Here is a 55,316-nt window from a genome sequence, read left to right on the forward strand (position 1 = left end):
CGACGGACACCTCATACGGCGGTCGGTCCGACCCGTGCGCCGCCGCGATGTGATCGGCCATGGCCAGCAGATCGGGGATCCCGAACACCTCCGAGGCGAAGCAGCCGGGATACGCCAGCACACCCAGGCGCAGCGGTTTCATGGTTTCCTCCGACTCCCCCGCGGGGGAGAGGTGGGGTGGCGATATCGCCGCACTTTATGGCGATGCCGCCGCTTCTCGTGGGGATACCGTCTCACCACACTCCTCGTATGACAACGATACGAACGCGGCGCGACGACCCCTTGAACGATTTCTACCGGAGAGTTGTCAGCGTTGCCGACGTCAGCAAGACCGTGTATGCCGAAAGCCCGGTCATGTTCCCCTACGCCGTGCCCCTCCCCGGACCTTCGCACACTGCACCATGGGTCGACGCCGGAGGCGTATGACCGGGTGGTGGGGCTGGTCCTGGACCAGGTCGCCGTCGACTGCTGCATCACCAAGGCCCCTGGCGGTGGTGAGGTGGCGGGGCGGTCTCCGGTCGACAGGGCAAGCAGGGCCTGAAACGCTCCGCCATCGTGGACGGCTACGGCATCCCCCTCGGCCGTGTCCTGGCCGGGCCAACCGCCACGACTCACCACTCCTGGCGCCAACTCTGGATCTCCTGAGGAGCTTGGGCCGCTGCCTGACGAGATCACCGTCCACCTCGACGCTGGCTACGACTCGGACAAGTCCCGCACCCTGCTCGACGAGCGAGGGCTGCACGGCCGGATCGCCCACGAGGGGGCCAAGGCACCGCTCCAGGCCGCGCAGCGGTGGCATATCGAGCGCACCCACGCCTGGCAGAACGCCTTCCACCGGCTCGCCCGCTGCTACGAACGGCGGATCACCGTCATCGACGCCTTCTTCGACCTCGCCGACACCATCATCACGGTCCGTAGCCTGATCCGACGGGCCTGGACCACCCACCGTTGGGACACACGTCGTCAACGCCGACCATGACTGGTGACCTACCCGCGAAACTCCCTCAGCCGTGGAAGTCCTCGAACTTCACGTCCGGGGTGCAGACGTTGAAGGCTCCGGCGGAGCCGTCGGCCTTGGTGACCTTGACCGTGCGGGCGAAGTTCTTGGGAAGCGTGATCTGCACACGGGAGGCCTGGACGCCGCACACCTCGCGGGCGGACGCGCTGCCCTCGAAGTTGATGTCGGTGTAGAGCACATCGGCGGTGGCCGAGACGCCGGGCGCGAGTGTCACATCGTGGGTGCCGGTTGGGTGGTTGACGCTCTCGACGGGGTCGGACTTGCCCTGGTCGTCCTTGGCGGTCAGGGTGCCTCCATCGGCGATGACACAGGTGCCGCCCGAGGTGTTGGTGATCTTGATGGTGGCGACGGCACGCTCGGACTCGCTGGCGTGGCTTGCCGAGGCGGTGAACCGTACAGTTGTCATCTCGGTGGTACACGCGTCGACGCCACCGATGTCTGCGGGGTCGGTCCAGTCGCCGCACGCGGTAAGGCCGAGGCCCAGAATGAGTGCGGCGGCAATGACGGTGGCAGTGTTAAGGCGCATGAGCGGATGTCCCCGAGTTCGGGCCAAAGGCCGGTGAAATTACGTGAATTGTGCACCCCTGGCGCACGCCCCCGGTTCCCCCGCCGCGTGCCTTACCGAGGTGAGGTGACTCACCGGCGCCCAGGGGCCGGCCGCTCGGGCAGTAATGCCGCGAACTGTTCCCACAGTGGTTCGACCAGCCATGATGGCAGGACGGGCACAGGCCTCCTCGATGATCACACAGTGTCGGAACATCATGATCACCGAGACCGAAGCGACCCGGCCACCAGGGATCCCCAACGCCCCTATCGGCGCGGGTTCCCATTCGTGAAAAGCTGCGCTGGTTCTGCTGAAGATTCGGCCATCATCAAAGCGGCCCACCGTTGCCGGGAAGGGGACCGAGTGTGATCCTGATGCCCGAGATGCCCGGCATCAGCCCCGATGCTGCGCGGTTGGCACGCTGGATACGCGACGCCGGCTTCTGCGTGTACCTGCCCTCGGCTCTTCGTCGTCGACGGCGCCTACCCGACCACCGAGGCGGGCGAGGACGAGAGCGCCCTTGGTGGCGAAGTCGCGCTTGTCGGGCACTTGGGTGGCGGGGCACCGGTCGCGGTCGTCGGTCCAGGACCTGGGCAGGTACAGCTCCCGGTCGGCCAGGGCGCGGCCGGTGGCTGTCTACTCGGTCGGCATGACCATCCCCGACGCCATCCACCACGCCGCTCTATACGTTTCCGCGCCAGTCTGGACAGCGGCAGTCGAACCGGCGGGGAGATCCGCCATGGCGCCTGGGTGACCGAGTTCGGCGGTGACGTCCCTAAGGACTGGCCGAAGGGGATGCCGATGCCGACCGCCTGCGGCTGACCTGCTTCGCGACCAACACCGGCGTCCCCATCGCGCAACTTGAGCTGCAGCACCGCCAGCGGGCGCGGCCCGAGGGTCGCATCCGCGGACAGCTGATGGGGGAGCTTTTGTGCTTCAGCGTGTTGGCACAGCCGGTGTCCCGTGGGGCGGTGGGGAACGCGGGCCGGTCGTGCCTGCTCATAGCGTAGATACCCTAATCGCCACATCAGTCAACGAGGAACAGACGGGCGCCTTCTTGCGTGCTTGAGCGGTGTGGCTGCGTGTCGTTTCCGACCTGATAGCTGCCTCCGGCCTTGTTGGTGACGATTTTACCGTTTGCCAGTTCGGTGGTGAGTGTTCCTTCAAGGACCAGCAGGATGTGGCCCCGGCTGCACCAGTGATCGGCTACGTAGCCGGGGCTGTACTCCACCATCCGAACGCGCACGCCACCGAATTCGCGTGTGCGCCAGGTCGCGTTCCCCGAGTCGCCCGCATGCACCGAAGGGGTAACGTCTGACCAGTCAGTGATTCCGAAGGGTGTGTCAGCCAAATCCATTGTCCCGAGCTCCATTCGCCGGTAGTGGCATGCCACTCATGTCCGATCGCTCGATTCAGCGTCGGATGGACCCCAATAGCGCAAGGGCTTAAGCGGTCAGCGTGGGCCAGGCCAGCGGATGCGGCGTGCCTGGGACGAGCCATTGCAGCCGCTCGTCGAGGCCGGCGTCCGCGAAGGCGGCTGATATCGCCTCGGGCCGCTCGGCGAAGTGCTCCCAGGAGTCGTAGTGGATCGGAACGACGCTGCGCGCATCGAGGGAGCGGGCCAAAGCCACCGCCTCCTCGCTGTTCATCGAGAATCGGGTGTCGCCACCCACTTCAAAGTGGGCGTCGCCGAGATGGAGGAAGGCCGTGCCGATCCTGAACCGCCGACCGATCTCGTCGAGGGCGTCGTGGTAGACGGTATCGCCGGAGATGTAGATCGCGGCCTGCGCATCGGGGACTTCCAGCACGAACCCCACGGTGTCTCCCATGATCGGCTCGATGCCTTCCGGTCCGTGCCGTGAAGGAGTGGCGGTGACCTTGAGACGGGTGGCACCTTGCGTGACTTCGTGGCTCTGCCACGGCGCCAGCCCGACCGCGTTGCCGCCCAGTCGGGACGCACCAGAGACCGTGGTGATCACCGTGGTAGCGGTGGGGAGCAAGGCACGGCCGGCAAGATCGAGGTTGTCCTCGTGCTCGTCGTGGCTGAGCAGGACGAGATCGATCGCGGGCAGCTGGTCGGCTGTGAGTGCCGGACCTGCGGTGCTGCGCAACTTGTACGTACCACCGACCACGGGCACCTCGCCGATGTACTCGCTGCCGGAAGGGTCCAGCACGGGGTCGGTCAGGATCGTCAGCTCCCCGATAGTGAGCAAGACGGTCGCTGTTCCGACATGGGTAGTGGTGATCTTCATGATGTGGTGCTCCCGAGTGTGTTTGCGGTGATGGTTGGCCCGTCGGTTGCGGGCATGGCGAAGCTGACCTACGGGTGGTCGAGTGGTGTTGGGGGTCTGTGTCGCAGTTGTCAGAGGTACGGGCCGCGGCCGCTCGTTCCGGCGTGCTTGGCCGCTTCGCCGGTGATGGAGACTGAGGAGGGTGTGCGTCCGGCAGCGCGTGTGCGGAAACGGCACCGGTACTCGGCCGGAGTGGTCCCCAGCTGGCGGCGGAAGGCTCTGTGCAGTGTCTCCACCGAGCCGAGACCGCAGGCGGCGGCGACGTCGTCGAGGGCTCGGTCCGTCTCCTCAAGCAACCGGCGGGCGACTTCGATTCGGGCGGCCTCCACGTAGGCGGCAGGGGTGCGACCGTACTCGGCCCGGAATACGCGGGAGAAATGCCGGACACTGAGGTTGACCCGGTCGGCAAGGACGTCCACGGACAAGTCCTCGCGAATGTTGTCGGCGATCCAGGTGCACAGCTCCCCGAGCTCGTCGCGTGAGGGTTCCTGCAGCGACAGCGGTACGCTGAACTGACTTTGCCCACCGGGCCGCTTGAGGTACATCACGAGCAACCGCGCGACCTGCAACGCGACCTTGTCACCGTGGTCATCGGCGACCAATGCGAGTGCCAGATCCATCCCGGCGCAGCCTCCGGCGCACGTCCACACCCGGCCTTCCCTGATGAAAATCGGATCGGGGTCGACATCAATACGCGGGTGGTCGGCGGCGAGCCGGGGCGCCGTGTACCAATGGGTGGCCACGGTGAGTCCGTCCAGCAGCCCGGCGGCAGCGAGAATGTGGGCGCCTGCGCATACGGACGCTATTCGCCGCATCCGGGGTGCCGTCTCGGCGACCCAGTCGACCAGGGCAGGGTCGACCACCGGCTCCAGTCCTGCGGTCCCGAACTCGATGGCGCCCGGCACCATCAGTGTGTCCGCTCCCCGCCCCGCCTGGGCGAGGTCAACGTCGGCGACCAGCTGAACACCACTGGCGGTACGCACCGGCCCCGGCCGCTCCGCCGCGAGCTGCACCTCGTAGCCGCGCGCACCGGATCTTTCGACGAGCTGGGAGGCAACGGAGAAGACCTCAACCGGTCCGGTCACGTCGAGCAACTCGACGCCAGGGAAGAGGGTCACCATGATCCTGCGGGGCGCGTGCATGACGCCATCGTCGGCGCTGGAGTGCGTGTCTGCAAGGACGGGGTTCTGGCACTTTCGGCCATCGAAAGGAGAGCGGTGGGACGCAGCGGCCCATCGGACAGCCGTGACAGTGCCCGCCTGAGCACCGGCGTCGATTCGACAGAGCTGTGCGATGTACCCGGCCGTCCCCATGCGCTCATGCCGTTGAATTATGTGCGATTCTGATCGGGTCCGCTTTGACGTTGATGGCATGGGCACCGCTGGCCTTTGGCTTTGGCTACGCCACACCAGGCGCACCGCAGCGCGGTAACGGTGTGCCCGGGACGTGTCCTGGCCTTTAGGGGCCGCAAATACAGCCTGTTCGAACCCCCAAGCGACGTGGGTCGAGAACCCGCCTCGCTGGGCTCGGCGTCGCAGTCGGCCTGATAGCCGTCACTGCGGTCACTACCGCTGCCGCCTGGGGGGAGACGACACACGCTTGCGGGGGCGAATCTGGGCGCCACTCAGGCATCATGTCGTCGCATGATCACCATTCACGTCAAGTACGAGATCGATCCGGACCACATCGAGGACTTCGAGGAATACGGCCGTCGGTGGGTGGCCCTCGTCGACCGGTTCGGGGGCACGCATCACGGCTACTTCCTGCCCAGCGAGGGCGACAGCGACATCGCGTACGCCCTCTTCTCCTTCCCCAGCCTTGCGGCATATGAGCAGTACCGCACTGACAGCGCGCATGATCTCGAGTGTCAGGACACGATCGAGCTGGCTCGGCGGACGGGATGCATCCGCCGGTACGAGCGTCGCTTCCTGCGGCCGCTCTAGGTTCTGCGATGGCCGTGTCGGTCACAACCACTCGTTGATGGCCGCTACGAGGACGGTCGCCTCGTAGTGGGCCGCGGACCGCGAGCCTGATGCCCTATTGGATGTCGCCTCATGGGTCAGAGGGCAGCTCCGGCAGCACTCCTTCTTCGCCGCCTGGAAGCACTCCTCGCTCCCCCACCAGGTGCCGGCGACGCGCACCTGGTCATCCACGCCGGCGTCCGGGGGTGCGTAGCCGAGGTAGTGGCCCGATCTCGTCCGACTTGTGCACGCTGCGTCGCGCTGGCGCCCACCGCTTCCGCACCGGCGTCCAGCCCTGTAGTCGAAGGGCGCGCAGCCCGATCGCCTTGGCGAGAGCGCCCTTGGTGGCGACTCGCGTTCGTCGGGCACTTTGGCGGCGCGGCACCGGTCGCGGTCGTCGGTCCAGGACCTGGATAGGTAGAGCTCCCGGCCGACCGGGGCGCGGCCGATACATCAACCTCAGCGGACAGCTGACGGGGAGCTTTTATGCTTCAGCGTGTTGGCACAGCCGGTGCCCCGTGGGGCGGCGGGGAACGCGGGCCGGTCGTGCCTGCTCATAGCGTAGATACCCTAATCGCCACATCAGTCAACGAGGAACAGACGGGCGCCTTCTTGCGTGCTTGAGCGGTGTGGCTGCGTGTCGTTTCCGACCTGATAGCTGGCGCCGGCCTTGATGGTGACGATTTCACCGTTTGCCAGTTCGGTGGTGAGTGTTCCCTCAAGGACCAGCAGGATGTGGCCCCGACTGCACCAGTGATCGGCCACGTAGCCGGGGCTGTACTCCACCATGCGAACGCGCACGGCACCGAATTCACGTGTGCGCCAGGTCGCGCTCCCCGAGTCACCCGCATGCACCGAAGGGGTGACATCTGACCAGTCAGTGATTCCGAAGGGTGTGTCAGCCAAGTCCATTATCCCGCGCTCCTTTCGTCGGTAGTCGCCTGCCACGTGCGTCCCATTGCTCGAAGCAGCGCCGGATACACCGCCAGGTACCGGAAGGGCTTGATAGCGGCCAGGTATGCGGTGCCGAACAGCCCGTTCGGCTTCACCAGGATGGCCATCTGGCCGCGGTAGCCACCGGCCTCGTCCGGGACCCAGCCGATGTGCATCACGGCGTGCACGGTCCGGTTCGCCGTCTCGGCCGCCCACTCGTCGTGCAGTTGGTAGAGGGAGGTGAACGGATCCGAACGGACATCGGGCCCCCGCGGACCCTCGCGGAGGTCCGCCGGCAACCGGTCGCGCAGCGTCGGCACCCGGGTGCCGATGCCGGAGTCGGCTTTGTCCCAGCCGAGCAGCCTCCCGAGCTTCCAGCGAACCGCGAAGAGCAGGCGGTACACGAGGGAGGGGGAGGATGTGGTGGCCCCGTCTCTCGGCCCGTTCGCGATCTGGCGGACCAGGTGCGGGAAGTCGTGGGGACCGCCCGGTGTCGGCAGCACCCAGACATCCTCGACGCGAAAGTCACCGGCGATCTCGTGGATCCGCCAAGGGCGGGACGTGTGCGCCGTTGTGGGGAGTCTCATCAGTTGGCTTCTATCTATACGTTGCTGCATAGTGTGGCGAATTGTGATTGCGCATCAGAGCGCCAACTTCCTGTAGAAGCACACCCGGTCGTGCCCAGGACCGTCGTAGTCACTGTGCAGGGGCAGACCATCGACCTCTCGGTCCCCACTTTCGAGGGTGAATCCCATAGCGCGGTGAAAGGCGATGGAGCCAGTGTTTCCCGGCGAGGTGATCGCGCGCACCTCTGTGCGGCCGGCTTCGGCGGCTTGCTGGAAGAAGGTCGTGTACAGATGCCGAGCAGTCCCCTGCCCACGAAGCTTGGGATCCACTCCTACGAAGTGGATGTACGCCTCTTCGTCGTTGTCTGCGGCGTGAAAACCAATGAGGAAAGCCCTGATGCCGGCTTCGTCCTCCAGGACCAGGCTGGTGGTGGAGAAAAACTGCAAGAACAGCTTGGGGAGCAGCAGTGATAGCTCGCGGGCCTGCGCGGGGGTACGTGAGTCCCCCCACCACTGCTGCACACATGCGACGATCGTGCCGTGGTCGGAGACGCGGGCCTGTCGCAACATTGGCATGTCGTTCCCTCTCGGAGTCATGGCGTTGGCCGGGCACCCACTTTGAGCGAAACTCACCGTCAGACGCTGACGGCTATTTTCCCGCGTGCGCGGCCGCTCCTCAGGTGGCCGATGGCCTCGGGGACGTCGGCCAGCGGGTAGGTCCGGTCGATGACGGGGGTCATCGCGCCCGCCTCGATGAGCTCCGCGAGGAGCCGCAGGTCGTCGTGGCTCTGCGTGGAGAAGAAGCCGCGGAGGCGCTGGCCGGTGAACGGGGACAGCAGCAGTGCTCGCAGGAGCCGGCCCATGCCGCCGAACCACTTCCCGCCGTCCTCACCGCCGACCAGGACCAGCGTCCCGCCGGGGCTGAGGACGCGGCGGAGCCGGGCCAGGGGGCGGTTGCCGGCGATGTCGAGGACGAGATCGTAGCGGCGGGTGCCGTCGGTGGGGTCCTGACGCGAGTAGTCGATCACCTCGTCGGCGCCGAGGGAGCGGACCAGCTCCGCTGTGGCGTCGCTGCAGACACCGGTGACATGGCCGGCCCCGAGGGCCTTGGCCAGTTGCACCGCGAAGGTGCCCACGCCGCCCCCGGCGCCGATGACGAGGACACTCTGTCCGGACCGCAGTCGCCCGACATCGCGCAGCGCCTGGAGGGCGGTGCAGCCGGAAATCGGGACGACGGCCGCCTGCTCGAAGCCGGCGTTGCCGGGCTTGCGGGCGAGCCTGTCCTGCTTGGCGCAGGCGTACTCGGCGAACGATCCGTCGCAGGTGCCGTACACCTCGTCGCCCGGCTGGAAGCGGGTGATGTCCGGGCCGACGGCCTTGACCCGTCCGGCGACATCCATGCCCCGGACGCGTACCTTGGGCGCCCGCAGCCCGAAACCGAGGGCGCGCAGCAGATACGGCTGGCCCGTGGTGAGGTGCCAGACGCCCGGGTCGACGGATGCCGCCCGGACCTGGATGAGCACCTCGCCGCTACCGGGCTGCGGCTGTGCGATCTCTTCGAGACGCAGGTCCTCGGGCGGTCCGTAGGCGTCTTGGACGATGGCCTTCACTTGTTCTCTCCCTCGATTTCGCCGGTTTCATCGGTTCCGGGGTACTGGAAAGCCTCTTCGAGCGGGACGCCGAACACTCGGGCGATCTGGAAGGCCATCTCCAGGGTGGGCGAGTAGCGGCCCTGTTCGATGGCGATGACGGTCTGGCGGGTCACGCCGATGCGGCGGGCGAGTTCGGCCTGGGTCATCTCGCCGTGGGCGAAGCGCAGCGCTCGGATCGCATTGGTGACCCTGGTCGGCCTCACCACGGGTGGAAGCCCAGCCGGTAGGCGACGATCTTCGCCGCGGAGGACAGGATCGCCGACAGGACGAACGCCAGGTAGATGGCGTTGGCGATCCAGAACTGATCGGCGCGGACCATCGCGAGGACGAGTCCGGCCACGCCGCCGATCACGATGAACGACTGCCCGATGTACATGCCGAAGCGGTGGATCTCCCGGTCGCGCTGGTCCTTGGTGTTCGCGCCCTCGGGAGACGCGATCGCCACCGTGATGTTCAGCGCGATCTGCGTGACGATCGCCGCACCGACGGTCCACAGCAGCGGGGACGCATAGGACGTCTGCGCCAGCGGCGCCGCTCCTTCGTGCCGCCCGAGGACGACGCCCAGGTACGCCGCGTATGACGCGACCGTGACCAGGACCATGATCCAGGCACGTTTCTCTTCGAATGCCACTGCCGCTCCCGATGTAAAGAAAGCTTGACACGGGCAGTGTCAAACAGCCGCGACATGATGTCAAGTTTTCTGTACATCGCAGGGTGGCGGCAGCGGTTGGGCCGTCAAGCGCTGACCAACCCGGCCTCCACCCATCGCCACTGAGGGTGCCTTCGAGCCGGGCTGGAAGCCGGGATCGTCGATGGCCGCTGCCGCACCGCCGACTCCGCGCAACGCCCGTCGCAGCCGGGCGGCGGGAGACCGGTCAGGCAGATGGACGCCGGGCCCTGCTGGTCCGCACGGAGGGGGACGCGCCCTGACCGACCAGATGCACCGCCGCCGCTCGGCGTTCACGGCGGCGTGGCCCGCGCCCGACCGGGCCCTGTTCGCCCGCCCTTTGACATCCTTCGTCGAAGCCCTCGGCACCCTGCCGAACCGAGAGACCTGGAACTCGCCCGCCGGCCCCGGCACACAGCACCGGCCCAACCCGGGGGCTCAGCCGCGGGATCTGAGTCGCCGGAGCATTCGCGCGTCCTGGAAGCCGACCGAGCGGGCCGCCGATTCGACCGTCGCACCCTGGCCGATGAGGTGCTCGGCGCGCTCGACGCGGAGGAGTTGCTGGTAGCGCAACGGGGTCAGGCCCGTCGACTCCGTGAAGTGGCGAGTCAGTGTGCGTTCGCTGACGCCGACGGCAGAGGCGAGATCGGCCAGGCCCAGCTGCTCGGCGAAGTGGGAGTCGATCAGGTCCTGGACGCGGTGGACCACGTCGTTCACGTGCGCGCGGTGCCGCAGCATCGCGCTCACCTGCTGATCGTCGCCGTTGCGCCGGGCGTAGACGACCATCTGGCGGGCCACGCGCGCGGCGGCGGCCGGGCCATGGCGGACAGCGACCAGATGGAGAGCCACGTCGATGCCGCTCGCGATGCCCGCCGAGGTCACCACGCGATCGTCAACCACGTACAGAACGTCCCGTACAACGCTCGCCCGGGGATACCGCCGGGCGAGCTCGTCCTGCACATCGTGGTGAGTGGTGCAGCGCCGACCGTCGAGCAACCCCGCCCGGCCGAGGGCGTCCGCCCCCACGCAGACACTGGCGACGATGCCGCCGGACGCGTGATGATCCGCGAGCCACCGCAGCGCGGCCGGGCCGATCGGCCCACCGCCTCCGAGCCGCACCCCTCGCCAGCCGGGAACGATCAGCAGATCGTCAGGAGCGGGCTCCGGCAGGCTCACCTCCGCCCTCACCGTCACGCCCTGCGCGGTGGGAACGTCCTCCCGCTCGGCCACATAGCCCACCTCGTACCCGTAGCCGAAACCAGCCGCCGTGGAGAAGACCTGGGCGGGCCCGGCGAGATCCAGGAGATGCAGCTGCGGGACGAGAAGGAAGACGACACGGGTCACGATCCGGTCAGCCCCTTCCGCCGCTCGTGGCCGCCTTGCCGGTCAGTTCGTCGACACTAGCGATGGTCGCGAAGCGGCCCGCCAGCGCGTACTCGGTGCGTGCGATGATCTGGTCCGTGGGGAGGGTGAGCGGATCGGAGAGGATCTCCGCGAGGGAGCGCCCGGCGGGGGCGTTCCAATGCTCGATCGGATGGGTCGCCGTCGCGTCCGTGACGAACGTGACCCGGTACCCGAAGTCGGAAGCAACCCGGGCGGTCGTCTCGCAGCACTGCTCGGTGCGGATGCCGCACACGACCACCTCGCGGATGCCGCGCTCGGTCAGCAACTGCTGCAAGTTGGTCGTGGTGAAGACGTTGCGCGAGGTCTTGGTGACCACCGGCTCACCATCGGCCGGGACGAGGCCGTCGATCAGGTGGACGTGGCCGAGGGCCGGGTCGAACGCCGTTCCGCTGCCCGGCTGGGAGTGCAGCACCCATATCACCAGGTCGCCCTTGGACCGGGCGGCTTCGACCAGGCGGCCCACCTGCGCCGCGACACCGGGGTCGGACACGGCCGCCCAGTTCGGCAGCTGCCGGAACGACTCCTGGACATCAATGACGATCAGTGCTCTGTTCATGCCCCGATCCTCGCCGTCGCCATGGCTCACGCAGAAGGCACCATCATGCCCCGATGCGGACCGATCCGGTCACGAGGGGCGCCGGGCCGCGGATTAGGAGATGGTGGCTTCGCCGGTGAGGCGACGGGCCATCAGGTCGGTCATGGCGAGGTGGATCATGGCTTCGGACCGGGCCGGGAGGGTTTCGTAGTCGCGCGCCAGGCGGCGGTGGAACATCAGCCACCCGTAGGTCCGCTTAGACGTCGTTTCAGTTGGTGAGTCGGCGGTAGCTGATGAGGGCTGCGGCGATGCCGACGAAGGCCAGGAAGTGTTCGGCCTTGCGCTCGTAGCGGCGGTGGAGGCGTCGGCAGCCGGCGAGCCAGGACACGGTCCTCTCGACGACCCAGCGGTGGCGGCCCAGCCGCTGCGAGGACTCGATGCCTTTGCGGGCGATGCGGTGGCGGATGCCTCTCTTGCGTAACCATCGACGCAGGTGGTCGTAGTCGTAGCCCTTGTCGGCGTGGAGCTTGGCCGGTCGTCGGCGGCGTGGGCCGCGCCGGGAGCGGATCGGTGGGATGCCGCGTACTAGCGGTTTCAGGCCGAGGCTGTCGTGCATGTTGGCGCCGGAGATGCCCAGCGACAGGGGTAGACCGTTCCGGTCCGTGATCAGGTGGATCTTCGATCCGTTCTTGCCGCGGTCGGTCGGATTCGGTCCGGTCAGTGGCCCCCTTTTGCGGCCCTGAGGCTGACGGAGTCGATGGCGCACCGCGACCAGTCCAACTCCCCTCGGGCGCCGAGCTCGTCCAGGAGAGTTCGGTGCAGCCGGGCCCAGACCCGGTCCTGGCTCCACCGGGCGAAGCGCCGGTAGACCGTCGGCCAGGCCGGGCCGAACACCGGGGGCAACTGCCGCCAGGTGCACCCCGAGGTGGCTACGAAGATGATCGCCGCCAGGCATTCGCGGTCACCCGCCCGCCGTCGGCCGCCGCCTTGCGGACGTATGACCTCCGTCGGCGGAACCACCCGCCGGAACAGCGTCCATAACTCATCCGGCACCAACCGCTCGATCAGATCCGTCATGCACGGCTCAACGAACGATCACACCAAAGGAAACGGCGTCTAGAGGGCGCATTCAACTCTGGCCAGTTCTCGGGCTCGTGAACCTATTGGTGACCTTGTGTGATCTCCGGTGGCATGCCAGCTCCACGTTCCTCCGGCTGGGTGGCCAGCTTCGTGGCGGTGGCAGTGCCCGCGGTGTGGGTGAGGTAACGGCAGGCAGATGATTTCCGTGCTTGGATGCTCCTTGAGCCAGGCCGCGAGCGTCTCTGAAGTGCGGTCGGGCAGTACGTCCACGACCGGCCGGCTTCGACGTCGACCAGCACGGTGCCGTAGGTGCAGCCCTTGCGGAAGGCGAACTCGTCCACTCCGAGCACCCGCCGAGCACGGTCCGGCAGTGCCGGCGCCTTCAGCAACTTGAGCAGGCGGGTCCGGCTTGCGGCCAGCCGCAGACAGTGGCGCAGTCGCGCGGCCGGACGGGCCGCCGAATTCCACCGCGATCGACCGCAGCCAACCATCAGCCCGACGCTCGAGCGGCGGTATCGCTCGGTCAGCCCGCCAACCTGCTCAATGAACGTCTTTCGAGAGCAACTCGTGCGGTCGCAGAAGAACCGCCGAACCCGGAGCCGGACTATCACCCGGCGAAGGCTGTCGAGAAGGGCCTAACGGCCGCTCGTCGAGAGTGCGTTGGTACGTACTGTGTACGCGTCTCGCCTGCTTGCGGCAGTCCGGGCACCGGCCCGGACGAGCAATGGACACCGCTCCCACTACCAGCGTGTCGGAGGAGTCGCTGACGCGCTCCACTCGCACATCGATCCCGGAGAACAGCACCTCCTCGATCGCCTTGCTCGCCACGGCAGCAAACACCCTGCCGAAACGATCCTTCGTTCCCACCCATGACCTGGGCAGGCGCTGGTCGACGCCGGGTACTGCTCGGAGGCGAACCTGGAAGCCGCCAAGAATCGCCAACTGTCCTGCGGCACCGACACGTTCATGGCGACCGGCCGGCTCAAGCACGACGAGCAGGTCCCGCCCGCACCGCGCGGACGCATCCCCAAGGACGCCACCTTGAAGGAGCGGATGCCCGCAAGCTGCGGACCAAGCCCGGCAAGGCCGCCTACAGCCGCCGCAAGGCCATCGTCGAACCCGTCTTCGGCCAGATCATGACCTGTCAGAACGGCCGCCGACTCCTCCTGCGGGGCGGGAACGGGGCACGGGGCGAGTGGCGGCTGCTGGCTGCCTGCCACAACCTCCGCAAGATTTTCCGACACGCCGGAACGGCAGGGCTCACCGCACTGACCAGGTGACCGGCCCGGCAGGTCGGGACCCCGGGCCCGCCGCCCGACCGGGCGACCGCAATCAAGCACCCCGATCACGACCGACCGGCCAATTGTCTGTTATTCCTAGCAGTTCACGCCCCCACGAAGACGAAACCGGCCCAGTGCACGGGATGGGTGAAGACCTTGCGGCCCGGCTCCAGCCGGATGAGTGTGCGTCGCAGGCCGCGCGCCGTCGCGGGCGGCAGACCGTTGGGCGCGTCTGGCGCGAAGTAGTCGGCCTTCTCCTTATTGGTGGTGTCACGGAGCCAGCGCTGGGCCGCGTGGAGCGCCGAGGCGGGTGAGCGGCTGTTGGTCTTCCATTCGGCGTAGAAGCGCAACATGAGGAGAGAGGTCGACAGATCGGGGAGATGCCCATCTCTGCGGCGACGTGGGCGACGGGACGGCCGGAGCGGCCACGTTCGACGAGCAGTCGCCTGCCGTGAACGGTCAGCCGGGCATTACGGTGGGACACGAAGGCCTCCATGCGATGAAGATTCGACACCTCCACCACACACGGGGGCCTTCGCCACGATCAAGACCGGCCAGCGTCAACAACGCTCGTGATCAATACAACTAGGGCCCGTCTCAAGTCCGGTTCATTTGATCTTGTGGCAAGATCGCGGGATGCTACGACTAACCGACTTCATCATCGATTGCCCGGACACGATGAAGCTGGCAGCCTTCTACTCTGAGGTGATGGGGCTCCCGGTCAAGGAGGGCAGTAACGAGAACTGGGCCGGTATCCAGTTCGGCGAGGTCGAACTGGCCTTCATCCAGGTGGAGGACTACCGCGCCCCGCAGTGGCCCGACAGCGAGCACCCCAAACAGTTCCACCTCGACTTCGAGGTCGACGACATCGAGGCCGAACAGCGCCGCATCCTGGCCCTCGGCGCGACCCTGCAGCGGGACTGCATCGGCCCCGACGGCTACGGCTTCCGCGTCTACGCCGACCCCGTCGGCCACCCCTTCTGTCTCTGCCGCAACAAGGGTGTCATCTGGACCGATCAGGGCCTCATCTGGCCCAAGCGCGACTACTGAGGTTTTCGGTTCGGGGTGACGTCATGGCCGGGCTGGGATCAGGCCGGTCTCGGCGATGAAGCCGTCGAGCAAGCCGGGCTGGTACTGCATCCGTTTCAGGCGGGTGCGGGCCAGTGCGGCCAGCTCGTCGAGGCTGCACGGGGCGAGGTTGCCCAGACCGTTCTTCAGATGCCCCCACACGCCCTCGGCCGGGTTCATGTCGGGCGTGTACGAAGGGAAGCGGAAGACGGTCAGCCACCGCCGGGCCTCGATCAGCTCACGCATCGCGGCGTCGACGTGATGGGTGTAGTTGTCCCACACCAGCACGACAGGCCCATCAAGCTGCTGGTGAGCCGCATCCAGCAACGCGGCGAAGTCCTTCTCCCTAAATCCTTTCCGTTCGCCCTTGCGGCCGTGGTGCACCAGCATCCGGAAGATGAGCCGGGTGCGCCGGCCCGGCCTGCGGCACACCAGGCCAGCCAGGGAGATACGTCCCGAGCCCCCGGCCCGGACAGTGACGCGGGGCGTGTGGCCGCGCCGGGACCAGGTCCGTGCCTTCGGCGGCCGCAGCACCTGGCCCGACTCATCCGCGAAGCACAGCCACGCGTCCTGGTCCCTCACCGTCTCGCGCGGCCAGGTCTCCTTGATCCAGGTGGCCACCGCGTCTTCGTCGCGTTCGGCGGCCCGGCGCTGCGGGACCTGCACCGTGAAGCCCATCTGGCGCAGGATGCGCCAGGTCTGCGCGGGGCTGAAGCGGACATGGAAGAACTCCGCGGCCAGCCACTCCCGCCAGTCCGGTGCCATCCGCGACGGCCGCCCCGACGCTCCCTTGGACCCAATCCCTCAACGCCACTCTCCCGCCAGCGGGTATACCAGGCATAAGCGGACTTCCGGGAGACCCGCAATCGCCTCGCGACCTGCGGCGGCGTCACACCTTGCGCAAATAACTCGGCAGCCTCGAACCGCACTTGCTCCCGCTGAGCTCGCTTCTTCGCGGTCAGACCGCCCCCATCGGGATACCGCATCACACCGGGATACACCCACCAGCTAGATCACCATCACCCTAGGCAGAAAACCTCAGTAGCTGAAGTCGCCCGAAAATGAGCCGTGGTCAGAGCAGTTGGGATGACAGTTCGGGGCCGTGGAAAAGATCATGCTCCGGTTGAAGGAGTTGTTGTTCCCGTCGATCGCGGACGCTGTGGCGCTGTCGGTGAACGTGAGCATCGCGATAGTGCAGGTCGAGGCGAAGTGCACTGGGAACGGTGCCGCTTGCCCGGCGTGCGGGGTCTGGACGAACCGGATCCATGGTTCCTACCTGCGGTTTCCCGCTGATGTGCCCAGCGCCGGGACGAAGTGTTGTTCTTCAACTGAAGGTCCGCCGGTTCGCCTGCGGGAACTCGCGGTGCACCCGCCGCACCTTCGTCGAGCAGATACCCGGCCTCACCTGTCGGCACGGTCAGCGGACCGAGCGGCTGCGCGCGATGCTGGCTGCGGTCGGTCTCGCCTTGGCGGGCCGTGCCGGCGTCCGGTTGAGCTCCGTGCTCGGCGTCTCCGTCAGCCGGAGCACCGTCCTGCGCTTGGTCGACGCCCTTCCCGAACCAAAAGTGCCCGCCCCGCGTGTGGTCGGCGTTGACGAGTACGCCACCCGCAAGGGCCGCCACCACGGCACCGTTCTCGTCGACGTCGAAACCCGCCGCCCTGTCGACCTGCTGCCCGACCGGGAGGCATCGAGCCTGGCGGCCTGGCTCGCCGATCGGCCAGGCGTCGAGGTCGTGTGCCGGGACCGGGCGCCGTTCTTCGCTGAGGGCGCCACCGCCGGTGCGCCGCAGGCCGTCCAGGTCGCGGACCGGTGGCATCTCTGGCACAACCTGAGCGAGGCCACCGAGCGGAGCGTCGCCCAGCACCGTCGCTGCCTCCGCGCTCTGATCCCCACGGTCCCGGAGCCCGGACCCGAGGCTGTTCCGGCCGCGGACTCGTCCGGTTCTCCTTGGCCGCGGGGGCACCGATTCACCGATCGAACCCGGGCCCGGCATGCAGCCGTCCACGCACTGCTGACGGCGGGACACAGCCGGCGCTCCGTCCAGCGGCAGCTCGGGATGACCTACCGCACCGTCAAGCAGTTCGCCGACGCCGCAACGCCGGAGGAGCTGTTCACCGGGCAGTGGCAGAACCGGCCCTCCGTCCTCGACGACTACAAGCCCTAACCTGGACGACCGCTGGAGCGAGGGCTGCACCAACGCCTGGAAGCTGTGGGAGGAGATCGTGCCACTTGGCTACAAGGGCAGCTACCAGCGCGTCGCGCCTACCTGCACGACAAGCGCACGTCACCGCAGCCAGTGACCGCCAGGCCGCCTTCGCCTCGGAGCGTCGCCGGATGGATCCTCCGCCGTCCGGACACCCTCACCGAGACCGAGCAACTCCAGCTCAAGGCCGTTCGGACGCACTGCTCCGAACTCGACGCCCTCACGGGGCACGTCCGCTCCTTCGCGACCATGCTCACCGAGTGCCAAGGCGAGCGCCCGCCCGACTGGCTCGACGCCGTCCGGCAGGACGACCTGCCCAGCCTCCACACCCTCGCCGCAGGTATCGATCGTGACCGCGACGCCGTCATCGCCGGCTTGACCCTGCCCTGGAACTCGGGCGTCGTGGAAGGGCACGTCAACCGGATCAAGATGCTCAAGCGCCAGATGTTCGGCCGCGTGGGCTTCAGGCTCTTACGCAAGCGGGTACTACTCGCCTGAGCCGGCTGGCCGTGTTCCGGCTACTTCAGCAGCTGGAAGCTGGGCTGCTGAGCCCAGGCTCTGAGGAACTCCGCCGAACCGTAAGCGGTGGGCCATGGATCGTTCACCATTGCGATGACGCCGGGGAGGCCGACCACGATGGGCACCTGGTCCTCCCTTAGTTCGGCGTTGACAACGCCGCCGATCACGTCCATGACGGCGGCCGTCAGAAGGGCCGTGGCGACGTGGTCGAGCGGACTGTTGCAGAAGGCTATGACGTCGGCGGCGTGGGTCGGGGTGAAGCCGATGAGAGGCTGCTGATCGCCTTCGTCGGCGTGCTCGGCATGAAAGATCGACTCGTCGCCGATGCCGGGCCCCATGAGGGAGACCATTATGGGCCTCCGCGGGTCGACGCCGCCGGTGTCCGAGATGCCGAGGCTCTCCGTGTGCACGTTCAGGTCGTACTTGCCGACCCGCTTCTCCTCAAACCGTGCCGAGGAGCGAACCAGAAGTTCGCGGAGCCGCTCGATCGCCGCGCCGGGCACAGCCTCCGCCAACTCGATCACCAAAACCGGTCCGCTCATGGGTCGGAGCCTAACCAGCCGGGACCGTCCTCCCCACCTCATTACTCAGCGTGCACGCGTCACAAAAGTTGTGCCAGATCCTGAGAACGGACAGCAGATGTTCACGGCTACGGGAGGCGTCAGAGCGCACCGAAGATTCGAACGCGGCTCGAGTTTCGACCCGAGAGGCGGCCACCGGGGCTTGGCAGGCGGTGTGCGGCGGCCCTGCCGACATTCGTCCGAACGTAGTCGCGACGTTCCCGCCAATTAGTGTGCGGCGGCGACTGTGTCAGAGTCGCACAGGCAGCCTGGACGGCTCAGTGGTCGCCCATGGGCGGGGGCACGAGGCGTGGCAGTGGCTGATGCCAGTCTCCCAGCCTCGTGAGGAGAAACTGGCGAGCGAGAGAACGAATGTCGTCCCACGCCGAATCTGTGGCCAGGGCGTTGTCCCAGGGGCCGACGCGGCGGGTGGCATCGATCTCGCCGATGCGACGGCCGATGGCCCGAAGATGACGCTGATCCTCAGGCTCGAAGGCTCCGCGCTCCGCGAGCCCTTCGGACACGCGGCACATGAGCTCCACCTCTTCAACGACGTCCTTCGTCTCCAGCTCACGCTCGCCCAGCCAGGCAAGTTGATCTTGGGTGTCGGCCGCTAGGAGAGCCGTAACGCGCAGCGTCCAGGTGCGCAGGTTCGCGTCGCCGAGATGGTTCATGCATGCATGATCGCACCCAGCTCCCGCAATCGTGTTCGAGGGCACGGAGGGCGGCAACGGCCTGCGTGGCGGTCGCGGAGGGTTGAAGTGGAATTACTACTGATGCAATCGAACAGTGCCAGACGGCGGCGCCTCCCATAGTCGTGAACATCTGCTGTCCGTTCGCTCTCATGAACACAGCCACACTGTCCATCGACGTGCTCTGCAGTCTCTTTCCGGGCCCCGATGGCAAGTACCTCATGGGCATCCCCCATCATCTGCTGGATGCCCTGGACCTGGGGGTACACGTACTGGTCGTCGCGCACCGGCACGGCGTCCTCGGCTGCCGCGACCGTGGCGATGCGGTTCAGCAGTCCCACGGCCTCCGGGTCGGCTGGTCGAGGCATCGGGGGGATGCACGCCGAAGGCCAAGGGCGACGGGCTTCACCGGATGGCGTCGGTCGCGTACTCCCAGAGCCGGTCCGCTGCCTGCGGGTCGAGGGCGTGAGCGGCCACGCCCCCGGGCTGCTCTTCGCCGCCGTCGACGACGCGAGCCTCCTGGTTGTCCTCGAAGTATCGGCCGGTCACACCGTCCAGGAGTGGTGACGCGGCCAGCAGCACGGAGGTCGCGGCTCCCTGGGCGGGAGTCTTGTAGTGCGGTAGCGGGGTCAGGTTTCCCTCGCCGTCCATCACACCGAACGCACGCATGGTGTCGTCGTCGAGGTGGCGCTGGAGGTTGGTGAGGATGTACCCGGGGTTGAGCGCGTTGACCATGATTCCGTCGTCGGCCCAGCGCCGGGCACCGCCCGCCGTGAAGAGGACCTCGGCGGACTTGGACTGCCCGTAAGCCGCCCAAGGCTCGTACGCACGCTGTTCGAAGTGGGGGTCGTCGAAGTCGAAGGGAGCCATGCGATGTGCGCCGGAGCTGACGACCACGATGCGGGCGGCGCCTGCCTGAGACAGAGGGGCGTGCAGCGCGGTGGCAAGGGCGAAGTGCCCGAGGAAGTTGGTGGCGAGTTGCATCTCCCAGCCGCGCGCGGTGACGGTTCGGGTGGGAAGCGCCATGATCCCGGCGTTGGCGACGAGGATGTCGAGCGGCCCTCGCCATGCCCGCGCGAAGGAGTCGACCGATGCCGGATCCGACAGGTCGAGCGCCTCGACCCGCACCGTGCCCGCGCCATGGACGGCGGAGAGTTCGCGGATGAGCGGCTCGGCGGTCGCCGGCCGGCGAGTGGCGATCGTGACCTCCGCGCCGGCGGTGGCCAGTGACCGAACGGTCTCGGTGCCGATGCCGGATGCACCGCCGGTGACCACGGCGCGGCGGCCGGTGAGATTCACGCCGTCGATCACCTCGGCAGCGGTGGCGCGGGAGTCGAAGGGTGTGGTGGCCGGACGGGGGCTGGCGTTCACAGAGAGCCTTTCACGAGGGGGATCGCGGTCACGAATCCCGAATCCCGACCCTACGGGCCCATCCCTGGACGATCTATCATCGAACATCCGCCAGGCTTTAGCCATCGTCCGAGGGAGGCGTCCGTGGATCCTCTGGAGGATGTGCTGGCCCTGTTGGAGACACGCAGTCACCTGTCCACGAGTCTGGTGGCGGGCGGATCATGGGCCGTGCGGTTCGACGCGCCGTCCGGAGTGAAGTTCAACGCCGTACGACGCGGTCGCTGCCTGCTCGAGGTCGACGGTGTCGATGAGGCGATCCCGCTGGCGGCCGGTGACTGTTACCTCCTGACCCGAGCGCGGGGCTTCACTCTCGGTAGCGGCTCAGAAGCGACTCCGGTCAGCGCCGGCCCCGTGTTCTCCCGGGCCGAGCGCGGTGTCGCAAGAGTCGGCCACGGCGACGACGTGCTGCTCATCGGCGGCCGCTTCTCCTTCGGCGCCAGAGCGCACGAGCTTTTGCTCGACTCCCTGCCGCCGGTCATCCATGTGCCTGCCGGAACCAGTCAGGCGGAGGCCGTGGAGTGGGCGCTGGCCGCGATCGACCGGGAGTTGCGGCACCGACCGCCGGCCTCGACGCTGATGGCGGAGCATCTCGCCGTTGTCATGCTGATCCATGTCCTGCGTCTGCACCTCGCGCGCGAGCCGCGGGCGGTGTCCGGGTGGCTTGCCGGTCTGGCCGATCCCGCGGTGGCCGCGGCCTTGCGCGCCATGCACGAGACTCCGGCGCACTCCTGGACGGTGGCCGACTTGGCGCGCATCGGTGCGGTGTCCCGATCGACTCTCGCCGCGCGCTTCAAGGACACGGTCGGTCAGGGGCCGCTTGAGTATCTGACGCGATGGCGCATCGAACTCGCGTCCCGGGATCTGCGGGGTGGTACCGAGACGGTGGCCTCCATCGCCCGATCCGTGGGGTACGGATCCGAAAGCGCGCTGAGCGTTGCTTTCAAGAGGATCACGGGGATGTCGCCCGGCGACTACCGCAGGCAGGTCGCTCGCGGCCGCTGACGCGGCGGAAAGCGCCCCCCGAGACAGACTCGGGGGGGCGCTCAGCGGACGGGGTAGCTCAGCCCCGTCGCTTCGCCTCGTCAGCGGGTTCTCCCGTGGACGAGGCCGCCTCGTCCGGTCGGGCGGGCAGCTCGGTGGCGGCCCAGCCCGCAAGGAAGGTGAGGGCCTGCTCGCTGGGCGAGTGCGGTTCCGCCGTGTAGACGAGCAGGCTCTGCTCCGCGGCGCCTCGTACGTCCAGCACCTGGAAGTCCAGGCTCAGTTCCCCGGCGACCGGGTGGACGAACTCCTTGCGGCCCTGCCGCTGGGACCGCACCTTGTGGTCGGACCACCACCGGCGGAAGTCGGGGTCCTTCATAGACAGTTCCCCGACGAGCCGGGCGAGTTCGGGATCGTTCGGGTAGCGGCCGGCGTCCATGCGGAGGTAGGCGACACACTCCTGGGCGACCTGCTCCCAGTTCGCGTACAGCCCCCGGACCTCGGGGTCGAGGAAGGTGAGCCATATGTGGTTGCGTCGCTTGGCCGGCAGTCTGGAGTAGTCGGTGAACAGCGCGGAACTCAAGCTGTTCCACGCAAGGATGTCCATGCGGCGGCCGAGCACCAGTGCCGGCACGTTCACCATGCTGTCCAGGAGGACCTGAGTCGCCTGTGACAGCCGCGGGTTTCTCGCCGAGGTCGGCTTCGCCCCGCCGGAGAGGCCGGCTTCGGCCGCGCACCGCAGCAGGTACTCCTCCTCGTCGGGGCGCAGCTCCAGGGCTCTCGCCAGGGCGTACAGGATGGCGGGCGAGGCGGACTTCACGCGGCCCTGTTCCAGCCGCACGATGTAGTCCACGCTGACGCCCGCCAGCGAGGCGAGTTCCTCGCGCCGCAGTCCGGGCACCCGGCGGTGCCCTGTCGTGGTCAGCCCCAACTGCTCGGCACTGACGCGGGCGCGGCACGCGCGCAGGAATTCGCCGAGTTCGGTCACGGCAGCCTCCTTCTCGTATGAGGACTCGTCCGACCCATGCGTGTCACGCTGCGGGTCAGACGGCGCCCTTCACATCGTCATGGTCCGTGGACAGGGCCAGCTCGCGCCAGGCGTCGGTCTCCTCCCGGAGGTGAGCGATCTTGCGGTCCATCTCCGCCACGCAGTCGCTGCCGAGCTGCGCGCGCTGCGGCGGGTTCGCGGCGTCGGCGAGGGTGAGGATGGCCGTGGCCCCCTTGACGGGGTCACCGGGCTGGGCGTGGTTGAGGCCCGGGACGGCCTCGCGCACGGCACCCGCGGTCCCGGCGTAGTCGGAGATGACCTGGCCCTCCGTGTGCAGGCTGGTGGCGTCGAGGAAGTCGGTGCGGAAGTATCCCGGCTCGACGATCGTGACCTGGATCCCCAGCGGTGCCAGTTCGTCACGCATGGCCTCCGAGAGGCCCTCCACGGCGAACTTGGTGGAGCAGTAGACGCCGAAGCCCGCCGCGCTGCGGAAGCCTCCGATGGAGCTCAGGTTGAGGATGCGGCCCGACCGCTGCCGGCGCATGACCGGCAGCACCGCGCGGGTGACGTTGGCCAGACCGAAGACGTTGGTGTCGTAGACAGAGCGGAACGCGGCATCGGTGGTCTCCTCCACGGCGCCCAGAACACCGCGTCCCGCGTTGTTGACCAGGACATCGATCCCGCCGAACTTCTGCACGGCTTCCTCGACAACCGCACGGGCCTGTGTCTCGTCGGTGACGTCCAGGGCGACCGCGAGCAGGTTGTCCCCGTACTGGGCGAGCGCGTCCTGAACGCCCTTGGGGCTGCGGGCCGTCGCCACGACCTTGTCACCGCGCTCCAGCGCCTGACGGGCGATCTCCAGCCCGAAACCGCGGGACGCACCAGTGATGAACCAAGTGGCCATGCCACTGCCTTTCGTTCGTTTGATTTTCGGGAGAATCAGGGGGATGCAGTGCGTGCGTCTGTGCACTGATTTGTCCGTAATGTGGCGTAATGGCACTGGCTACTGCAATTAGTCTGCTACGCAATGCTTTGGCCGATCAGCCCGGCTGAGGTCGGCCCGAGTGGACGGCGATCGCTCCTGCCGCCACCGCGAGCGGTGCCACGAGCAGCGCGAACCAGGAAAAGGTTGGCGCGATGCCGAGCCGGGAAGCGACGGCGCCCAGCGCGACCACCGGCATGCTCACCGCCACGTACGCCAGGGCGAAGAACCCCGGCAGGAGCTGGGAGTGGCCCCTGGCGAGCGCCGCCGCCGTCACGGTGCTGGTGGACCCCATGAAGCACAGGCCGAAGCCCGCGCCGCTGATCGCCGCACCGATGAAGAACAGGACGGCGTGAGCGGCGTCGAACCCGATCACGGACACCCCGACCCCGGCGGTGAGCAGCGCGCACCCCGTCACGGACGCCGCCCGGTCGCCGAGCCTGCGCAGCAGCATGGGAGCGATGCCGCCACAGCCCTGCACCACGAGGATGACCACCGAGGACAGTGCCCTGTCGGTGGTGTGCAGCAAGCCGGCGACCAGGTCGACCCCCAGCGCCAGGTACAGGCCGACGACCGCCCAACTGGCCGTCACGATGGGCGCCACCCGAAGCAGGACGCCCCGTGACTCCGCACCGAGCCGCAGCACCCGGGGTCGCCAGGGCCGTGGCCGTGCCGGCACGGTCTGCCAGGCGGGAATGGCCCGCACCAGTCCGAGTCCAGCGATGGACAGGACGGCCAGCACGACGAACGGGGTGATCAGTGGTGCGGGGGCGAACTGAACGGCGAGTCCGGAGAACACCGCGCCCAGCGCGATGCCGGTCGAGGTCGCCGCGCTGTTGGCCGCCGCCGCGACGCGGTGACTGCGGTCCCGGTGCAGATCCATCAGTGCCGAGCCCGCGCTGCTGGTGAGCAGCCCGACCGCGACGCCCTGGACCAGGCGGGCCAGGCACAGCGCCCAGGCTCCCGTGGCCAGGAGGAACACAAGGAAGCTGACGACAATGGTGACCAGCGCCACGCCGATCGTCCGCTGGGTGCCCAGATGCCCGGCCAGGCCCGCTGCCAGCAGCAGGGTCAGGATCGCGCCGAGGGCGTAGCAGGCGTAGACGATCGTCGAGACGGTCGTGCCGAAGTGCCATTGCTGCTGGTAGAGCCCGTACAGCGGTGACGGCGCGCTGCTGGCGGCCATGACCACGAAGACGACGCCGACCACGGTCCGAAAGTGCCAGGGACGGTGCAGCCGGCGGTGGCGTGCGGTGGGGTGCCGGCGCCCCCGGCTCGTGAGGGCGGCCGGCGTGTCGGTGGCGTTCAAGAGTCTTGCCCTCTCCGTGGAATTCCGGCGTCGGCCGTCAGCGGCCGAGGACGACCTTGGTCTCCAGGTACTCCCGCAAGCCGTCGGGGCCCCACTCACGGCCGTTGCCCGACTCCTTGTAGCCGCCCCAGGGGGCGGTCCAGTCGAACTCGGCGTTGTTGATGATCACGTAGCCCGCCTCGATGCGGGACGCGACCTCCTCGGCGTCCGCGAGATCGCTGCCGGTGACATAACCGGCGAGGCCGTACCGGGTGTCGTTGGCGATCTGGACGGCCTCGTCCACCGTGTCGTAGGTGATGATCGACATGACCGGACCGAAGATCTCTTCCTGGGCGATGGTCATGTCGTTGGTGACCCCGGTGAACACAGTGGGCTTGACGAAGTGCCCGTTCTCCAGGCTCTGCGGCTTGCCCAGGCCGCCTGTGACCAGGTGGGCTCCTTCGTCCAGGCCGGACTGGACATAGCGCTGGACGGTCCGCCACTGCTCGCCGGAGATCAGCGGGCCCATGTCGGTGCCCTCCGCGCGCGGGTCGCCGATCCGGAGCGACTCCACCCGCGGGAGCAGCACCGACAGGAACTCCTCCAGCCGCTCGCGCGGCACCAGGGTGCGGCTCGGCGCGCTGCAGATCTGGCCGGTGTTGGCCATCAGCCAGGTGAGCACCGTGTCGACCGCGACGTCGAGGTCGGCATCCGGCATGATCACCTGCGGCGACTTGCCGCCGAGTTCGGTGGCCACACGCTTGGCGCTCTCGGCAGCGGCGGCGTTCACCTGGAGCGCGGCCTCACCCGAGCCGGTGAAGGACACGACGGCGACGTCGGGGTGCGAGGCAAGCGCGTTTCCGATCACCGAGCCGCGGCCGGTCACGAGGTTGAAGACACCGGCGGGGACGCCGGCGGCGTCCAGGATCTCGGCCAGGACGACGGCCGAGTACGAAGCCAGCTGAGCCGGCTTGAGCACGACCGTGCAGCCGGCCGCCAGCGCCGAGGCGGTCTTGCCGGCCGGCTGGAGGGCGGGGAAGTTCCACGGAGTGATCAGAGCCGCTACCCCGATGGCTTCCTTGCGGATGTGGGTGGCGCCACGGTCCTCGGTGAACGCGAACGTCTTGAGCACCTGGGCGGCGGCCCGGAACTGGATCAGTCCGGCGGCCACGTGCATGGCACGGGACAGCGGCAGCGGACAGCCCAGCTCGGCGGTGACCGCCTGGGCCATGTCCTCGGCGCGGCGCTCGTACTCGTCGGCGATCCGCTCCAGCAACTCGATGCGCTCCTCGCGAGTGGTGCGGGAGAAGGAGGGGAATGCCCGGTGGGCCGCAGCAACCGCCAGATCGACGTCGGCCAGATCGCCGACCGCCACCCGGCTGGACACCTCACCGGTGGCCGGATCGGTCAGCTCGGCCACCCCGCCCTCGAGAGGCTCGCGCCAGGCGCCGTCGATGTACAGCTTGGTGTTGTCACGCATGTTCTGTCCCTGGATTCGTGGTTCTTTGGCGTCGCATGGACGACGTCGGTGGCAGAGGCGGCTTTCGTGTTCGAAGGCGCCTTGCGGAATCCATCGTCACGGGGAAGAACCCGGACATACAGGGAGGCCTTTTCCTGGGCACCGGTCCCTGGGAAAACCAGTACCAGCCACGCCGGGAAGACAGCTGAAGCGCGAAGTCAGGCGGGTGCGGCCTCGGTTGGAGGGCCGAGCTGGCGCTGGGGCGGGTCCTGTGCACGCTGCCGCACGGAGCGCGGAACGAAGCGGGTGGCGGCCCGGCTCCCTGCCCGGAGCGGTACACGGCCCAGCGACCGGGACACCTCGGGACTACCCGCCGAGCATTCCTGCCGGTCAAAGGACCGGCGGCGTACAAGCGGCAGGCTAGGCGGCACGGCACAGGCTCCTGGGGTTGCTCGGCTGCTGCGGAAGGAACTGGGCGACAGCGCTGACGCGTGGGAGGCGTTCATGGGGAAGGTGAGGCGCCTCACATCCAAGGCCACCACGAGCCTGTCGGCGCTGATCGACGAGGGGCTCGACGGCGGACCCGGTGCCTGATCAGTCGCGTGACCGCACATTCAGCTCCGCCCCGCCCTGATCGACGGCTGCCTTGCTAGCACCGGACTCACCCTCACCGATTGGCCGACAACAACCCGAAGTAGTCAGTAGGTCGGGTTGCCGGGTGGGGTCGGTGCCGTGCGTGCGGCCGCGTCAGGGGCGCGGACTGGGAGGCGAGGGTGCTAGGTGGCGGTGGTCTACGGCGTCTCCTGATCGTGCCGGTAGGCGGCGAGGAGGAAGAGCCAGATCTCGCTGACGGTGGGGAAGGGGGCGATCGCGTGCCTGAGCCGTTTGAGCGGGATCTCGCCGGCGACCGCGATGGTTGCCGAGTGCAGGAGCTCGCTGACGCCGGGACCGACGAAGGTCACTCCGAGGAGGACTTCCCGGTCGAGGTCGACGACCAGCCGGGCGTGGCCCTGGTAGCCGTCGGCGTAGAGGTTGGCGCCCTGGGCGGCGTTGAAGTCCAGGTCGACGGTCTTGATGCGGTATCCGGCGCGCTCCGCCCGTTCGGCGCTCAGGCCCACTGCGGCCGCCTCGGGGTCGCTGAAGAACACCTGCGGTACGGCGTACTGGTCGGCGGTGGTGGCATGGTCGCCCCAGGGCGTGTCGTCCAGCGGGCGGCCGGCGGCCCGGGCGCCGATGGCGTCGCCTGCCGTCCGGCCCTGGTACTTGCCCTGATGGGTGAGCAAGGCACGATGGTTGACGTCGCCGAGGGCGTACAGCCAGTTGCCGTCGACCCCCTGCACCAGGCAGGTGGTGTCCACATCGAGCCAGGAGCCGGAGGTGAGGCCGATGGTGTCCAGGCCGATATCGTCGGTGGCGGGGGTGCGGCCGGTGGCGCACAAGACCTCGTCGGCCTCCAGCTCGCTGCCGTCGTCGAGGGTGAGGGTGACCGGCCCCTCGGGGTCCGGGCGGCGCAGGGCGGTCACCTGGACGCCGGTCCGCACATCCGCGCCCGACTCTCTCAATCCCTGAGCGACCACTTCGCCGGCGAAGGGTTCCATGCGGGGGATCAAACGGCGCCGGGCGAGCAGGGTGACCTGGGAGCCGAGGCCCTGCCAGAGGGTGGCCATCTCGATGCCGACTCCGCCGCCGCCGATGATGGCGAGGCGAGTGGGCACGGTGCTGGATTCGGTGCCCTGCCGGCTCGTCCAGGGACGGGCCTCGGCGATGCCCGGGATGTCGGGCAACGCTGGTCGGCTTCCGGTGGCGATGGCCACTGCGTGCCTGGCAGTGAGGGTCTGCCGGGCGCCGTCGTCACGGGTGACGCTGACGCGTCGGGGCCCGTCGAGACGGCCGTGGCCACGGAAGAGGTCGGCTCCGATGGACTTGAGGAACAGAGCCTGTCTGGTGTCGTCCCAGTCGGAGACAGAGCGGTTGCGACGGGCGAAGACGCCGTCGGCGTCGACCCGACCGGTGACAGCCTGCCGGGCACCGTCCACGCGCCGCGCGTCGGCGAGCGCGATGACCGGCCGCAGCAGCGCCTTACTGGGCACGCACGCCCAGTACGCGCAGTCACCGCCGACCAGTTCCCGTTCCACGACCGCTACGGAGAGGCCGGTAGCACGGGCGCGGTCGGCGACGTTCGCACCGGCCGGCCCTGCGCCCAGCACGACCACGTCGTAAGGCACTCCTGTCTGGGTTTCGTGCGATTCGCTCATGTTCTTCCTCGCATTCCTGGGAGTGCCTGACGACGGTCGAGGCGGTGGTGCTGCGCGTCGGGCCTGGTGGGTCGGGCCTGGGCGGGGGCTCTCCGACCAGGCCAGGGCGCGTCGGTCAGGCGTCGGTGAGCGGGGTGACGACCGGCCATTCGATGTCGGTATCGGCGAGGACGTTTGAAGTAGTTCGTGAGGATGTTCAACACCAGATTGCCCGCAATCTCGGCGATCTCGGCGTCGGTGACGCCCACGGCCCGGGCAACCCTGAGCTGCGTCTCACCGATGTGGCCGCGGGCAGTGGCGTCGGACAGGGCCAGCACTGCGGCAGCATGCGGGTCGGCGGACTCCGCGTGGCGGGCACGCTCCAGTCCCCCGGCGTCGACCTTGGCGACGTATGCCCCTATGTAGGTGTGGGCGGAAGGACAGCAGGTGCAATTGTTGTGCTCCGCGGTGGCAATCGCCAGCCGTTCCCCGACCGGGGCCGGGATCAGGGTCCCGGTCCGCCGCGGGCAGCATCCTCGCGGCGATCACCCACGAGCAGCCGGACACCATCACCAAGACCGGCCCGGCCCGTCTACCCATGGCCGAGCGGAATATCCGCCTCGGAGAACCACAGGTCACACGGGGCCGGCTCGCCCGGCCGATACGTCCTCCGGGACACCGGGTCCACCGGCAAACACGCCGGTCCGAGCTCACGCACAACACGTTCCTTGAGGATCGTCCTCCCCCGCTGCCAGCCGATCCGCTCCGCAGTCACCGTCGCCGGCATCGTCGGCGTCTCCCGCAAAAGCTTGCGGATCTGCACCCTGACCGCGTCCACCGCCGAGCCCTTCAGCGGACGCTCGCACTTCGGCGGCCGGTCGGCGCAGACCACGGTCTGCGGCCGGCCCTGCGGGGCAGGTGGCCCGATGTCGCATCAAAGGTATGCCACACCGTAGTTGGCGGCCCACTCATGCTTCAGGTCATCCTCGTTCGCGTGCCCGAACGTGTACGCGGGAGAGTCCACCCGCAGCACCCGGTCCACCCTGATCAGTACGGCCTGGTGGCACGGGTAGATGGGATCGCCGTGGGTGTTCAGCACCCACTGGCGGGACCAGTCGTACACCGGGTCACCCTTCCCGCGGATCTCGGCTGTTCCCTTGAAGCGGTACCCCCGCCGGAGCAGGAAGTCGATCACGTTGACCTCAACCCGCGGATTGTGCCGCAGGTTCTCCACCGTATTGGGCGAGGCCATGTTCATGAATACCAGGTGATCGTCGTCGTAGACGCGCACGGACCCCTTCGGGGAGAGGTTCGGAGAGCCGTCCTCGCAGACCGTCGCAACGAACGCCAGCTTGGCGCTGGTGACGATCTGCCGCATGTCCTCAGTGAGCATTCCCATCGCTCGTCAACCTTTCCTAACACGTCTGCGTGCACCGCCCTCCTGGCCGTCACGACGCAGCCTCTTTCGAGTGCCACAACAGGACGATGGCCTGGTCCGGCCGATGCCCCGGCGCTCGCTCTGCGCTGTCGCGCGGGCTTCCCGATCGCGTTGGAAGCCCCCGGGTCGACCGCCTGATGTGCGCCGCGCCTGGTGAGTACGGCCGCGCACGGGGCCGTACCGTGTCCGGCGGGTGCCATGACGCGGTGTCAGGGCCGGGAGACACCCCGTCGTGGATGTGCTCAGGTGAGCACGATCTTCTTGCCGCCGGCCTGCCCGGCGGACACCCGGGCGAAAGCGGCCGGCCCCTCACTCAACGGGAGCGCTTCCACGTTCTGCTTCAGCTTCCCTTCCACAACCGCCTCCGCCAGATGGGCTAGCTGAGCGGCATCAGGCCGGACGTAGAGGTCCGTGCTGGTGATACCACGCTCTCCCTCTGGCGCGTCCGAGGTCAGCGACACCAGACGCCCATCGTCCCGCACCAGCGACAGCACGGCCTGCGCCGTACCACCAGCAGCGATCAGCGCACCATCGAACCCACCACGAACTCGACCCGCCCAATCCGAGCCGTGGTAGTCGACGACCTCCAACGCACCCAGACGACGCAGGCGCTCAGCAGCCGAAGCGGACGCCGTCACCGTCACCTCGATCCCCCGAGCAACAGCAATCTGCAACGCCAGCACACCGGTCGCCCCACCACCATTGGTGATCAGAAGCCGTTGCCCCTGGCTGAGCCCCAGCGCCTCCAGCGACTGGTACGCCGTGAGCCCGGCAACCGGCAGCGCCCCCGCCTGCACCGGATCCAGCCCCGCCGGGCAGATCGCAGCACTGGCCGCAGTGATCAGCACCCGCTCAGCCCAGAAGCCACTGCCACCCGGCAACGGGGCCTCATGCGCAAGCACCCGGTCACCGACAGCGAAGCCCTCGACATCAGGACCCACAGCCACAACCCGGCCCACGCCCTCTACACCCAGCGCCGCTGGCGGACGCAGCCCCACATCCCAGCCCGCACCGTTCAGCAACCGATCCCACGGACCGACACCAGCCGCCTCCACCTCCAGCAGAAGCTGACCAGCACCAGGAGCCGACGGCTCAGGCACCTCCAGGAGGACGACGTCCGCATCGGGTCCGGACACTCCGCTTGCCTTCATGGTTATCCCTTCAGTCGGTACGGCCGACGGTAGGTAGAGGCCGGCCGCCATATCTTCATTCTGGGGTTTCGGCGCTCAACTGGGCGTACCGACCGAGCCGGCGGAGGGGATGTCGATGTCGGTCTGGTTGACGTTGTTGAGAAAATTGGTCAGCAGGGCCTGCACTGCGACCGTGACGATCGCCAAGATCTGCGGGTCGGTGTAGCCCGCGCCGCGCACAGCCGCGAGGTCTGCGTCGCTGACTCGCCCGCGGCTCTCGACCACCCGCTGAGCGAAGCGAGCGGCTGCGGCGCGCTTGGGGTCGACCGAGCTCCCGGCGCGAGCCAGGTCGATGTCGTCGCTCGACATTCCGCTGAGTTCGGACGATACGTACGTGTGAATCGCCAGGCAGTAAGCGCAACCGTTGGCCTCCGAGACCGCGAGCGCGATGGTGTGCCGCGTCTTCGCGTCCAGAACGCGACTCATGGTGCTCTGCAGCGTCACGACTGCGTCAAGAACGGTCGGGTTCGACGCGATGGTCTTGAACATGTTCGGGACGAAGCCGAGCTGTCCGCCGATGTTGTCGAGGATGTCTTGCGCTCCCGCGGGGACATCGTCGGAAGAGGGAACGTTCAGTCGTGACATAGCGAATCAACCTCCGGTAGGCGTGCGAGTAGTCGCCGAGCCCAGGTCAGGCCGAGCGTTTTTGGGCTTGTCAGCCCACTCCTCAGAGCTAACACCGCCCAAGACTGGGCTGTCAAGCCCACCCTGCGGTATCGTGCGACGTATGGAAGCCACGACACGAGCTCGGGTGCCTCGCAAGCTCACGGACAAGGGCCAGGCGACGCGTACCCGGATCCTGGAGCATGCCGCGGAACTCATCTACACGAAGGGTGTCCACGCGACGAACAACGAGCAGCTCCGTCGCGCAGCCGGCGTCAGTGGGTCACAGCTCAACCACTACTTCCCGACCAAGGAGAGTCTCGTCCTGGCAGTCATCGCCTGGCAGGCCGATCGCGTCCTCGCATTCCATCGCAGTGAGCGATTCGCCTCCTTCAACGATCTCGACGCGTTTCGGGAGTGGGCGGATTTCTACGTCGGCTACGAGCGCGCCTACCAGGAAGGCTGTAGCCTCGGCTCCCTCGCGAGCGAGATCATCAAGACTGACCTTGACGTTCACGATGAGCTCGCCAGTGCGTTCGATCAGTGGCGGGACATCTTCCGCGACGGGCTCCAGCACATGCAGCAACTCGGCCGCATCAGCACTGACGCGGATCCGACGCAGCTGGCCAATCTACTTCTCTCCGCATTCCAAGGCGGCAGCCTCCTCGCTCAGGTCGCTCGGGACATCACCCCGCTGAAGGACGCGTTGCAGGCAGCCATCGACTACGTGCAGACCTTCGTGAGGTCTCCCGAAGTCGACGTACTGCAGGTTCGCTAGCCGGCGACGGTCTGAGACGGCCCATCGAACGTGAGAAGGGTCGTCTCCTCGACGGCGGGCCCATGCGGCAGTGGGGCATCCGACTCATGAGGCGGGCGCGCGAGACCGTCGTGGTGCGTGCAGATCCCCGCGGTTGTGCGGCTTGTCGTTCAGCAAGGTCGCGGCCCCATCCGTGGCGACGTCCCGGGAGGCGGGTACGGCGCGTCTCCCGGGCCCTTGACGCCGTTCGATGTCGATGAGCATGCATGTCACGGCTGCGCTCCGCCGAAGTTCAAGTGGTCTTTCTGAACGCCGACCAAGATCGAATCAACCTGTCCCCCGGAGTCCCACTCAACGTCGACCTGGACACCACACTGACCGTCGTCGCCGGGAACCTCTACCGGATGCTCGCCCGTAAACTGCCCTAGTCGACGCACAAGGCCAGGTCACCTTCCCCGACCTGCCCACCGGAGCCCCACTCGGCCTCGGCCTCGGCCTGGTCCCCTTCGACGCCGTGGAAGTGGAACTGCCCGAAGGAAGCCTGCTCGCGTTCTACACCGACGGCCTGGTCGAATCCCGTGACGACGACATCGAGGTCGGCATGCACCGCCTCGGCACCGCCCTGGCACAACCCGAACAGTCCTTGGAAGACTTGTGCCCCTCAGTGATGGAAACCGTGCCGACTCAGGCAGCATCTGACGACGTCGCCTTGCTCCTCGCCCGGATCCACACATTCAAGCCGGCCCACATTGCCTCCTGGGACCTGCCAACCGAGCCGGCCGTCGTCAGCGCCGCCCGGCACCTGGCCGCCCATCAACTCAGCGAATGGGGACTGGAGCAGCTCGTGCCCACCACGGAGCTGTTCATCAGCGAACTGGTCACCAACGCTATCCACCACGGCGCCGGCCGCGCCGTGCACAAGGACGCTCTGCCCCGCCCCGAGGTGGCCATGCTCGAACAGCCCCTGCCACGCGGTCAGGCCAGTCATCGCGACGCCCGCACCTACCGTGAAGTCAACGTCGCCGGGCAACGGCGCAAGGTTGCGCGCCTCGACCACGACAAACTCTGCCAGGGTGCCGTCGCGGGTCCAGTCGGTGAGGCCGAACACCCGCTGTCCCACCGACAGCCCCGCCGTTCCATAGCTGAGGGCGGTGACTACACCGGCCACCTCGTGGCCCGGGATTGACGGCGTGCGGTCACGGCCGAGGCGATCGATCCAGGTCGAGGGCCACTCCAGCTCGTCCCAGTGAATCCTGACGCATGAACTTCCACGACGACATCGCCGCAGTTCGCGCCTTCAAGGCTAGCGAGCCCCGCCGTGTCCGGATCGGGTCGCTCCACTAGCTTCATCCCTGCCGTCCGTCACCACAACCGCTTTCATCTGAATACCTCTCTCCGTAACAGCCCTCGTTCACCTCCTGCACGAGATAACGAGGGATCTCTGTTCTCTCCGCGTTCAGATGGACGAACCCGGATGGTTGTCTTCGTTTTTGTCCCGTTCGGTCGGGTTGAAGGCGCCGACGGCATCGGCGGGGGTCGAGGCACTGCCGATGCTCGTCCGCGCCGACCATATCCGGACTCGCCGAAGGACTCGAAGCACGTTTGAAAGACGGACGGCTACATCAAGTCGCGCTCGAGCGCGGCGATCTGCTTCTCGTCGTCCGGCCCGCCCGCGGGACCGTGCTGGTGGTCCGGCCCGTCTGCGGGTTCGTGCTGTGGGTGGGCGCCTGAGCCCGGATGAACCTTGTCGATGAGATCGAGGTATTGCGGGTGGCGGGCAATAAACTCGCCCACAACCGGGCAGATGATGGTGACCTTCTTTCCGCTCTCGCGGATCTCGTTCAGCACGCGAGCGATGAGCTCGGTGGCTACCCGATGGTGGCGGTAGGCGGGGTCGACCCAGGTCGTCAACAGTACGACGCGGCCGCCGACGAAGCGATATGGGAGTTCTGCGATCGCTTCGGGACCGAGGGACGCGATCCAGCGACCGCGCTCCGCGTCGTTGGCGATATCGACCTCCCAGGCGGACTCGGCCTCACGGAGACCGGTCTCGCCCAGAGCAGCGATGAGGGCCGCGTTGTTCTGTTCACGAAAGGCCGCCTCGGCCTCGATGTTGGTCGTCACTGTCGAACACCTTCTGTCAGCGGAGCCCAGCGGGTTGGTTCAGGACTGGTGCGACCCTGTGGTCGCGCCCGGGTGCTCAGGGTCGATGAGGTCCGCATACTCGGGGTTGTGCTCGATGAAGGTGCGCACGATCGGACACATGATGGTGACCGTCATTCCTCGCGTGCGCACGTCGTCGAGGACGCGTCGGATCAGCTCGGTGGCGATGCCCTGTCTGCGGTACTCGGGGAACACTGAGGTGGCCATGAGCACGAGTCGGTCGTCGCCGGCGACGTTGTAGGGCAGGCCGGCGATCTCGGTGTCGCCGGCGATGGCCTCGTAGATGCCGGTTTTCTCGTCGTTGACGACGTGGAAGTCGAACGCGGGGGCGTGGGGATGATCGATCACCTCGTCGATGCGGACGGCCTGGTCCTGACTGAGGGTGCCTTTCCCATTGGGGTGTCCGGCCTCGTCGGGGTACTCGATGGCGTAGCGGGGCCGTTCGGTTGGCTCGGTCATGCGGTGTTCCTTCGTTGCTTGCTGATTCGGGGTACGCCGTGTCGAGCCTTGCCCGGCCACAGCCCCGATACATCGGCGCGCGACACCGGCCCCACCCTGTCCATGACGGGGAAGTCCTGTACAGGCTTGGACTTCTTGCTTCTCATTCGTGTCCTGCAACCGCTGCTCGCCGCCGCGCGCTCCACCCTGTAGCCCCGATGGGTGGGCCACTGCTTGGGGCGACTGAACAGGACGATTACGTCCACATCAGGAGGGCGAAGCATCGTTCGACAACCATCAGCGGTGATCCCGTGCTGCGGCGCTGGTCGGCAGGGTTCGACAGTGCGAGCAGCGCGAAGCCCTGGGTCTGACGTGGTCAACGTTGCACCTGCCCGCGCCTGGGCGACACACCTCCCGATCGGAGCCTGTCATGTCTAGGACCGAGACGCCTGCGGTAGGCCACGGCGACCGCATCAATGCAGCCGACATCGCGGAAGCGGCGACGAGGGCACCATTCACCTACACCGACGGGGCAACACAGGTGTTCACTCACGACGGGCGCACCACCTACGTCGAGAAGGGGAGCCAATCGTCCGGAGAGGGGGGAGTAGACGATCAACGGCGGTTTTGGTCTTTCTGGCCACCCACCTACCGTGCCACCTAAGACGTCTCGTGGATCACAGGTGCCGATGGCGATGTCGCCAGCGGTGAATCGCGGAGGGACGTTCGGGGGACGGTACCTCCGAGTGCGCCTGATTCCCGGGACGAGGCCTACCCTCGCGCTCTTCTTGCGGGAGATCTCCGTAGAGGCTGTATCCGTTGTATTCCCAGAATAGGCGCTCCGGTCCCAGAAGCCCGGGTCGTTGTCTGACCTCGTCAGGCCCCGGGTCCACGTCGCGCCCCGTGGGAGACGGCCCATACTGTGTGCCCGACATGCGCCCACCCTGGTGGACACCCGCCCGAGCCCGGTACGGGAGCCGTGCTACGGATACAGTAGGCCGTGCTTTAGTGGACGTTAAGTCCGCTTCTGGTAGCGGACTCGTCCGGGTTGGGCGAGGAAGCCTTGTCGGGCGAGGCGTCCGAGGCGGCTGCGGGTGACGTTGACGGTCGCCTCGTCGGTGGGCATGCCGAGGAGTTCGTGCAGCTCGCGGGCTCGGAATGCCCGGCCGGGGTGCTGGTTGAAGGCGTTCACGATGGCCTGGTAAGCGGTGTTCGTCTCGGGCGGATCGGGCTTGGTCCCGGGCGGGACGCGTTCGGCAATGACCTTCCGGGTGGTGGCCAGGTCTGCAAGTCGCGCTTCGGTCTCGGCCAGGACGGCGGTCAAGTGGTCAATCTGGTCGCGTAGTTCGCGGGCCCGGGCCGTGGTTTACCGAGTGGATCACCACCGCCCGCGCCGTGGACCTGCCCCACCTGCGCAGCCTTACCAACGGCCTCGAAATCGACCGGCACGCTGTAGATGCCGGCCTCACATTGCCCTACCACAACGGCCGCACCGAAGATGCCAACACCCGCACCAAGAGAATCATGAGACAGATGCACGGACGCGCCGGATTCGGCCTCCTCCGCCACCGCATCCTCCTGCCCTGACGGACACCCAGCGTCACCACCGACTACGAGCCAGAGCCAGATTCCTGATAGATCCCTGGAACAAGAGGCCCGGGCTTCGTATCAGGTTCACACGACGTCGTCTGACGTTGTGTACGCGCGAAGATGCTCGACCGCGGCATACAGCGCGTCACGCAAAGGCGCTATGTCGCGGGCGATCTGCGCGAGTAGGCTGCCTCCCTGGTAGGCGGCGATCAGCATGTGTGCGAGTTGCGCCGGATCCGCCGACGCGTCGATTCGTCCGTCATATTGCATCCGCTCGAGTCCCGCTCGGAAGATGTCCCGCCATTCGGCGAAGACGCGGGTGAGGTCGTCGCGGACATCCAGATCGGTCTTGACGATCTCGCTCGCGAGGGATCCGAGGCTGCAGCCGTTCTCGAACGGGCGACCGGAGACGACGAAGAAGTCCGCCCACTCCTGGTACGCCTCGATCGTGTCGAAGCCGGCGAACCGTTCGCTTCGGTGGAAGCCGAGCACGCTCTCGGCCTGCCAGTCGATGACGGCGCGCACCAGGCTCTCCTTGTTCGCGAAGTAGTGACTCAACTGCGAGCCGCTGACCCCCGCTGCTCTTCGCACCAGCTCGTTGTTCGTCGCGTGGACCCCCTGCGTGTAGATCAATTCCGCGGCGTGCTCGAGGATGCGACCTCGCGTCGCCAGCCCCTTGCCCGTGCGCCCGCGAAGATCACGCGATCCATCGTTCATCTGCATGTCACCACCCTACCCCGCAGATTGGGCTTGACAGCCCAATCCGAGTCGTGTTCATTGTGGGTGGGCTAAACAGCCCAGACTGATACCGGCCGGAGGACCACCACCATGTCTCGTCTCACCACGCCCCAGCTCACCGACATCGACGCCAAGACGCAAGGCACGCTCGACGCCATCGCCAAGCAGTTCGGCTTCGCTCCGGGCATGTTCACCACGCTCGCCGCCAACCCGACTGTCCTCGAGATCGTGATGGGCCTGCAGGGCAGCATCGCGAAGCTCCTCGACGCGAAGACCCGCCACACGATCGCGCTGGCCACGTCCCATTCCAACAACTGCGACTACTGCTCGGCGCTGCACGGATACATCTCCGCGAACCTCGGAGGCATGTCCACCGAGGAGATCGAGCTGGCCCGCACCGGCGGCTCCACCGATCCCAAGCGTGCCGCCGTCGCTCGCTTCTCCCAGCAGGTGATCGAGACCCGCGGTCAGGTGGGCGACAAGGACATCGCCGCGGTCCGCGAAGCCGGGTACACGGACCCCGAGATCCAGGCGATCGTCACCGTCGTGGTCGTCACGCTGCTCACGAACTACCTCAACAACGTCAACGAAACCGTCGTCGACATCCCCGGTGCAGGCGCGTAACCAACGACGCCGCGACCGCATCGACTGGCACGGAGGTCGCCCCAATGAAAGCGATGTTCACCACGTACTGACGTGACTCCAACGCCCAGAAACCGCCTCCTGCCCCGATCTCTCTGACAACGAAACGAAAGCCAACCATGGATCTCGACAATCTGATCACCAAGCACCTCACCCGCTACTTCGACCCGAACAAGAAGATCCCGGAGGAGACCTTCCAGCTCCTGCTGCGCTACCTACGCACGTCGCCGACGACGATCAACATCCAGCCGAACCACTTCCATGTGCTGGAGTCGCAGGCCGGCAAGGACAAGCTTGCGGACGCTCTCGTCGGCCGCTTCGCGGACAACGCGGAGAAAGTGCGGAACGCGTCGCACGCGATCGTGTTCACGACCCGCAAGACGATTCCCGACGAGCACTTGCAGGAGATCTTCGCGAAGGAGCGCGCGGACGGTCGCTTCGCGGACCCGGAGATCCAGAAGGGATGGGAGGCTGGAGCGTCCAACTTCGTGGAGATCCAGTCGGAGAACTATGGCGGCGACGTGCTCCACTGGCTGGAGAAGAACACGTACCTCGTGGTCGGCGCGACCATGATGGCCGCCGCTTCTCTCGGAGTCGACGCCACCCCGCTGGAAGGGTTCGACCGCGCGACGATCGACGAAGCGTTCGGCCTCACCGACACCGACTTCACCACGACGCTGCTCGTCGTGCTCGGGTACCCGGACGAGACGCGCGTCTCTCGCCAGCCGGTCTCGCGCTTCGACGCCGAGAAGATCTTCACCCACATGTGACGAACTGAGCGGGTGCGCGAACGGCGCGCCTGCTCGGTTCTGCGCAACTCGACTGTCCGGCACCCGCACCTCTCCTCGACGGACGCCGGGCAGTCGACCCCTACCGACCTCGAGGAGGCAAGATGCGCGCAGACAGGACAGTCCAGAACCGCGCGGCCGCGTGCGCCGCAGAGCTCCCGCGTTCAGAGCACACGCACCGGTTCACCGGCGACTGGGAGGTGTGGAAAGTCGGTGGCAAGGTGTTCATGCTGCAGACATCGATGCCTGGGGAGCCGGTCGTGATCCTCAAAGCCGATCCCTCAGATGCGGACACTCTCCGCGCGTCGCACACGAGCATTTCTCGCGGCTACCACATGGACAAGAAGCACTGGATCACCATCAGACCTGGTGCGGATATCGAGCAGGCGCTTGTGGACAACCTCGTGACCGAGTCGTATCTGCTCGTCGTCGCGGGCCTTCCCAGACAGAACCGCCCGGTCGACCCCGACACTTTCAGCTTTCTGCCGTCCGCCGACTGACCGACGCGGCGCCAGACAAAAACAAAACCGGCTCTTCCCCGATCCGGTGGGGATCATGGCGTGAGGCCGCTGGCGGCTAGTGCAGCAGCGCATTGATCTTGCGAGGGCCATGCGGCTTTGAGCGGGGTTCCGTCGTAGGTCCAGCGGAACGGTCGGGTCTCATCGTCGTAGGCGAGAGTGAACTCGCAGATCTGGTCGATGAGGTCCTGGCGCGAGGTGAACTCACCGCGCCGCGGCAGTCGGCGGGCCAGGATCGAGAAGAAGATCTCGACTTGGTTGAGCCACGAGGCGTGTTTGGGTGTGTGGTGGACGGCGAACCTCGGGTGTGCTGCCAGCCAGGCCCGGGTCGCCTTCGGGGCATGGGACGACCCGTTGTCGAGGACCAGGTGGATCGTGAGCTTCGGGTCGATGGACTGGTCGAGCATCCGCAGGAAGCTGATGAAGGTGGCCGAGTCGTTGCGGACGATGTCTTCGACCAGGACCTGACCGGTGTGCACGTCCAGGGCCGCGATGATGCAGGCGGTGCCGTGGCGTCGGTACTCGAACTCGCGCCGCTCGAACTGGCCAGGCTTCACCGGGCGGGTCGGATGGCGGCGGGAGCAAGCCTGCATCGCGGTCTTCTCATCCACGCTGTGCACGACGGAGTGGGGCGGGCAGTGCGGATAGAGGGCGCAGGCCTCGGCGGCCTTGGTGTAGCAGTTCGGATCGTCCGGGCAAGTGAGCCACCCACGTACCAGGTGCGGTTTGAGGTCGAGGCCGGCCAGGATCCGTCCGACCTGGGACGCTGAGATCCCGATGGCGTTCAGGCGATGGGCGATGGCGCGGCGAGTCCAGTGGCTGTTGGTGGCGGGCCGGGCGGAGGTGACGGTGGCGACGATGGCCAGGTGCACGTCGGGGCCGTAACGGCGGGAGCGACCAGGCCGGGGCCGGTCCTCCAGCGCGGCCAGGCCGTCGGCGGCGAACCGCTTGCGCCAGCGCCGCACGGCGTCCACATGCAGGCCGGGCGATCACGGCCAGGACCGGACTCTCCTTCGTCGGGAAGTAGTGGTTCAGCTGCGGCCCGCTGACGCCGGCCGCGCGACGGAGCTGCTCGTTGTTGGTCGCGTGGACACCCTTCGCGCAGATGAGTACCGCGGCATGCCGGGCGCGCGTCGCCTGATCCTTGTCCGTGAGCTTGCGAGGAACCCGTGTTCCCGTCGTGGCCTCCATACGTCACACGACACCGCAGACTGGGCTTGACAGCCCAGTCTTGGATGGTGTTACCCCTGAGAACTGGGTTGCCAAGCCCAAAAAGTTCGGCCCGGCCTGGGCTCGGCGACTACTCGCACAGCTACCGGAGGTTGATCCGTCATGTCGCGACTGAATGCGTCCCCTCTCGACGACGCAGATGTGTCACCAGTGATCAACCGGCCTCGCCAGGGCAGAACGCTCCGGCTGGCATTCTCATCTGGGATCGTCTCCCTGGTGGCCTCGTTTGCCGCGTCGGCCGCGCCGATCCCCCTGTTCAACACCTACCGGGCCGAGGACGGGTTCACCAACGCCGGCATCTCGCTGGCCTTCGTCACCTACTCCGTCGGCATTATCGCCGCACTGTTGGTGCTGGGAAGGCTGTCCAATCATCTGGGCCGACGGCGCACCGCGATCGCTAGCCTCGGTCTGCTCCTGCTGGGCTGTCTGCTGCTGCTGAACGTGCACGACATCGGCACTCTGCTGGCCGGTCGGCTCCTGATGGGCGTCGGTACGGGGTTGGCCAGCAGCAGCCTCACCTCCTACATCGTCGACGCCGCGCCCACCAGGCCGGCATGGTTGGCCTCCGTCGCGTCCAGCCAGGGACCCATGCTCGGCCTCACCCTCGGCGCCATCGCCGCCGGCGCCCTGGTCCAGTTCGCCCCCTGGCCACGCGAGCTCATCTACCTGGTTTGCGCCGGTCTCCTCGTACTGTCTGCCGCACTCATCGTCGTCAGCCCGGAGACCGCGAAGCCGACGCCGGGCGCTTGGCGATCACTGCGGCCCCGGGTCCGCGTACCGGCTCGGGTCAGGCGTCTGCTCCCTGTCGCGGCCGTGGTGTTCGTGACCGCCTATGCGACCGGGGCTTTCTACCAGTCCTTCATGCCCGCACTGGTCGAAGATCAACTCCATACCCGCAGCCCGCTCATCCTCGGACTGGTGTTTGCCTGCTACATGGCCCCCAGCGTTCTCGGCGCTCCCATCGGCGGCCGGTTCACACCAGCGGCAGCCCAACGCATCGGCATGATCATCGTCCTGATCGGATGGATCGGCATCATCACAGCCATTGCCATCGGCACACTGCCGTTGTTCATCGCTGCAACCATCGTCACCGGCGTCGGTCAAGGCATCGCCGTGAGCGCCGCCACCCGCGGCCTGCTGCACGGCAGCGCCCTGGCCGACAGGGCGCCGATCTTCAGCGCGGTCTACCTCCTCTGCTACAGCGGCGCCGCCTTGATCAGCCTCATCTTCGGCCAGCTCTCGAACGCCTTTTCACTACCACAGATCGCGCTCGGATACGGCGCCCTTGCCGTTATCGCCACCCTGTTCACGGTCCTCGCCGCACGCAACCCGCATACGGACCCGACCGGTCAACGGTGAGTACTCGCATGGCGAACCTCACCGCCAGAGCATTGCCGACGTGCCGTGCCATAGTAGGACTCCGTTAGGTCGTCTTCCGGGTCGGGCTGTTCCTGGGCACGTTGGATGTGTGGATGCACACGAAGTGAAGCGTGTACGGGCCAGGTTGGCGTTATACGTGGCTGATGTGTTCGCCTCGGTGCCGCGCAAGGACCAGCGGGCCAAGGGCGACTGCTACCTGCGGGGACTGATGCTGGACGGCCGCCGCAAGTCGATCCAGGCCATGGCCGCTCGGCTGCCGGACGGCAACGAGCAGAACCTCCAGCAGTTCGTGAACCAGTCCACCTGGGATCCCGTGCCGGTGCAGCGTCGGATCTGCGAACGCATGCTGCCGCTCATCGCCCCGACGGCCTGGGTGATCGACGACGTGTCGGTGCCCAAGGACGGAAGAATGTCGGTCGCTGTGGCCCCGCAGTACTGCGGGGCCCTGGGCAAACGCGCCAACTGCCAGGTCGCGGTCAGCGTCCACGCCGCGACCGACACCGCCTCATGCCCGTTGCAGTGGCGGCTGTTGCTGCCTCAGGAATGGGAAGCGGACAACGACCGCAGGACTGCCGCCCGCGGCCCGACCGAGGTCAGACACCGCGAGAAGTGGCGGCTGGTACTGGACATGCTCGACACGCTGGCCGACTGGGGAATGAATCCGCCGGTCGTCGTGGCCGACGCCGCCTACGGCACCAACGCACACCTGCGCGCCGCCCTGACGGACCGCGGAATCGACTACGTGCTGGCCGTCCGCGCGGATGTGACCGCCCACCCCTTCGACGCGGAGCCCGAGACGCCGGACCGCAACGGACCCATCGGCTACCGGCCCCAGCCTCGCTATCGACAGCCCGCACCGTCGGTGGCGGCCCTGACCGCCGGACTCGAGCCGCAGGCGTTCACCACCATCGCCTGGCGGCAGGGCACGCGCGGGGAGTTGCGGTCCCGCGTCGCCGCCGTGCGCGTCCGCCCCGCCGGCAAGGCCGTCGAGCGTCCGATCAAAGCCGCTGCATCCTCCGAGCAGGGCTGGTGGGACGGCATCCTGCCCGACTGCTGGCTGCTTGTGGAGTGGCCAGAAGAGGCCGAGACTCCCACCGATACTGGCTATCCAGCCTGCCGGCAGACACCCCGATCGCCGGCCTGGTCCGCCTGGCCAAAGTCCGCTGGCGCATCGAACACGACTACCGAGAACTCAAGCACGGCCTCGGCCTGGACCACTTCGAAGGCCGTTCCTGGCCGGGCTGGCACCACTACGTCACCCTCGTGACCGCAGCCCATGCCTTCCTCACCGAACAGCGTCTGGCCCCAAAAGCGCCCGGCCAAGGCTCTCCTTCTACCAGATACTCGACGCCCTCCAGGACGTCTTGAGGTGCTGGACCGGCATTTGCACCACCTGCCACCAACCCCTGCCCACCAGGACACACACAACACCAAGATCAAGACAGACCTACTGGTGATCGCGACACGGTTGAAGGCGTTCATCACGGTTACCAGCCAGGCGATCGCCGAGACCTGGTCTACGGTGAGTACGGCCGCGGCTGCGTTGAAGTCCTCGTCGCTGGCGTGTCCGTCCGGCACGCATGTGATCGCCTCGGTCAGGCGGAGGGGTGCACGGTCGGTCTCGGAGAAGTAGCCGGGTGCTGCGCGCCGCGGTGCCGCCCGCTGCGCGCCCACCGGGCTACGACGCCGGGTCGTCGACCTTGAGCTTGGCTCCGGTGTTGGAGACGAAGACGACCAGGAGCTTGGCCCGTGTCGTCGAGCTGGTGTTCTCGGCGAGGACATGGTGGGCACCTGGCGGCTCGACCCAGTTCTCGCCCTGGTGGTAGGTACGCACGGGCTTGCCCTCGAGCTGGCTGCGCACGGTGCCTTCGAGGACGTAGGCGTAGACGAAGGCCTGGCCGTGCCGGTGCGGCAGCGCGCTTGCGTTGGGCGGGAAGTCGACGATCGCCGAGGTGAACGTCTTGCCCTTCACATTCGGAAGGGCCTGCTGGAGCAGCGGCTTGAGGGTTTCGGTGGGGCTTGTCGATGCCATGGCCGCAGGCGATGCCGCGGCCGCGGTCGTGCCCGTGGCGTGGGTGGGCTGGTCCGAGGTCGAGCAGGCCGTGGCCGCCGTCAGCGTGGCGACGGCCAGCAAGCCACCGGCGATCCGCATTCTCATCATGATCGGTCTCCTGATTCAGTCTTCCGTGACGCGGATGATCGTCTTGCCCGGGGTGCGCTTGCCAGGGGCGAACGCGGCGGCTGCCTCGGCGAAGGGCCGCACAGCACCGACGAGCTGCTTGAGCCGGCCGTCCCTCAGCCGCGTGGCGAGGTCGGCGAGCCGGGCGCGGTCGGGTTCGACGACGAAGAAGACCGCCCGCCCGTCCTTGGGCTGGACCTTGGGCGGTACGACGATGCTGACCAGCGAGCCACCGGGGCGGACGAGGGCGGCCGAGCGGTCGAGGATGTCGCCGCCGATCACGTCGAACACGACGTCGGCCTCGCCGGCATCCTCCAGCTTCTCGGCCTGCAGGTCGATGAAGGTGTCGACGCCGAGTGCGAGTGCCCTGTCCCTGCCTGAGGCGCGGCCGGTGCCGATGACACGGGCGCCGGCCTCGCGGGCGAGCTGTACCGCGATCGAGCCGACGCCGCCCGCGGCACCGTGGATCAGGACGGTCTGGCCTGTGGTGAGGCGGCCGTGGTCGAACAGGCCCTGCCAGGCGGTCAGCCCGGAGATGGGCAGTGCGACGGCCACGGTGTGGTCGATGTCCGCCGGCAGCGGGGCGAGGTTGCGGGCCTCCACCGCGGTGTACTCGGCGAGGGCGCCGTCGCGGGTCCAGTCGGCCAGGCCGAACACCCGCTGTCCGACGCTCAGGCCGGTGGTGCCGTACCCCAGCTCCACGACGACACCGGACAGCTCGTGCCCGGGCACGCTCGGGGTCCGGTCGCGGCCGGCGCGATCGGTCCACGTGGCGGGCCAGTCCAGCTCGCCCGGGGTGAAGCCGGCGGCGTGCACCCGCACGATGACGTCGTTCTCGGCCGCGTGAGGGTAGGGAATGTCCGTCAGGGACATCCCGGCAACACCGGCGTCACGGTCTCGCACAGTGATGGCTTGCATACAGGTCCTTACTGGGGAGAGGCCTGAGCGCCCTGCGCTCGCGCGCAGGGCTCATAGCGGCTGCAGGTGGATGTATGCCGTTCTGCACGATCGATCTCACCTGTACTCGCGTGTTTCTTCGCCGCCCGTTGTGCGTTCTCATCGGGGAGACGAGGGGGGCCCGCGGGTGGGACAGCTCAGACGCGCAGTAATTCGTCGGGATGGCTGACCCTGCGGACGCAGTGATCAGACCGTCTGTGATCTGGACCGTGTCGACGGACTAGACCCGGCCTTCCCGGTGGAACACGAGGGCGAGCTCGCCGCCGACCTCGGCGAAGTCGATGCGGCCCGGGTGTCACTGTCGCGCCGTATGCACCATGATCTCGGCGACGCGCTCGCCGCCGTGGATGCGCTTGCGTGCCGCGGCGGCCTTGCCGCCGCCGTCGGTGACGTAGATGGCGTCGGGGTGCATCAGCTCGGCCAGGCGGCGCCGAGGATGCGCTCGACCGTGGTCGTGCGACGGACTCTGGGAACGAAGTGCTCCAGCACATCCGAATTCACGGTTCCGTTCGTGGTCTCCGGGCGGTGCTTGAGTCCTTCGACGTAGGCCTGCAAAAACTCGTTCTTGAAGTCGCCCCGCGGATGAACGGCGATGATCTCGTCCACCTGGCCGCGATCCAGTCCGTCCTGCCTCACCCATGGCCTGGCCGCCCTGGACGGGATCCGCAAGGTGGAGACCGTCCCGGTCCTGCGGCACCTCTAGACCCTCGCATGATCGGGGCACTGGGCTGTTTCAGTGCATCGGGCCGTCCCGGGGCATCCGGGGCACGTGCCGGGGAGCCGGCCTTGGGTTGAGTTCGTTCAGGCGGAGCACGCGGTAGCGGTGCGGCCGGAACGGCTCGTAGAAGTCTTGTATCTCCTTGTCCGCGAGCGACCTGCCAAGCAGAGCCATGCCGGTCATGCGGCCGAGGTGGTAGTAGCCCAGCGGCAGTGCGTCGGCATCGCCGAGGGCGTCGTGGCCGACTTGGGCGGCGGTCCACACGCCGATGCCGGGCAGCTTCCCCATCAGTGCGTACGCGCGGAGCGGGTCCCGGCACACCCGTCGAGCGGGGCGACGTAGCGGGCGGTCTGGATGACGGTGCGGGAGCGATGCAGATCGATGCCGGCACGTCGCCGCGCCCAGCTCGGGACGCTCCGCCAGACCTCGGGTGACGGCGGGACGCGCATGACGCCGGGTGCGGGCCCGGGCACCGGCTCCCCGTACGCCCGTACCAGCTGAGTGAAGGAGGCGGCGGCGTCCATGCCGACCAAGCGCTGTCCGATGATGGCCGGGACGATCGTCTCGGAGAGGCGTCCGGTGCACGGCGCGCAGGGCCCATCCAGGCGGTGCAGGCCACAGTCAGCGGCACGAGATCACCATCAGCACCTCCGCACGGCGGGTTCTTAATGCGAACCGGCGCCTCGATGCCGCGGAACAGCGCGCGGCCCCCTGACTTGCCGGTGGCCCGGAAGGCGGCGGCACGCCGGGCCCGCGCCAACCATCCCGTGGTTACGTCCAGAGAAGTGATGAACGGGTTCGCCTGATCCGAGGGTTTACTCCGGCATCGGGATGGTGCCCACCTAGAAGGCGCGGGCACCGGGATCTCGACACCGAGCTGTTCTCCCCCGTGAGCCCGAAGGGCCCCGGCCAGCGCCGGCCGAAGAAGCGAAGTCCGCGGGCAAGACGTGCCCCGTCCGCCGGCCCTGCGCCAGTCGGGCTCTCGCCACAGCACATCAGCACACAATCTGGTGCGGCATGCACGAGAAAGAACTGAAACGCACGGTGCCGAAACTTCCTCTGCCCGAATGAGGTCGGCCGTCGCCGGGCGCCTACGTGAGACGTCGGCGTCTGGTGACGGTGACCCACGACCCGGGCCGACACTCCTCCGAGGCCGCTCGAGCTGGTTCCAGGATCGCTGCCTGGAGGCGTTGGACGACGTCGATGTGGTCCGCCGTCCAGATCGTTCTGACCATCTCCGCGCTTCCGGGTTCGTTTGCCGCGACCACGTCGCAGCCGACCGCCTCCAACAGTCGGCCGGCCAGGAGCCGGGTGTCGATCGGGGCGGGAACCCTGCCCCTCCCTTCAATTGCGCGCGCCGTACCGACGTACCACTCGAGCACCAACCCGCTGGCGTCAAGGACCTCCGCGCTCGCCGCGCTCTGCGCTTGCCTAGAGGCACGATCGGCACCCTGCCAGAGCCGTAGGACGGCCTCGGCAGTGAAGCGGAGGACCACCACTGCGTTGGTCAGAGCCGTCACCCCCGCCAGTGGGACGTACTTCGTCCCGCGTTCTGCGAGGAAGTTGCGCAAGGCGTCGTCGAGGCGGCTGGCCGCCGAGGCCGCCCGTCGGCGCTCGGCGTTCGGCACGGAAACCGACCGCACGAGCCCGTCGTCACGGGTCAGCGCGAACTCGACCGCGCTCTGAAGGTAGCGGGCGCCGCAGAAGAAGGCTTCGGCCAGTGCCTTTCCCAGGGCCGAGTTCGCCCCGCGCGGCCAGAACAGGACACCGACAAAGAGGCTGACCGCACAGCCGATGGCTATGTCCTCGATACGGACGAGTCCGAGTTCCCAGCCTCCCGGGCTAATGAGGTTGTACAAGATCAGCGACGCCGTGGTGAAACCGGCCTGGCCCAAGGTGAAAGAAACGGTATCGGCCCCCAGGCCGGCACAGGCCACGGCCACCGGGAGCAGCAGCCAGTAGACCGTGGTGTTGGTACCAAGAGCAAGAATGAGCCCACCACCGACCAGGAACCCGATACCAGCCCCCAGCAACCCGCGTAGAGCATTCTGGCTCGTGTTCAATGCGGTCGTGCGAAGTACGGCCAGGGCGCCGAAGACAACCCAGAAGGAATGCCGTACGCCAGTCAGTTCCGCTATCAGCACGGCCAGGCCCAGGGCGGTCGCCCCGCGCGCGCTGTTGTGGAACCACACCGAATGCCGCTCGGCATGTGCCCGGAGGTCCTCCCATGCAGAGGCGAGCGCGGACTTCGTTCCACTGAGGGGGCGCCCCAGAAGCTGTCGCCACCAACTACGCCGGCAGGCGGCGGCAAAGAGTCCGGCCTGGGTAGCGATGACGGAAACGGCACAGGTCATCTCCTGTGCACGGAAAGCCGGCTCGAGCGAGGTCATGAACTCGCTCAGTTCACTGTCGGAGGACGTCCCTGGCCGGGCCCGGGCGGGGTACAGGGGAAGTGCCGAGGTGGCAGCGTGCTCCATATGCTGTCGTGCCCGAAAGAGACGTCTCAACTCGGCGTCCAACAGCCGGGGGTCGTCGGCTGCCGATTCCAGGAGGACCGCGCTGTGTCCGAGAAGCGTCGCGGCTTCCGTTTTGACCTCGCAGACCGCGAGTGCGATCGACCTCGGCCGCGGATTCAGCGGCATTCGCCTCAGGATCGTATCCAGCCATACCACCTGGTCGATCAGGCGGACGAGCGCCCGCTCGGCCGTGGCCAGCCCGGTCGACCGGTAGGACGCGCCGAAGAACGCCGAGCGCAACTCCGTCGCCGCTGCCGTCGCCTCATCGGCCTCTACTTCGGAGATCGCACCGCCGGCCGGCACGAAGCCGTTGCTCACGCAGTCGGCCTCCGCACGCAAGCGACAGGCCTGCAGGGCACAGGCCCGAGCCGCCGACAGCCGCAGCGGCTCGCGAACCGGAGCCGGCCACAGGACCGTGATCGCCAACAGTGATGCCGCGCCGGCCAGTAGCCAGCCCCCGAGCCGGTCGGGTATCGACTCCACCGAGCCCGGCAAAGTGACCGGCAGGATGAAGCTGGCCAGCAGGGCTGTGCCCGCGCTTGCCAGCACCGAGCTGACCAGGCCGACGAACAGCACGACGAAGGCGACGATGAAGGTGGAGCTCGTAGCGGTCCAGACGGTTCGGGACGCGAGAGTGCCCAGGCAGATCAAGACGGCCCCGGCCAGCACCAGCCCGAGCTGTGCCGAGATCCGGGCCCGCATGGGACCGGCGAACTCGACGAAGAGCAGTGTCGCGAATCCGCCGAACGCCGCGAACAGAGTGAGGTCCTCGTCTCCGACGAGCTCGAGGGCCACGGCGACCACTGCAGGCACGACGCTCCCTGCCCTGCTTGCTCGGCGAAGTGCCGAAAGGGCCGCACCGCCCTCGCGAAATCGGCCTACGATCCGTTCCTGTGCTCTGCCGCGACGGCTCCTGCTGTCCGAAGGGCTGCACCTACGGGAAGCCTCGACCATCCGTTCATTGTCGGCGCAGGCGCGCCGTCCCGCATCAAGCCAACGCCCACACCGGTCTCTGAGAACCAGCGCTCCCATCGAAGAGGCCAGCGACGCCGCCTCAGTCGCCGGCTCGACGTGCCCATCGCCCTTGCCTGTGATCACGACCCGCCGCGGGAGTGGCGGGACGAAGCGGGGAGGAGCACCCTTCCTTGCGTGCCGGCTCCGTCAACAGTGGCACGTACGCATCGGGATCCCGCCCGGATGCCTCGACGCTCACTCTCTATTTGGGAGCCGCAGGCCGCCATGCTCCTGCCATGTCCGAGCAGCATCATTCCACTGGCGACGTGAGCCGTCGGCGACGGCTGAATTGTGAGCCGCTGCCGACCGACGAAAATGACCCCCTGCGTCTGTCGATGTTGGTCATTCTCCGGTGTCAGCCGTGGGAACCCGTCCGAGGTCGCGGCCGCGCATGCGGTAGCTGTCGCCCTTGAGTGAGATGACTTCGGCGTGGTGGACGAGGCGGTCGACCATGGCAACGGCGACGGTGTCGTCACCGAAGACCTCGCCCCAGCGGCCGAACGGTTTGTTGCTGGTCACGATCACCGAGGCCCATTCATAGCGGCCCGAGATGTACTGGAAGAAGAGGTTCGCCACCTCGGGTTCGAAGGGGGTGTAGCCGACCTCGTCAACGGCGATCAGCGGGATGCGACCCAACCGGGTCAACTCATCGCTGAGCCTGCCCACTTGATGTGCTTCGGCCAGGCGGGTCACCCACTGGGCGGTGGTGGCGAAGGCCACCCGGTGGCCAGCCCGGCAGGCCCGGATGCCGAGCCCGGTGGCCAGGTGGGTCTTGCCGGTGCCGGAGCCCCAGAAAGATCACGTTCTCCTTACCGACGACGAAATCCAGCGTCCCCAGGTGGGCGATGACCTCGCGTGTCACAGACCGCTGGTGCTCGAAGTCGAAGTCCTCCAGTGACTTGCGGCAGGGGAAGCAGGCTGCCCGGGCGCGTCCCTCGGAGCCATGCGAATCGCGGGCGGCGACCTCCCGCTGCAGGCAGGCGACCAGATACTCCTCGTGGCTCCAGCCCTCGTCACGGGCCCGCTCGGCGAGCGGGGTGGCCGCATCCCGCAAGGTCGGGGCCTTCAACGCCTTGGCCAGGTAGACGAGTTCGGAGGAGACATCACGGCTGTTCGCCGTCTGCTTGGCAGCCATCACGCGACTCCCTCGCCGGTGCTGAGGCCACCGTCGATGACACCGAAGACCCGGTCATAGGTATCCAGCGACCGCTCTTCGACTTCCGTGGTCACCGTCGGTGCCGCCTTCTTGCCCACGGCCGCCTTGCGGGCCGCAGCGGCAGCCGCCGCGTGATCGGGGTCGGTGATGGTCTGATGGCGGGATCGGCGGCAGGGCGAGCATGCGAGAGCGGTCGGCCTCCAGCCGGTCCGACGGACGGCCCTGCAAGGTGCGGTGGATGCGCCGGTTGGCCCTGGTCAGCCAGTCGGCGAGCTGGACGGTGAGGTCCGCCGGCGAAGTGAACACCCGTCCGGGCAGAAACGACGTCTCCAGACAGCCATTGGCTCGCTCGACCAGGCCGACACTGGCGTTGCCCGCTGAGCTCGACCCCAGTCCGAACGCGCTGTACAAGACCATCTTCGACGCGCGCAGGAAGCTGCGGGCTCAATTGGCGGATGCCGGGCACTTCGACTGACTGCGCAATGTGTGGGCCGACGTCGCGCCGAAGGCCGGACGTGCGACTGAGGGCTGTGGGAGTGAAGGACGATAAGAGGCGTGTGTTCCCTGTCGCTGATATTTTTGAGGGGCGCTAGCCCTGCTTACGACGAGCCGATTGGACGGCCAGCATGGCGATCATCTCGCGCGGTTTCCACGGCCGTCGGCCGCCCACGGGCAGGAAGCTGCCACCCGGGCAGTACGAGACCACGGGCTTTCCGGTCCTCTCGGCCGGGCCCACGCCGTGGATGAGCACAGACAAGTGGGAGCTGTCCGTCACCACGGAGACCGGGAGGCGGCACAACTGGGACTGGGCCGCCCTCACGAAGCTGCCGTCGGAAACCCCGACGGCAGACCTCCACTGCGTGACCAAGTGGTCGAAGTTCGGCACCCGGTGGCAGGGGGTGTCTTTGGACGTCCTGCTCGCCGATGTCGAGACGGCCGCTGAGTACGTCCTCGTCTCCTCCTACGGGGGCTACACCACGAACCTCCCGATGGAGGATCTTCTGGACGGCAAGGCCTGGATCGCGTACGGCTACGACGGCCGGCCGCTCGCCCCCGAGCATGGCGGTCCGGCCCGACTGCTCGTCCCGCACCTCTACCTCTGGAAGTCCGCGAAGTGGGTGCATGGACTCGAGTTGCGAGAGAACGACACCCCGGGGTTCTGGGAGAGCGCCGGCTACCACAATTACGGAGACCCGTGGCAAGAGCAGCGGTATCGAGGAGACTAGGCGACCGGCTCCGATGGAGGGTCGCCGAGGTGACAGAACGTCGCGCTGAGTCCACGACGGCCGTCACACTGGTGCTGGAGGTGCCGGAATGGCCCGGCCATCTGGCAGGCCAGCATGTAGACATCCGGCTGACCGCGGAAGACGGTTACAGCACACAACGCAGTTACTCCATCGCCTCGGCCCCGGACGGAACGCGCCTGGAACTGACAGTACAGCGCGTCTCTGATGGCGAGGTCTCGCCCTACCTGGTCGACGAGCTCATGCCCGGCGACCAGCTGGAACTGCGGGGACCGGTCGGAGGCTGGTTCGTCTGGCAGCCGGAACAGCAAGAACCGGTCCTGCTCGTGGCCGGAGGCTCCGGGCTGGTGCCGCTGATGTGCATGATCCGCTCGCGGCGTGCAGCCGGCAGCCGGGTTCCCTTCCGGGCGCTGTACTCTCTGCGATCGCCGGCCGAGCTGCTGTACGGGCCAGAAATCCGCCAAGGAACACCAGGGGTCGACGTCACACACATCTACACCCGGGAAGCGCCACAGCAGTCCGCGCGCCCCACGGGCCGCATCACACCCGACGACCTGGTACGCCACGGATGGCCACCGGACTTCGCGCCCACCTGCTACGTCTGCGGACCCACGGCATTCGTCGAGAAGGCAGCTGCCTACCTGGTACTCCTCGGACACGACCCCGAGCGAGTCCGCACAGAGCGCTTCGGCTGAGGAGAGGACTGAGATGACGGCAGGCACACCGGCAGACGCTGGTATCCCACGCGACGCAGAGGGCGGCTACATCGACGGCAACGCGCTGGCCGGTCCCCTGGCCGAACTCTTCGCGGTCGACCTGACAGCAGCGACCAGCCAGTGCGCGCACTGCAGCAACACAGGGCACGTCGCACTCCTGCACGTATACCGCCAGGCACCGGGACTGGTGGCCCGCTGCCAGCAGTGTGGACAAGTCATGCTACGTCTGGTGCGCGCACCGGAGACGGTCTGGCTAGACATGAGCGGCATTACAGTACTGTCGATCCCCGTCGGCGCCGACTGAGCCATCCATGGCCTCCCGTGCGGACGGCACGCCGTCGCCGTCGGCGCGGCTAGCTTCGGTGGTACCCGCCACGACCGGAAGGCGCTCGGATTTGTCACCTCAAGCGGAACCTGGGGCTTCTGGAAACGGCCGTCGAAGCAGGTACCGCTCCTCAGGTCGGAGAACCGAAGGCCACGACTGCTCCCCCTTCTACCAACCACCGCAGATCGTAGGACGCTTGGTAGGAGGGCGGCCAGAAGGGCGTCCTGCCTCGAAGTAGGAGGTGCTCCCGTCTGCTCCCGTCGGGTTGGAAGGTCCGGGTGGGTCGTGCCATCGCCGTAGGCCAGGCGGCCTGCGGTGACAGCGGTGGGGATCTGCTCAGGCAGCACGATGGCGCCGTCTCGTGCAGGTTGTCGATGTTAGCGGCGACGCTGCGTTGCAGGTCGCCTTCGACAGGCCGGGCACGGATGTGGACGCGCGTGCTTCCAGGCGGCAGGGATCGTCCTGGCGCCGTCACGGTCCGGCGACGGCCGACTGGTCGTCGCGTGCGCCGTGACGTTGGATCCCGACCACCTGGCGGTCTGGGCTTTCGCGAGTGACGTCGCCGTCGTCGGCACCGCGTGGGACCCCGTGCAGCGCCAACGGGACGCACAGGGTCCAGGAGAGGGCGTCCAGCTCGGCGGGGTGCTGATCTCGTATGCGTTGGGCACGACGAGAAGGGGGCCTCCAACAGCCGCCGCTTCCCGCGGGTCTGCGCCGCTACTCACCTGGCTGCGCCTGTTCACTTCTGATGCCCTTCGCGGCCTCCGCTTCCTCGGCTGAGATGTCCTCGGCGATGGCAAGCACCCGCCGCAGGCTGGCGGAGGGAATCACGACGCCACCGGCGCTGTCCATGTAGATGTAGTCACCGGGACTCACGCACACACCGGAAATCTCAACAGCCCCAGCGCAGGCGTACGGCATCACCGTGTCGCCGCCCCATCGGACCGCCTCCCCCCTGCACCAGGTAGCGAAGCTGTAGCCACGCAACTGGCCGAAGTCACGTAGCCGACCGTCGGCGAGGATGCCGGCCAGCCCGGTGCTGTCTGCCCTGGCAAGCTTTGTGCCCCCGCCATGGGACACGTCGGCGTGCCCTCCGCTGGAGAGCACGAGCACCTGACCCGCCCCGGGCGGGTTCCCGAGTGCTCCGTAGAAGTAGTACCGGAAGTCATGGCCCTCTACAGCCAGGTCCTCGCGGTAGGGGAGAAAGGAGATGGTGGCTGCCGGCCCGAAGAGATAGCGGAGAGGGTCGGGGCTCGACATGGCGGGTATGTGCGCTCGGTGGCCGTGGACCCGGTTCATGGCGTCGACGAGCGTGGCGCACCCCAGGCGGGCTGCCTTCTGAGCCAGTGTCTCGTCTTCCATCAGCTTCTCTCGCTTCCTGCATGCTGTGTGCCAGAGCCTCCGCCCGCCGGGCCGGGACCCGCACCGCTGGCACTCCTCCGCGGTGGCCAGTGACGAATAGGTATGCCAGAGAACTGCGCCTAGCGTGTGAGGGTTCTTACTGTCACTCACCCCTTTCAGTGTCGCGTTCACAGACTTGCGGGGCATCTTGGCCACCGTTCTCGCCCCGGCGTCCTGTCCGGGACGCGTTGCGTCCTCTTGCTCTATGTCAATCAGGCTGCTTACCGAAGGGAGTCGTGGTGAATGCCGATGTGGGCGTCGTTGAGGAGGGCGCGGTAGACGACGTCGGAGAGTCGCCGTCGCAGTGCGCGTATGGCTTCGGTGCTGGGCCTGAGTGATCGCGATGCGGTGTAGGGCTGCGTTGAGCGGCCGGTTTCCGGTGCGGGCGAGGCGATGTGGCCGAGGGCCGTGGCGGCCTATCCGCGGCAAACGCCGCGTCAGCGCAGGGCGAACAGGTACCAGCCGCGCTCAGCTCAGGAAGCCTCGTCCGCACCGGCCGCGCCACGGAGGGCTTCAGCGGCGACGGAAGCACCCTCTACACCGGGAGGGGCTCCAGACAAGGGACACCCGGTCGGTCGACGCCGACGACCACGACCGCTTCTGCTCCTCCAGGCCCTCCGACCGCGGGGCTCCTACAACCTCCTTGGATGGTGCCGGAGCGGCGAGTCCACAGCCTCCGCCTCTCGGAAACAGTGGCGGAGCCCACTTCCGGGTTCCTCTGAGACCCCGCCGGCCACACCGACAAGTCGACGCTCAGGCGCAAGTTGCTCCTGACTGCCTCGCGCGAGGCAGTGGGCGAGCGCTCGCTTAGAAGGCGTCCCGCCAATTCCATTCGGTCACCACACCATTGCCGCGCGGACACGAGCCGAAGCCAGCCACCGTGCCACGAAGCTGCCCTTTGATGCAGTCGGATGCCTCACCGTGTGTTGTGTTTGGAAATCACAGCCCAGGCACGTCGGCGCGACCAGCGCCCGGGCGAAGCTGGCGCCGGGACTCTGGGGCCGGCGTCCTGCCCTTGAGCAACCGTGGTGCGCTGCAGCCGCGCTGGCCGACCCTGGGATGCCGACGGCGCGGACCCTTGACATGATGGGGCAAGTGCCAAGAAAACGCCCCTCCCGCTCGGCCGCGTTGAGGGGTATGGGTTGAGGCCGGTGCACACCCGATACTCGGGCAGAGTCCGCCTCGGGCCTGGGGGGGGGGGGGGGGGGGGGGGGGAAAACAAAAGAAGAAAGGGGAGGGAAGGGACCGTTGAAAAGAAAAGGATGGCACACCAGAGCACACAACAACCTCCCAAGCGCCACC

The 55,316-nt window shown here is 67.6% G+C and carries 50 protein-coding genes and 14 pseudogenes; 19 read left to right on the forward strand and 45 right to left on the reverse strand.

Annotated elements, in window-relative coordinates; genetic code table 11:
* Positions 1–415: 415 nt before the first annotated feature.
* Positions 416–979: pseudogene (locus tag ACZ418_RS41715) on the forward strand (transposase); the annotation flags it as partial.
* A 25-nt stretch (positions 980–1,004) separates the two neighbouring features.
* Here ACZ418_RS41715 and ACZ418_RS41720 read toward each other — a convergent pair.
* The 5 genes and pseudogenes from ACZ418_RS41720 to ACZ418_RS41740 all read right to left on the reverse strand — a co-directional run bounded on the left by ACZ418_RS41720 (position 1,005) and on the right by ACZ418_RS41740 (position 4,995).
* Positions 1,005–1,544: a DUF4232 domain-containing protein gene (locus tag ACZ418_RS41720; protein WP_468373794.1), complete on the reverse strand. Its 540-nt coding sequence runs from the start codon at positions 1,542–1,544 to the stop codon at positions 1,005–1,007.
* 522 nt (positions 1,545–2,066) lie between these two features.
* Positions 2,067–2,189, reverse strand: a pseudogene (locus ACZ418_RS41725) (IS701 family transposase); the annotation flags it as partial.
* Positions 2,190–2,589: 400 nt separating this feature from the next.
* On the reverse strand, positions 2,590–2,919 hold the full coding sequence (locus ACZ418_RS41730) for a DHCW motif cupin fold protein (RefSeq protein ID WP_468373797.1): 330 nt from the start codon (positions 2,917–2,919) through the stop codon (positions 2,590–2,592).
* 88 nt (positions 2,920–3,007) lie between these two features.
* Positions 3,008–3,814, reverse strand: a complete 807-nt coding sequence (locus ACZ418_RS41735) for an MBL fold metallo-hydrolase (RefSeq protein WP_468373800.1) — start codon at positions 3,812–3,814, stop codon at positions 3,008–3,010.
* A gap of 110 nt (positions 3,815–3,924) precedes the next feature.
* Complete coding sequence (locus ACZ418_RS41740) at positions 3,925–4,995, reverse strand: GlxA family transcriptional regulator (protein WP_468373933.1); 1,071 nt, start codon at positions 4,993–4,995, stop codon at positions 3,925–3,927.
* Positions 4,996–5,496: 501 nt separating this feature from the next.
* Between ACZ418_RS41740 and ACZ418_RS41745 the strand changes: the two genes are divergently transcribed.
* Positions 5,497–5,796 carry an NIPSNAP family protein gene (locus ACZ418_RS41745; protein ID WP_468373803.1) on the forward strand — a complete coding sequence of 100 codons (300 nt, stop codon included), beginning with the start codon at positions 5,497–5,499 and terminating at the stop codon, positions 5,794–5,796.
* 600 nt (positions 5,797–6,396) lie between these two features.
* Here ACZ418_RS41745 and ACZ418_RS41750 read toward each other — a convergent pair.
* The 10 genes and pseudogenes from ACZ418_RS41750 to ACZ418_RS41795 form a co-directional block, all read right to left on the reverse strand.
* Entirely contained in the window at positions 6,397–6,726 is a 330-nt protein-coding gene (locus ACZ418_RS41750) for a DHCW motif cupin fold protein (RefSeq protein WP_468373806.1), read from the reverse strand.
* Positions 6,726–7,334, reverse strand: a complete 609-nt coding sequence (locus ACZ418_RS41755) for a DUF2867 domain-containing protein (RefSeq protein WP_468373809.1) — start codon at positions 7,332–7,334, stop codon at positions 6,726–6,728. The genes ACZ418_RS41750 and ACZ418_RS41755 overlap by 1 nt, the downstream gene beginning before the upstream one ends.
* Positions 7,335–7,388: 54 nt before the next feature.
* Positions 7,389–7,889, reverse strand: coding sequence for a GNAT family N-acetyltransferase (locus ACZ418_RS41760; RefSeq protein ID WP_468373812.1), 501 nt, complete (start codon positions 7,887–7,889; stop codon positions 7,389–7,391).
* Positions 7,890–7,948: 59 nt separating this feature from the next.
* The gene (locus tag ACZ418_RS41765; RefSeq protein ID WP_468373817.1) at positions 7,949–8,923 is read right to left on the reverse strand and encodes an NAD(P)-dependent alcohol dehydrogenase; all 975 of its coding nucleotides are present in this window, start codon (positions 8,921–8,923) and stop codon (positions 7,949–7,951) included.
* Complete coding sequence (locus tag ACZ418_RS41770) at positions 8,920–9,171, reverse strand: helix-turn-helix transcriptional regulator (protein ID WP_468373819.1); 252 nt, start codon at positions 9,169–9,171, stop codon at positions 8,920–8,922. The genes ACZ418_RS41765 and ACZ418_RS41770 overlap by 4 nt, the downstream gene beginning before the upstream one ends.
* Positions 9,165–9,596, reverse strand: a complete 432-nt coding sequence (locus ACZ418_RS41775; protein ID WP_468373822.1) for a hypothetical protein — start codon at positions 9,594–9,596, stop codon at positions 9,165–9,167. Before ACZ418_RS41775 ends, ACZ418_RS41770 begins: the two co-directional genes overlap by 7 nt.
* A gap of 474 nt (positions 9,597–10,070) precedes the next feature.
* A complete protein-coding gene (locus ACZ418_RS41780; protein WP_468373824.1) occupies positions 10,071–10,976 on the reverse strand; it encodes a GlxA family transcriptional regulator in 906 nt (301 codons plus the stop codon).
* A 7-nt stretch (positions 10,977–10,983) separates the two neighbouring features.
* Positions 10,984–11,592, reverse strand: a complete 609-nt coding sequence (locus ACZ418_RS41785) for a cysteine hydrolase family protein (protein ID WP_468373827.1) — start codon at positions 11,590–11,592, stop codon at positions 10,984–10,986.
* A gap of 93 nt (positions 11,593–11,685) precedes the next feature.
* Positions 11,686–11,829, reverse strand: a pseudogene (locus ACZ418_RS41790) (IS5 family transposase); the annotation flags it as partial.
* Between the two features lie 10 nt (positions 11,830–11,839).
* A protein-coding gene (locus ACZ418_RS41795) for an IS5 family transposase (RefSeq protein WP_468373830.1) occupies positions 11,840–12,648 on the reverse strand; the annotation gives its coding sequence in 2 pieces (ribosomal slippage) (positions 11,840–12,298 and positions 12,301–12,648; 807 coding nt in all).
* Positions 12,649–13,524: 876 nt separating this feature from the next.
* On the opposite strand from ACZ418_RS41795, the pseudogene ACZ418_RS41800 reads away from it, so the two are divergent.
* A pseudogene (locus ACZ418_RS41800) lies at positions 13,525–13,931 on the forward strand (transposase); the annotation flags it as partial.
* 104 nt (positions 13,932–14,035) lie between these two features.
* Here ACZ418_RS41800 and ACZ418_RS41805 read toward each other — a convergent pair.
* Both ACZ418_RS41805 and ACZ418_RS41810 read right to left on the reverse strand, forming a co-directional pair.
* Positions 14,036–14,284 carry a CHAT domain-containing protein gene (locus tag ACZ418_RS41805; RefSeq protein ID WP_468373833.1) on the reverse strand — a complete coding sequence of 83 codons (249 nt, stop codon included), beginning with the start codon at positions 14,282–14,284 and terminating at the stop codon, positions 14,036–14,038.
* A 23-nt stretch (positions 14,285–14,307) separates the two neighbouring features.
* Positions 14,308–14,415, reverse strand: a pseudogene (locus ACZ418_RS41810) (IS481 family transposase); the annotation flags it as partial.
* A gap of 152 nt (positions 14,416–14,567) precedes the next feature.
* Here ACZ418_RS41810 and ACZ418_RS41815 point away from each other — a divergent pair.
* Complete coding sequence (locus tag ACZ418_RS41815; RefSeq protein WP_468373836.1) at positions 14,568–14,981, forward strand: VOC family protein; 414 nt, start codon at positions 14,568–14,570, stop codon at positions 14,979–14,981.
* 21 nt (positions 14,982–15,002) lie between these two features.
* Here ACZ418_RS41815 and ACZ418_RS41820 read toward each other — a convergent pair.
* Positions 15,003–15,985, reverse strand: a protein-coding gene (locus ACZ418_RS41820; RefSeq protein WP_468373839.1) for an IS630 family transposase whose coding sequence is annotated in 2 segments (ribosomal slippage) — positions 15,003–15,796 and positions 15,796–15,985 — 984 coding nt in all. Because the reading frame shifts where the segments join, the coding sequence is not laid out codon by codon here.
* 306 nt (positions 15,986–16,291) lie between these two features.
* Between ACZ418_RS41820 and ACZ418_RS41825 the strand changes: the two are divergent.
* A pseudogene (locus ACZ418_RS41825) lies at positions 16,292–17,692 on the forward strand (ISL3 family transposase); the annotation flags it as partial.
* A 29-nt stretch (positions 17,693–17,721) separates the two neighbouring features.
* Here the strand turns inward: ACZ418_RS41825 and ACZ418_RS41830 are convergent.
* The 3 genes from ACZ418_RS41830 to ACZ418_RS41840 all read right to left on the reverse strand — a co-directional run bounded on the left by ACZ418_RS41830 (position 17,722) and on the right by ACZ418_RS41840 (position 20,345).
* Entirely contained in the window at positions 17,722–18,264 is a 543-nt protein-coding gene (locus ACZ418_RS41830; protein ID WP_468373841.1) for a DUF6368 family protein, read from the reverse strand.
* A gap of 296 nt (positions 18,265–18,560) precedes the next feature.
* On the reverse strand, positions 18,561–18,956 hold the full coding sequence (locus tag ACZ418_RS41835; RefSeq protein WP_381952703.1) for a hypothetical protein: 396 nt from the start codon (positions 18,954–18,956) through the stop codon (positions 18,561–18,563).
* A 423-nt stretch (positions 18,957–19,379) separates the two neighbouring features.
* A complete protein-coding gene (locus ACZ418_RS41840; RefSeq protein ID WP_468373844.1) occupies positions 19,380–20,345 on the reverse strand; it encodes an SDR family NAD(P)-dependent oxidoreductase in 966 nt (321 codons plus the stop codon).
* 123 nt (positions 20,346–20,468) lie between these two features.
* Here ACZ418_RS41840 and ACZ418_RS41845 point away from each other — a divergent pair, with 123 nt between their 5' ends.
* On the forward strand, positions 20,469–21,386 hold the full coding sequence (locus ACZ418_RS41845) for an AraC family transcriptional regulator (protein ID WP_468373846.1): 918 nt from the start codon (positions 20,469–20,471) through the stop codon (positions 21,384–21,386).
* Positions 21,387–21,444: 58 nt separating this feature from the next.
* On the opposite strand, the gene ACZ418_RS41850 is transcribed toward ACZ418_RS41845, so the two are convergent.
* The 8 genes from ACZ418_RS41850 to ACZ418_RS41885 form a co-directional block, all read right to left on the reverse strand.
* The gene (locus ACZ418_RS41850; RefSeq protein WP_468373849.1) at positions 21,445–22,350 is read right to left on the reverse strand and encodes a helix-turn-helix domain-containing protein; all 906 of its coding nucleotides are present in this window, start codon (positions 22,348–22,350) and stop codon (positions 21,445–21,447) included.
* Between the two features lie 55 nt (positions 22,351–22,405).
* Positions 22,406–23,254, reverse strand: coding sequence for an oxidoreductase (locus ACZ418_RS41855; protein ID WP_468373852.1), 849 nt, complete (start codon positions 23,252–23,254; stop codon positions 22,406–22,408).
* 136 nt (positions 23,255–23,390) lie between these two features.
* Entirely contained in the window at positions 23,391–24,641 is a 1,251-nt protein-coding gene (locus tag ACZ418_RS41860; protein ID WP_468373854.1) for an MFS transporter, read from the reverse strand.
* Between the two features lie 37 nt (positions 24,642–24,678).
* The gene (locus tag ACZ418_RS41865; protein ID WP_468373857.1) at positions 24,679–26,100 is read right to left on the reverse strand and encodes an aldehyde dehydrogenase family protein; all 1,422 of its coding nucleotides are present in this window, start codon (positions 26,098–26,100) and stop codon (positions 24,679–24,681) included.
* Positions 26,101–26,870: 770 nt separating this feature from the next.
* Complete coding sequence (locus ACZ418_RS41870; protein ID WP_468373860.1) at positions 26,871–28,334, reverse strand: dihydrolipoyl dehydrogenase family protein; 1,464 nt, start codon at positions 28,332–28,334, stop codon at positions 26,871–26,873.
* Positions 28,335–29,247: 913 nt separating this feature from the next.
* Entirely contained in the window at positions 29,248–29,712 is a 465-nt protein-coding gene (locus ACZ418_RS41875; protein ID WP_468373863.1) for a pyridoxamine 5'-phosphate oxidase family protein, read from the reverse strand.
* 281 nt (positions 29,713–29,993) lie between these two features.
* Entirely contained in the window at positions 29,994–30,953 is a 960-nt protein-coding gene (locus tag ACZ418_RS41880) for an NADP-dependent oxidoreductase (RefSeq protein ID WP_468373866.1), read from the reverse strand.
* Positions 30,954–30,977: 24 nt separating this feature from the next.
* Positions 30,978–31,526 carry a carboxymuconolactone decarboxylase family protein gene (locus ACZ418_RS41885; protein WP_468373869.1) on the reverse strand — a complete coding sequence of 183 codons (549 nt, stop codon included), beginning with the start codon at positions 31,524–31,526 and terminating at the stop codon, positions 30,978–30,980.
* 142 nt (positions 31,527–31,668) lie between these two features.
* Here ACZ418_RS41885 and ACZ418_RS41890 point away from each other — a divergent pair, with 142 nt between their 5' ends.
* The 3 genes and pseudogenes from ACZ418_RS41890 to ACZ418_RS41900 all read left to right on the forward strand — a co-directional run.
* A complete protein-coding gene (locus ACZ418_RS41890) occupies positions 31,669–32,322 on the forward strand; it encodes a TetR/AcrR family transcriptional regulator (protein WP_468373872.1) in 654 nt (217 codons plus the stop codon).
* A 245-nt stretch (positions 32,323–32,567) separates the two neighbouring features.
* Positions 32,568–32,729, forward strand: coding sequence for a hypothetical protein (locus tag ACZ418_RS41895; protein ID WP_468373875.1), 162 nt, complete (start codon positions 32,568–32,570; stop codon positions 32,727–32,729).
* A gap of 32 nt (positions 32,730–32,761) precedes the next feature.
* A pseudogene (locus ACZ418_RS41900) lies at positions 32,762–32,968 on the forward strand (SpoIIE family protein phosphatase); the annotation flags it as partial.
* Between the two features lie 195 nt (positions 32,969–33,163).
* Here the strand turns inward: ACZ418_RS41900 and ACZ418_RS41905 are convergent.
* The 4 genes and pseudogenes from ACZ418_RS41905 to ACZ418_RS41920 all read right to left on the reverse strand — a co-directional run.
* Positions 33,164–33,651, reverse strand: a pseudogene (locus ACZ418_RS41905) (alcohol dehydrogenase catalytic domain-containing protein); the annotation flags it as partial.
* 267 nt (positions 33,652–33,918) lie between these two features.
* Positions 33,919–34,425, reverse strand: a complete 507-nt coding sequence (locus ACZ418_RS41910; RefSeq protein WP_468373878.1) for a GNAT family N-acetyltransferase — start codon at positions 34,423–34,425, stop codon at positions 33,919–33,921.
* Positions 34,426–34,464: 39 nt separating this feature from the next.
* Positions 34,465–34,923, reverse strand: a complete 459-nt coding sequence (locus tag ACZ418_RS41915; RefSeq protein WP_468373881.1) for a GNAT family N-acetyltransferase — start codon at positions 34,921–34,923, stop codon at positions 34,465–34,467.
* A gap of 994 nt (positions 34,924–35,917) precedes the next feature.
* Complete coding sequence (locus ACZ418_RS41920; protein WP_468373884.1) at positions 35,918–36,226, reverse strand: hypothetical protein; 309 nt, start codon at positions 36,224–36,226, stop codon at positions 35,918–35,920.
* A 44-nt stretch (positions 36,227–36,270) separates the two neighbouring features.
* Between ACZ418_RS41920 and ACZ418_RS41925 the strand changes: the two are divergent.
* Positions 36,271–36,489: pseudogene (locus tag ACZ418_RS41925) on the forward strand (ISL3 family transposase); the annotation flags it as partial.
* 87 nt (positions 36,490–36,576) lie between these two features.
* Here the strand turns inward: ACZ418_RS41925 and ACZ418_RS41930 are convergent.
* Positions 36,577–37,215 carry a TetR/AcrR family transcriptional regulator gene (locus tag ACZ418_RS41930; RefSeq protein WP_468373887.1) on the reverse strand — a complete coding sequence of 213 codons (639 nt, stop codon included), beginning with the start codon at positions 37,213–37,215 and terminating at the stop codon, positions 36,577–36,579.
* A gap of 105 nt (positions 37,216–37,320) precedes the next feature.
* Here ACZ418_RS41930 and ACZ418_RS41935 point away from each other — a divergent pair, with 105 nt between their 5' ends.
* The 3 genes from ACZ418_RS41935 to ACZ418_RS41945 all read left to right on the forward strand — a co-directional run bounded on the left by ACZ418_RS41935 (position 37,321) and on the right by ACZ418_RS41945 (position 39,160).
* Positions 37,321–37,854, forward strand: a complete 534-nt coding sequence (locus ACZ418_RS41935) for a carboxymuconolactone decarboxylase family protein (RefSeq protein ID WP_468373890.1) — start codon at positions 37,321–37,323, stop codon at positions 37,852–37,854.
* 137 nt (positions 37,855–37,991) lie between these two features.
* Positions 37,992–38,642, forward strand: coding sequence for a nitroreductase family protein (locus ACZ418_RS41940; protein ID WP_189908068.1), 651 nt, complete (start codon positions 37,992–37,994; stop codon positions 38,640–38,642).
* Positions 38,643–38,764: 122 nt separating this feature from the next.
* On the forward strand, positions 38,765–39,160 hold the full coding sequence (locus ACZ418_RS41945; protein ID WP_468373893.1) for an MmcQ/YjbR family DNA-binding protein: 396 nt from the start codon (positions 38,765–38,767) through the stop codon (positions 39,158–39,160).
* Positions 39,161–39,213: 53 nt separating this feature from the next.
* On the opposite strand, the gene ACZ418_RS41950 is transcribed toward ACZ418_RS41945, so the two are convergent.
* Complete coding sequence (locus tag ACZ418_RS41950; protein WP_468373896.1) at positions 39,214–40,152, reverse strand: IS630 family transposase; 939 nt, start codon at positions 40,150–40,152, stop codon at positions 39,214–39,216.
* A 43-nt stretch (positions 40,153–40,195) separates the two neighbouring features.
* Positions 40,196–40,369 (reverse strand): annotated as a pseudogene (locus ACZ418_RS41955) (TetR/AcrR family transcriptional regulator); the annotation flags it as partial.
* 255 nt (positions 40,370–40,624) lie between these two features.
* On the opposite strand from ACZ418_RS41955, the gene ACZ418_RS41960 reads away from it, so the two are divergent.
* Both ACZ418_RS41960 and ACZ418_RS41965 read left to right on the forward strand, forming a co-directional pair.
* The gene (locus tag ACZ418_RS41960; protein WP_468373899.1) at positions 40,625–41,767 is read left to right on the forward strand and encodes an MFS transporter; all 1,143 of its coding nucleotides are present in this window, start codon (positions 40,625–40,627) and stop codon (positions 41,765–41,767) included.
* A 109-nt stretch (positions 41,768–41,876) separates the two neighbouring features.
* A pseudogene (locus ACZ418_RS41965) lies at positions 41,877–43,156 on the forward strand (IS701 family transposase).
* Positions 43,157–43,466: 310 nt separating this feature from the next.
* Here ACZ418_RS41965 and ACZ418_RS41970 read toward each other — a convergent pair.
* The 5 genes from ACZ418_RS41970 to ACZ418_RS41990 form a co-directional block, all read right to left on the reverse strand.
* Positions 43,467–43,949 (reverse strand): cupin domain-containing protein, encoded by a 483-nt coding sequence (locus tag ACZ418_RS41970; protein WP_468373902.1) that lies wholly within the window; start codon positions 43,947–43,949, stop codon positions 43,467–43,469.
* Positions 43,950–43,964: 15 nt separating this feature from the next.
* Positions 43,965–44,885 carry an NADP-dependent oxidoreductase gene (locus ACZ418_RS41975; RefSeq protein WP_468373905.1) on the reverse strand — a complete coding sequence of 307 codons (921 nt, stop codon included), beginning with the start codon at positions 44,883–44,885 and terminating at the stop codon, positions 43,965–43,967.
* Between the two features lie 450 nt (positions 44,886–45,335).
* Positions 45,336–45,530, reverse strand: a complete 195-nt coding sequence (locus tag ACZ418_RS41980) for a hypothetical protein (RefSeq protein WP_468373907.1) — start codon at positions 45,528–45,530, stop codon at positions 45,336–45,338.
* Between the two features lie 127 nt (positions 45,531–45,657).
* Complete coding sequence (locus tag ACZ418_RS41985) at positions 45,658–45,930, reverse strand: hypothetical protein (protein ID WP_468373910.1); 273 nt, start codon at positions 45,928–45,930, stop codon at positions 45,658–45,660.
* Positions 45,930–46,175 (reverse strand): hypothetical protein, encoded by a 246-nt coding sequence (locus ACZ418_RS41990; RefSeq protein WP_468373912.1) that lies wholly within the window; start codon positions 46,173–46,175, stop codon positions 45,930–45,932. Before ACZ418_RS41990 ends, ACZ418_RS41985 begins: the two co-directional genes overlap by 1 nt.
* Positions 46,176–46,560: 385 nt before the next feature.
* On the opposite strand from ACZ418_RS41990, the pseudogene ACZ418_RS41995 reads away from it, so the two are divergent.
* Positions 46,561–46,713, forward strand: a pseudogene (locus ACZ418_RS41995) (WhiB family transcriptional regulator); the annotation flags it as partial.
* A gap of 20 nt (positions 46,714–46,733) precedes the next feature.
* On the opposite strand, the gene ACZ418_RS42000 reads toward ACZ418_RS41995, so the two are convergent.
* From ACZ418_RS42000 to ACZ418_RS42010, 3 genes and pseudogenes are all read right to left on the reverse strand, one after another.
* A complete protein-coding gene (locus tag ACZ418_RS42000; RefSeq protein WP_468373915.1) occupies positions 46,734–48,953 on the reverse strand; it encodes an FUSC family protein in 2,220 nt (739 codons plus the stop codon).
* Positions 48,954–49,514: 561 nt separating this feature from the next.
* A pseudogene (gene istB, locus ACZ418_RS42005) lies at positions 49,515–50,307 on the reverse strand (IS21-like element helper ATPase IstB).
* Positions 50,308–50,484: 177 nt separating this feature from the next.
* A pseudogene (locus ACZ418_RS42010) lies at positions 50,485–50,688 on the reverse strand (IS21 family transposase); the annotation flags it as partial.
* Positions 50,689–50,954: 266 nt separating this feature from the next.
* On the opposite strand from ACZ418_RS42010, the gene ACZ418_RS42015 reads away from it, so the two are divergent.
* From ACZ418_RS42015 to ACZ418_RS42025, 3 genes are read left to right on the forward strand one after another with little or no spacing between them, the layout of a single operon-like run.
* Entirely contained in the window at positions 50,955–51,554 is a 600-nt protein-coding gene (locus ACZ418_RS42015) for a sulfite oxidase-like oxidoreductase (RefSeq protein ID WP_468373918.1), read from the forward strand.
* The gene (locus ACZ418_RS42020) at positions 51,524–52,267 is read left to right on the forward strand and encodes a ferredoxin reductase (protein WP_468373921.1); all 744 of its coding nucleotides are present in this window, start codon (positions 51,524–51,526) and stop codon (positions 52,265–52,267) included. The genes ACZ418_RS42015 and ACZ418_RS42020 overlap by 31 nt, the downstream gene beginning before the upstream one ends.
* 13 nt (positions 52,268–52,280) lie before the next feature.
* Complete coding sequence (locus ACZ418_RS42025; RefSeq protein WP_468373924.1) at positions 52,281–52,592, forward strand: DUF6510 family protein; 312 nt, start codon at positions 52,281–52,283, stop codon at positions 52,590–52,592.
* Positions 52,593–53,330: 738 nt separating this feature from the next.
* On the opposite strand, the gene ACZ418_RS42030 is transcribed toward ACZ418_RS42025, so the two are convergent.
* Positions 53,331–54,161, reverse strand: a complete 831-nt coding sequence (locus ACZ418_RS42030) for an RraA family protein (RefSeq protein WP_468373927.1) — start codon at positions 54,159–54,161, stop codon at positions 53,331–53,333.
* Between the last annotated feature and the right edge of the window lie 1,155 nt (positions 54,162–55,316).

This window comes from Streptomyces sp. NPDC030820, assembly GCF_055572075.1.

Excerpts from the sequence above, each read along its gene's own strand:
- ACZ418_RS41740 (WP_468373933.1), bottom strand. The coding sequence starts at position 4,995 with ATGCACGCGCCCCGCAGGATCATGGTGACCCTCTTCCCTGGCGTCGAG.
- ACZ418_RS41805 (WP_468373833.1), bottom strand. The coding sequence starts at position 14,284 with ATGTTGCGCTTCTACGCCGAATGGAAGACCAACAGCCGCTCACCCGCC.
- ACZ418_RS41815 (WP_468373836.1), top strand. The coding sequence starts at position 14,568 with ATGCTACGACTAACCGACTTCATCATCGATTGCCCGGACACGATGAAG.
- ACZ418_RS41985 (WP_468373910.1), bottom strand. The coding sequence starts at position 45,930 with ATGGGGAAGCTGCCCGGCATCGGCGTGTGGACCGCCGCCCAAGTCGGC.
- ACZ418_RS42015 (WP_468373918.1), top strand. The coding sequence starts at position 50,955 with ATGGCGATCATCTCGCGCGGTTTCCACGGCCGTCGGCCGCCCACGGGC.
- ACZ418_RS41835 (WP_381952703.1), bottom strand. The coding sequence starts at position 18,956 with ATGAACCATCTCGGCGACGCGAACCTGCGCACCTGGACGCTGCGCGTT.
- ACZ418_RS41880 (WP_468373866.1), bottom strand. The coding sequence starts at position 30,953 with ATGGCGGCCGGCCTCTACCTACCGTCGGCCGTACCGACTGAAGGGATA.
- ACZ418_RS41975 (WP_468373905.1), bottom strand. The coding sequence starts at position 44,885 with ATGCAAGCCATCACTGTGCGAGACCGTGACGCCGGTGTTGCCGGGATG.
- ACZ418_RS41855 (WP_468373852.1), bottom strand. The coding sequence starts at position 23,254 with ATGGCCACTTGGTTCATCACTGGTGCGTCCCGCGGTTTCGGGCTGGAG.
- ACZ418_RS41870 (WP_468373860.1), bottom strand. The coding sequence starts at position 28,334 with ATGAGCGAATCGCACGAAACCCAGACAGGAGTGCCTTACGACGTGGTC.
- ACZ418_RS42025 (WP_468373924.1), top strand. The coding sequence starts at position 52,281 with ATGACGGCAGGCACACCGGCAGACGCTGGTATCCCACGCGACGCAGAG.
- ACZ418_RS41885 (WP_468373869.1), bottom strand. The coding sequence starts at position 31,526 with ATGTCACGACTGAACGTTCCCTCTTCCGACGATGTCCCCGCGGGAGCG.
- ACZ418_RS41935 (WP_468373890.1), top strand. The coding sequence starts at position 37,321 with ATGTCTCGTCTCACCACGCCCCAGCTCACCGACATCGACGCCAAGACG.
- ACZ418_RS41745 (WP_468373803.1), top strand. The coding sequence starts at position 5,497 with ATGATCACCATTCACGTCAAGTACGAGATCGATCCGGACCACATCGAG.
- ACZ418_RS41915 (WP_468373881.1), bottom strand. The coding sequence starts at position 34,923 with ATGACCGAGCCAACCGAACGGCCCCGCTACGCCATCGAGTACCCCGAC.
- ACZ418_RS41730 (WP_468373797.1), bottom strand. The coding sequence starts at position 2,919 with ATGGATTTGGCTGACACACCCTTCGGAATCACTGACTGGTCAGACGTT.
- ACZ418_RS41930 (WP_468373887.1), bottom strand. The coding sequence starts at position 37,215 with ATGCAGATGAACGATGGATCGCGTGATCTTCGCGGGCGCACGGGCAAG.
- ACZ418_RS41945 (WP_468373893.1), top strand. The coding sequence starts at position 38,765 with ATGCGCGCAGACAGGACAGTCCAGAACCGCGCGGCCGCGTGCGCCGCA.
- ACZ418_RS41785 (WP_468373827.1), bottom strand. The coding sequence starts at position 11,592 with ATGAACAGAGCACTGATCGTCATTGATGTCCAGGAGTCGTTCCGGCAG.
- ACZ418_RS41875 (WP_468373863.1), bottom strand. The coding sequence starts at position 29,712 with ATGGGAATGCTCACTGAGGACATGCGGCAGATCGTCACCAGCGCCAAG.
- ACZ418_RS41970 (WP_468373902.1), bottom strand. The coding sequence starts at position 43,949 with ATGATGAGAATGCGGATCGCCGGTGGCTTGCTGGCCGTCGCCACGCTG.
- ACZ418_RS41720 (WP_468373794.1), bottom strand. The coding sequence starts at position 1,544 with ATGCGCCTTAACACTGCCACCGTCATTGCCGCCGCACTCATTCTGGGC.
- ACZ418_RS41750 (WP_468373806.1), bottom strand. The coding sequence starts at position 6,726 with ATGGACTTGGCTGACACACCCTTCGGAATCACTGACTGGTCAGATGTC.
- ACZ418_RS41865 (WP_468373857.1), bottom strand. The coding sequence starts at position 26,100 with ATGCGTGACAACACCAAGCTGTACATCGACGGCGCCTGGCGCGAGCCT.
- ACZ418_RS41830 (WP_468373841.1), bottom strand. The coding sequence starts at position 18,264 with ATGAGCGGACCGGTTTTGGTGATCGAGTTGGCGGAGGCTGTGCCCGGC.
- ACZ418_RS41760 (WP_468373812.1), bottom strand. The coding sequence starts at position 7,889 with ATGCCAATGTTGCGACAGGCCCGCGTCTCCGACCACGGCACGATCGTC.
- ACZ418_RS41895 (WP_468373875.1), top strand. The coding sequence starts at position 32,568 with ATGTCACGGCTGCGCTCCGCCGAAGTTCAAGTGGTCTTTCTGAACGCC.
- ACZ418_RS41940 (WP_189908068.1), top strand. The coding sequence starts at position 37,992 with ATGGATCTCGACAATCTGATCACCAAGCACCTCACCCGCTACTTCGAC.
- ACZ418_RS41890 (WP_468373872.1), top strand. The coding sequence starts at position 31,669 with ATGGAAGCCACGACACGAGCTCGGGTGCCTCGCAAGCTCACGGACAAG.
- ACZ418_RS41755 (WP_468373809.1), bottom strand. The coding sequence starts at position 7,334 with ATGAGACTCCCCACAACGGCGCACACGTCCCGCCCTTGGCGGATCCAC.
- ACZ418_RS42030 (WP_468373927.1), bottom strand. The coding sequence starts at position 54,161 with ATGCCCCGCAAGTCTGTGAACGCGACACTGAAAGGGGTGAGTGACAGT.
- ACZ418_RS41735 (WP_468373800.1), bottom strand. The coding sequence starts at position 3,814 with ATGAAGATCACCACTACCCATGTCGGAACAGCGACCGTCTTGCTCACT.